The organism is Kribbella pittospori, from assembly GCF_004331465.1.
Lineage (GTDB): Bacteria > Actinomycetota > Actinomycetes > Propionibacteriales > Kribbellaceae > Kribbella > Kribbella pittospori.
This window is the reverse complement of the sequence record NZ_SJKB01000002.1, coordinates 729308-783177: the sequence shown is the minus strand read 5'-3', so window position 1 is coordinate 783177 and position 53870 is coordinate 729308. Positions and strand designations below refer to the sequence as shown.

The 53870-nt window shown below is 67.4% G+C and carries 63 protein-coding genes, 1 tRNA gene and 1 pseudogene (2 of these 65 running past the window's edge); 30 read left to right on the top strand and 35 right to left on the bottom strand.

Features of this window, described 5'->3' with window-relative positions; all coding sequences use genetic code 11:
- Both E0H73_RS10360 and E0H73_RS48350 read left to right on the top strand, forming a co-directional pair.
- A protein-coding gene (locus E0H73_RS10360; protein ID WP_131353256.1) for a hypothetical protein crosses the window boundary here: on the top strand, window positions 1-927 show its 3' portion. Its footprint begins 291 nt before the window's first position; the window shows 927 of its 1218 coding nt (coding positions 292-1218); its start codon lies beyond the left edge, outside the window; it ends in the stop codon at window positions 925-927.
- Between the two features lie 1413 nt (window positions 928-2340).
- A complete protein-coding gene (locus E0H73_RS48350) occupies window positions 2341-4614 on the top strand; it encodes a zinc-ribbon domain-containing protein (protein ID WP_131353255.1) in 2274 nt (757 codons plus the stop codon).
- A 56-nt stretch (window positions 4615-4670) separates the two neighbouring features.
- On the opposite strand, the gene E0H73_RS10350 is transcribed toward E0H73_RS48350, so the two are convergent.
- Window positions 4671-5867, bottom strand: a complete 1197-nt coding sequence (locus E0H73_RS10350; RefSeq protein WP_131353254.1) for a hypothetical protein — start codon at window positions 5865-5867, stop codon at window positions 4671-4673.
- 166 nt (window positions 5868-6033) lie between these two features.
- Here E0H73_RS10350 and E0H73_RS10345 point away from each other — a divergent pair, with 166 nt between their 5' ends.
- Window positions 6034-6291 carry a helix-turn-helix transcriptional regulator gene (locus tag E0H73_RS10345; RefSeq protein WP_337590315.1) on the top strand — a complete coding sequence of 86 codons (258 nt, stop codon included), beginning with the start codon at window positions 6034-6036 and terminating at the stop codon, window positions 6289-6291.
- A gap of 370 nt (window positions 6292-6661) precedes the next feature.
- Here the strand turns inward: E0H73_RS10345 and E0H73_RS10340 are convergent, their stop codons facing one another.
- Window positions 6662-7318 carry a hypothetical protein gene (locus tag E0H73_RS10340; protein WP_131353252.1) on the bottom strand — a complete coding sequence of 219 codons (657 nt, stop codon included), beginning with the start codon at window positions 7316-7318 and terminating at the stop codon, window positions 6662-6664.
- 171 nt (window positions 7319-7489) lie between these two features.
- Between E0H73_RS10340 and E0H73_RS10335 the strand changes: the two genes are divergently transcribed.
- Window positions 7490-7855: a hypothetical protein gene (locus E0H73_RS10335; RefSeq protein WP_131353251.1), complete on the top strand. Its 366-nt coding sequence runs from the start codon at window positions 7490-7492 to the stop codon at window positions 7853-7855.
- Between the two features lie 26 nt (window positions 7856-7881).
- On the opposite strand, the gene E0H73_RS10330 is transcribed toward E0H73_RS10335, so the two are convergent.
- Both E0H73_RS10330 and E0H73_RS10325 read right to left on the bottom strand, forming a co-directional pair.
- Complete coding sequence (locus E0H73_RS10330; RefSeq protein WP_202867293.1) at window positions 7882-9138, bottom strand: tyrosine-type recombinase/integrase; 1257 nt, start codon at window positions 9136-9138, stop codon at window positions 7882-7884.
- A 346-nt stretch (window positions 9139-9484) separates the two neighbouring features.
- Window positions 9485-9560: transfer RNA gene (locus tag E0H73_RS10325), tRNA-Lys, on the bottom strand.
- A 164-nt stretch (window positions 9561-9724) separates the two neighbouring features.
- On the opposite strand from E0H73_RS10325, the gene E0H73_RS10320 reads away from it, so the two are divergent.
- The 4 genes from E0H73_RS10320 (at window position 9725) to E0H73_RS10310 (ending at window position 11900) form a co-directional block, all read left to right on the top strand.
- Window positions 9725-10384, top strand: a complete 660-nt coding sequence (locus E0H73_RS10320; protein ID WP_131353249.1) for a hypothetical protein — start codon at window positions 9725-9727, stop codon at window positions 10382-10384.
- Window positions 10385-10558: 174 nt separating this feature from the next.
- Window positions 10559-10732 (top strand): hypothetical protein, encoded by a 174-nt coding sequence (locus E0H73_RS46540; RefSeq protein WP_202867292.1) that lies wholly within the window; start codon window positions 10559-10561, stop codon window positions 10730-10732.
- A gap of 118 nt (window positions 10733-10850) precedes the next feature.
- Window positions 10851-11087 (top strand): ArsR/SmtB family transcription factor, encoded by a 237-nt coding sequence (locus tag E0H73_RS46535; RefSeq protein ID WP_202867291.1) that lies wholly within the window; start codon window positions 10851-10853, stop codon window positions 11085-11087.
- 156 nt (window positions 11088-11243) lie between these two features.
- On the top strand, window positions 11244-11900 hold the full coding sequence (locus E0H73_RS10310) for a G5 domain-containing protein (protein ID WP_131353248.1): 657 nt from the start codon (window positions 11244-11246) through the stop codon (window positions 11898-11900).
- 100 nt (window positions 11901-12000) lie between these two features.
- Here the strand turns inward: E0H73_RS10310 and E0H73_RS45790 are convergent, their stop codons facing one another.
- Genes E0H73_RS45790 through E0H73_RS10300 form a run of 3 tightly spaced genes read right to left on the bottom strand, consistent with a single transcriptional unit; the run spans window position 12001 to window position 13239 of the window.
- Window positions 12001-12168 carry a hypothetical protein gene (locus E0H73_RS45790; protein ID WP_165554299.1) on the bottom strand — a complete coding sequence of 56 codons (168 nt, stop codon included), beginning with the start codon at window positions 12166-12168 and terminating at the stop codon, window positions 12001-12003.
- Window positions 12169-12216: 48 nt separating this feature from the next.
- Window positions 12217-12597: a hypothetical protein gene (locus E0H73_RS10305; protein ID WP_131353247.1), complete on the bottom strand. Its 381-nt coding sequence runs from the start codon at window positions 12595-12597 to the stop codon at window positions 12217-12219.
- 54 nt (window positions 12598-12651) lie between these two features.
- The gene (locus tag E0H73_RS10300) at window positions 12652-13239 is read right to left on the bottom strand and encodes a TIGR03086 family metal-binding protein (RefSeq protein ID WP_131353246.1); all 588 of its coding nucleotides are present in this window, start codon (window positions 13237-13239) and stop codon (window positions 12652-12654) included.
- A gap of 52 nt (window positions 13240-13291) precedes the next feature.
- Between E0H73_RS10300 and E0H73_RS10295 the strand changes: the two genes are divergently transcribed.
- The 3 genes from E0H73_RS10295 to E0H73_RS10285 all read left to right on the top strand — a co-directional run bounded on the left by E0H73_RS10295 (window position 13292) and on the right by E0H73_RS10285 (window position 15103).
- Window positions 13292-13717, top strand: coding sequence for a MarR family winged helix-turn-helix transcriptional regulator (locus tag E0H73_RS10295; RefSeq protein WP_238163917.1), 426 nt, complete (start codon window positions 13292-13294; stop codon window positions 13715-13717).
- A gap of 217 nt (window positions 13718-13934) precedes the next feature.
- On the top strand, window positions 13935-14444 hold the full coding sequence (locus tag E0H73_RS10290) for a sigma-70 family RNA polymerase sigma factor (RefSeq protein ID WP_131353244.1): 510 nt from the start codon (window positions 13935-13937) through the stop codon (window positions 14442-14444).
- Window positions 14441-15103 (top strand): anti-sigma factor family protein, encoded by a 663-nt coding sequence (locus E0H73_RS10285; RefSeq protein WP_131353243.1) that lies wholly within the window; start codon window positions 14441-14443, stop codon window positions 15101-15103. The genes E0H73_RS10290 and E0H73_RS10285 overlap by 4 nt, the downstream gene beginning before the upstream one ends.
- Window positions 15104-15496: 393 nt before the next feature.
- On the opposite strand, the gene E0H73_RS10280 is transcribed toward E0H73_RS10285, so the two are convergent.
- On the bottom strand, window positions 15497-15736 hold the full coding sequence (locus E0H73_RS10280; RefSeq protein ID WP_131353242.1) for a hypothetical protein: 240 nt from the start codon (window positions 15734-15736) through the stop codon (window positions 15497-15499).
- Window positions 15737-15798: 62 nt separating this feature from the next.
- Window positions 15799-16500 (bottom strand): ArsR/SmtB family transcription factor, encoded by a 702-nt coding sequence (locus E0H73_RS10275; protein WP_131353241.1) that lies wholly within the window; start codon window positions 16498-16500, stop codon window positions 15799-15801.
- Window positions 16501-16645: 145 nt separating this feature from the next.
- Between E0H73_RS10275 and E0H73_RS10270 the strand changes: the two genes are divergently transcribed.
- Window positions 16646-17278: a flavin reductase family protein gene (locus E0H73_RS10270; RefSeq protein WP_131353240.1), complete on the top strand. Its 633-nt coding sequence runs from the start codon at window positions 16646-16648 to the stop codon at window positions 17276-17278.
- On the opposite strand, the gene E0H73_RS10265 is transcribed toward E0H73_RS10270, so the two are convergent.
- Genes E0H73_RS10265 through E0H73_RS47135 form a run of 5 tightly spaced genes read right to left on the bottom strand, consistent with a single transcriptional unit; the run spans window position 17241 to window position 19522 of the window.
- A complete protein-coding gene (locus tag E0H73_RS10265; protein ID WP_131353239.1) occupies window positions 17241-18026 on the bottom strand; it encodes an arylamine N-acetyltransferase family protein in 786 nt (261 codons plus the stop codon). The genes E0H73_RS10270 and E0H73_RS10265 overlap by 38 nt on opposite strands.
- Before the next feature lie 24 nt (window positions 18027-18050).
- Entirely contained in the window at window positions 18051-18446 is a 396-nt protein-coding gene (locus E0H73_RS10260) for a VOC family protein (RefSeq protein ID WP_131353238.1), read from the bottom strand.
- Window positions 18447-18456: 10 nt separating this feature from the next.
- Window positions 18457-18855, bottom strand: a complete 399-nt coding sequence (locus E0H73_RS10255) for a nuclear transport factor 2 family protein (RefSeq protein ID WP_131353237.1) — start codon at window positions 18853-18855, stop codon at window positions 18457-18459.
- Window positions 18856-18899: 44 nt separating this feature from the next.
- A complete protein-coding gene (locus E0H73_RS10250; protein ID WP_131353236.1) occupies window positions 18900-19256 on the bottom strand; it encodes a YybH family protein in 357 nt (118 codons plus the stop codon).
- Window positions 19256-19522 (bottom strand): SDR family oxidoreductase, encoded by a 267-nt coding sequence (locus tag E0H73_RS47135; RefSeq protein WP_272949123.1) that lies wholly within the window; start codon window positions 19520-19522, stop codon window positions 19256-19258. The genes E0H73_RS10250 and E0H73_RS47135 overlap by 1 nt, the downstream gene beginning before the upstream one ends.
- Before the next feature lie 15 nt (window positions 19523-19537).
- Here E0H73_RS47135 and E0H73_RS47130 point away from each other — a divergent pair, with 15 nt between their 5' ends.
- Window positions 19538-20086: a type 2 periplasmic-binding domain-containing protein gene (locus E0H73_RS47130; RefSeq protein ID WP_165555519.1), complete on the top strand. Its 549-nt coding sequence runs from the start codon at window positions 19538-19540 to the stop codon at window positions 20084-20086.
- Here E0H73_RS47130 and E0H73_RS10235 read toward each other — a convergent pair.
- Window positions 20055-20828, bottom strand: a complete 774-nt coding sequence (locus E0H73_RS10235) for a GntR family transcriptional regulator (protein ID WP_131353234.1) — start codon at window positions 20826-20828, stop codon at window positions 20055-20057. The two genes, E0H73_RS47130 and E0H73_RS10235, sit on opposite strands and share 32 nt — an antisense overlap.
- Window positions 20829-21056: 228 nt before the next feature.
- Here E0H73_RS10235 and E0H73_RS10230 point away from each other — a divergent pair, with 228 nt between their 5' ends.
- Entirely contained in the window at window positions 21057-22061 is a 1005-nt protein-coding gene (locus tag E0H73_RS10230; RefSeq protein WP_238163916.1) for a YeiH family protein, read from the top strand.
- On the opposite strand, the gene E0H73_RS10225 is transcribed toward E0H73_RS10230, so the two are convergent.
- The gene (locus E0H73_RS10225; protein ID WP_131353232.1) at window positions 22046-23857 is read right to left on the bottom strand and encodes a glycoside hydrolase family 2 protein; all 1812 of its coding nucleotides are present in this window, start codon (window positions 23855-23857) and stop codon (window positions 22046-22048) included. The two genes, E0H73_RS10230 and E0H73_RS10225, sit on opposite strands and share 16 nt — an antisense overlap.
- Before the next feature lie 162 nt (window positions 23858-24019).
- On the opposite strand from E0H73_RS10225, the gene E0H73_RS10220 reads away from it, so the two are divergent.
- Entirely contained in the window at window positions 24020-24448 is a 429-nt protein-coding gene (locus tag E0H73_RS10220; RefSeq protein ID WP_202867289.1) for a VOC family protein, read from the top strand.
- 107 nt (window positions 24449-24555) lie between these two features.
- On the opposite strand, the gene E0H73_RS10215 is transcribed toward E0H73_RS10220, so the two are convergent.
- Window positions 24556-25275, bottom strand: coding sequence for a class I SAM-dependent methyltransferase (locus E0H73_RS10215; RefSeq protein ID WP_131353231.1), 720 nt, complete (start codon window positions 25273-25275; stop codon window positions 24556-24558).
- A gap of 200 nt (window positions 25276-25475) precedes the next feature.
- On the opposite strand from E0H73_RS10215, the gene E0H73_RS10210 reads away from it, so the two are divergent.
- Window positions 25476-26477, top strand: a complete 1002-nt coding sequence (locus tag E0H73_RS10210; protein WP_131353230.1) for a TRM11 family SAM-dependent methyltransferase — start codon at window positions 25476-25478, stop codon at window positions 26475-26477.
- Between the two features lie 3 nt (window positions 26478-26480).
- On the opposite strand, the gene E0H73_RS10205 is transcribed toward E0H73_RS10210, so the two are convergent.
- From E0H73_RS10205 to E0H73_RS10195, 3 genes are all read right to left on the bottom strand, one after another.
- The gene (locus E0H73_RS10205) at window positions 26481-28205 is read right to left on the bottom strand and encodes an MFS transporter (protein WP_131353229.1); all 1725 of its coding nucleotides are present in this window, start codon (window positions 28203-28205) and stop codon (window positions 26481-26483) included.
- 12 nt (window positions 28206-28217) lie between these two features.
- The gene (locus E0H73_RS10200; protein ID WP_272949121.1) at window positions 28218-28646 is read right to left on the bottom strand and encodes a MarR family winged helix-turn-helix transcriptional regulator; all 429 of its coding nucleotides are present in this window, start codon (window positions 28644-28646) and stop codon (window positions 28218-28220) included.
- Window positions 28647-28748: 102 nt separating this feature from the next.
- Entirely contained in the window at window positions 28749-29402 is a 654-nt protein-coding gene (locus tag E0H73_RS10195) for a TetR/AcrR family transcriptional regulator (protein WP_202867287.1), read from the bottom strand.
- 100 nt (window positions 29403-29502) lie between these two features.
- On the opposite strand from E0H73_RS10195, the gene E0H73_RS45780 reads away from it, so the two are divergent.
- The 3 genes from E0H73_RS45780 to E0H73_RS10185 all read left to right on the top strand — a co-directional run bounded on the left by E0H73_RS45780 (window position 29503) and on the right by E0H73_RS10185 (window position 30351).
- Window positions 29503-29676 carry a hypothetical protein gene (locus tag E0H73_RS45780; protein ID WP_165555568.1) on the top strand — a complete coding sequence of 58 codons (174 nt, stop codon included), beginning with the start codon at window positions 29503-29505 and terminating at the stop codon, window positions 29674-29676.
- 28 nt (window positions 29677-29704) lie between these two features.
- Window positions 29705-30115, top strand: coding sequence for a hypothetical protein (locus E0H73_RS10190; protein ID WP_131353227.1), 411 nt, complete (start codon window positions 29705-29707; stop codon window positions 30113-30115).
- A gap of 62 nt (window positions 30116-30177) precedes the next feature.
- On the top strand, window positions 30178-30351 hold the full coding sequence (locus tag E0H73_RS10185; RefSeq protein ID WP_131353226.1) for an ArsR/SmtB family transcription factor: 174 nt from the start codon (window positions 30178-30180) through the stop codon (window positions 30349-30351).
- Here E0H73_RS10185 and E0H73_RS10180 read toward each other — a convergent pair.
- The gene (locus E0H73_RS10180; RefSeq protein ID WP_131353225.1) at window positions 30348-31214 is read right to left on the bottom strand and encodes an amidohydrolase family protein; all 867 of its coding nucleotides are present in this window, start codon (window positions 31212-31214) and stop codon (window positions 30348-30350) included. The two genes, E0H73_RS10185 and E0H73_RS10180, sit on opposite strands and share 4 nt — an antisense overlap.
- Before the next feature lie 98 nt (window positions 31215-31312).
- Here E0H73_RS10180 and E0H73_RS10175 point away from each other — a divergent pair, with 98 nt between their 5' ends.
- Window positions 31313-31723 (top strand): ArsR/SmtB family transcription factor, encoded by a 411-nt coding sequence (locus E0H73_RS10175; protein WP_165555566.1) that lies wholly within the window; start codon window positions 31313-31315, stop codon window positions 31721-31723.
- On the opposite strand, the gene E0H73_RS10170 is transcribed toward E0H73_RS10175, so the two are convergent.
- Genes E0H73_RS10170 through E0H73_RS10160 form a run of 3 tightly spaced genes read right to left on the bottom strand, consistent with a single transcriptional unit; the run spans window position 31720 to window position 34798 of the window.
- Window positions 31720-32955: an ATP-grasp domain-containing protein gene (locus tag E0H73_RS10170; RefSeq protein WP_131353224.1), complete on the bottom strand. Its 1236-nt coding sequence runs from the start codon at window positions 32953-32955 to the stop codon at window positions 31720-31722. The genes E0H73_RS10175 and E0H73_RS10170 overlap by 4 nt on opposite strands.
- 60 nt (window positions 32956-33015) lie before the next feature.
- The gene (locus E0H73_RS10165; protein ID WP_131353223.1) at window positions 33016-33762 is read right to left on the bottom strand and encodes an esterase family protein; all 747 of its coding nucleotides are present in this window, start codon (window positions 33760-33762) and stop codon (window positions 33016-33018) included.
- A complete protein-coding gene (locus E0H73_RS10160; protein WP_131353222.1) occupies window positions 33722-34798 on the bottom strand; it encodes an alpha/beta hydrolase in 1077 nt (358 codons plus the stop codon). Before E0H73_RS10160 ends, E0H73_RS10165 begins: the two co-directional genes overlap by 41 nt.
- Window positions 34799-34906: 108 nt before the next feature.
- Here E0H73_RS10160 and E0H73_RS10155 point away from each other — a divergent pair, with 108 nt between their 5' ends.
- Window positions 34907-35635 carry a GAF and ANTAR domain-containing protein gene (locus tag E0H73_RS10155; protein WP_238163915.1) on the top strand — a complete coding sequence of 243 codons (729 nt, stop codon included), beginning with the start codon at window positions 34907-34909 and terminating at the stop codon, window positions 35633-35635.
- A gap of 87 nt (window positions 35636-35722) precedes the next feature.
- The gene (locus E0H73_RS10150) at window positions 35723-36064 is read left to right on the top strand and encodes an MmcQ/YjbR family DNA-binding protein (RefSeq protein WP_131353220.1); all 342 of its coding nucleotides are present in this window, start codon (window positions 35723-35725) and stop codon (window positions 36062-36064) included.
- Between the two features lie 624 nt (window positions 36065-36688).
- On the opposite strand, the gene E0H73_RS10145 is transcribed toward E0H73_RS10150, so the two are convergent.
- A complete protein-coding gene (locus tag E0H73_RS10145) occupies window positions 36689-37348 on the bottom strand; it encodes an MSMEG_1061 family FMN-dependent PPOX-type flavoprotein (RefSeq protein WP_131353219.1) in 660 nt (219 codons plus the stop codon).
- 37 nt (window positions 37349-37385) lie between these two features.
- Entirely contained in the window at window positions 37386-38198 is an 813-nt protein-coding gene (locus E0H73_RS10140) for a dienelactone hydrolase family protein (RefSeq protein ID WP_131353218.1), read from the bottom strand.
- Between the two features lie 92 nt (window positions 38199-38290).
- Here E0H73_RS10140 and E0H73_RS10135 point away from each other — a divergent pair, with 92 nt between their 5' ends.
- A complete protein-coding gene (locus E0H73_RS10135; RefSeq protein WP_131353217.1) occupies window positions 38291-39262 on the top strand; it encodes a GlxA family transcriptional regulator in 972 nt (323 codons plus the stop codon).
- Between the two features lie 325 nt (window positions 39263-39587).
- Here E0H73_RS10135 and E0H73_RS10130 read toward each other — a convergent pair whose 3' ends face one another.
- Window positions 39588-40334, bottom strand: coding sequence for a response regulator (locus tag E0H73_RS10130; RefSeq protein WP_420323423.1), 747 nt, complete (start codon window positions 40332-40334; stop codon window positions 39588-39590).
- Window positions 40331-41692 (bottom strand): sensor histidine kinase, encoded by a 1362-nt coding sequence (locus tag E0H73_RS10125; protein ID WP_238163914.1) that lies wholly within the window; start codon window positions 41690-41692, stop codon window positions 40331-40333. Before E0H73_RS10125 ends, E0H73_RS10130 begins: the two co-directional genes overlap by 4 nt.
- A 177-nt stretch (window positions 41693-41869) precedes the next feature.
- Here E0H73_RS10125 and E0H73_RS10120 point away from each other — a divergent pair, with 177 nt between their 5' ends.
- The 3 genes from E0H73_RS10120 to E0H73_RS10110 all read left to right on the top strand — a co-directional run bounded on the left by E0H73_RS10120 (window position 41870) and on the right by E0H73_RS10110 (window position 43446).
- Window positions 41870-42586, top strand: a complete 717-nt coding sequence (locus E0H73_RS10120) for a M15 family metallopeptidase (RefSeq protein ID WP_131353214.1) — start codon at window positions 41870-41872, stop codon at window positions 42584-42586.
- Between the two features lie 36 nt (window positions 42587-42622).
- The gene (locus E0H73_RS10115) at window positions 42623-42994 is read left to right on the top strand and encodes a hypothetical protein (protein ID WP_131353213.1); all 372 of its coding nucleotides are present in this window, start codon (window positions 42623-42625) and stop codon (window positions 42992-42994) included.
- Between the two features lie 65 nt (window positions 42995-43059).
- Complete coding sequence (locus tag E0H73_RS10110; protein WP_131353212.1) at window positions 43060-43446, top strand: pilus assembly protein CpaE; 387 nt, start codon at window positions 43060-43062, stop codon at window positions 43444-43446.
- Window positions 43447-43475: 29 nt separating this feature from the next.
- Here E0H73_RS10110 and E0H73_RS48345 read toward each other — a convergent pair whose 3' ends face one another.
- Window positions 43476-43613: a CysS/YqeB C-terminal domain-containing protein gene (locus E0H73_RS48345; RefSeq protein WP_420323422.1), complete on the bottom strand. Its 138-nt coding sequence runs from the start codon at window positions 43611-43613 to the stop codon at window positions 43476-43478.
- Between the two features lie 147 nt (window positions 43614-43760).
- Window positions 43761-44191 (bottom strand): annotated as a pseudogene (locus E0H73_RS47120) (YqeB family protein); the annotation flags it as partial.
- A gap of 64 nt (window positions 44192-44255) precedes the next feature.
- Here E0H73_RS47120 and E0H73_RS10100 point away from each other — a divergent pair.
- From E0H73_RS10100 to E0H73_RS46525, 3 genes are all read left to right on the top strand, one after another.
- On the top strand, window positions 44256-45269 hold the full coding sequence (locus tag E0H73_RS10100) for an ornithine cyclodeaminase family protein (protein ID WP_131353211.1): 1014 nt from the start codon (window positions 44256-44258) through the stop codon (window positions 45267-45269).
- A gap of 1 nt (window position 45270) precedes the next feature.
- Window positions 45271-46608 carry an aromatic amino acid lyase gene (locus tag E0H73_RS10095; protein ID WP_131353210.1) on the top strand — a complete coding sequence of 446 codons (1338 nt, stop codon included), beginning with the start codon at window positions 45271-45273 and terminating at the stop codon, window positions 46606-46608.
- 307 nt (window positions 46609-46915) lie between these two features.
- The gene (locus E0H73_RS46525; protein WP_202867286.1) at window positions 46916-47560 is read left to right on the top strand and encodes a hypothetical protein; all 645 of its coding nucleotides are present in this window, start codon (window positions 46916-46918) and stop codon (window positions 47558-47560) included.
- Here E0H73_RS46525 and E0H73_RS10085 read toward each other — a convergent pair whose 3' ends face one another.
- The 3 genes from E0H73_RS10085 to E0H73_RS10075 are packed head-to-tail and all read right to left on the bottom strand — an operon-like array spanning window position 47561 to window position 50872.
- Window positions 47561-48718, bottom strand: a complete 1158-nt coding sequence (locus E0H73_RS10085) for an NAD(P)/FAD-dependent oxidoreductase (protein WP_202867285.1) — start codon at window positions 48716-48718, stop codon at window positions 47561-47563. It abuts the gene before it with no gap.
- Window positions 48718-50262, bottom strand: a complete 1545-nt coding sequence (locus E0H73_RS10080; RefSeq protein ID WP_131353209.1) for an aldehyde dehydrogenase family protein — start codon at window positions 50260-50262, stop codon at window positions 48718-48720. The genes E0H73_RS10085 and E0H73_RS10080 overlap by 1 nt, the downstream gene beginning before the upstream one ends.
- Window positions 50252-50872 (bottom strand): hypothetical protein, encoded by a 621-nt coding sequence (locus E0H73_RS10075; RefSeq protein WP_202867283.1) that lies wholly within the window; start codon window positions 50870-50872, stop codon window positions 50252-50254. The genes E0H73_RS10080 and E0H73_RS10075 overlap by 11 nt, the downstream gene beginning before the upstream one ends.
- A gap of 87 nt (window positions 50873-50959) precedes the next feature.
- On the opposite strand from E0H73_RS10075, the gene E0H73_RS10070 reads away from it, so the two are divergent.
- Window positions 50960-51442 (top strand): DnaJ family domain-containing protein, encoded by a 483-nt coding sequence (locus tag E0H73_RS10070; protein ID WP_131353208.1) that lies wholly within the window; start codon window positions 50960-50962, stop codon window positions 51440-51442.
- On the opposite strand, the gene E0H73_RS10065 is transcribed toward E0H73_RS10070, so the two are convergent.
- Both E0H73_RS10065 and E0H73_RS10060 read right to left on the bottom strand, forming a co-directional pair.
- Complete coding sequence (locus tag E0H73_RS10065; protein ID WP_131353207.1) at window positions 51435-53537, bottom strand: thiamine pyrophosphate-dependent enzyme; 2103 nt, start codon at window positions 53535-53537, stop codon at window positions 51435-51437. The genes E0H73_RS10070 and E0H73_RS10065 overlap by 8 nt on opposite strands.
- Window positions 53538-53576: 39 nt before the next feature.
- Window positions 53577-53870, bottom strand: partial view of a MarR family winged helix-turn-helix transcriptional regulator gene (locus E0H73_RS10060; protein ID WP_131353206.1) — the 3' portion only. 183 nt of this gene lie beyond the right edge of the window; 294 of the gene's 477 nt are visible here — the last part of the coding sequence; its start codon lies beyond the right edge, outside the window — the gene reads right to left on this strand; it ends in the stop codon at window positions 53577-53579.

Genomic DNA, 53870 nt, shown 5'->3' with positions numbered 1-53870 from the left:
AGTATAGTGATTGGGGATCACTGCGAATTCCTTGGCGGTGTATTCTCGGTCAATCGCGGTCGAGCTGACGAATTCTTCGGGCCTGGCTCGGCAGAAGTGGGCGATGGTCGGATCAAACTCTCGCCCTTTCTATTTAACCCTGGCGACGAGATAACGATATCAGGGATGTTAAACGGAGGACTTCCTGACGAGGGTATTGTGGTCAGCGGGCGGATCGCCGGTGTGGAGACACTTGTGCGGTTGGATCCCCGCGATCGTCGCGGTCTCACCGCACAACTGCGTGTGACGTCGATGATGTATCCCTCGCGACATGACTGGCCAACCGAGTTAGGCTTGGATGTGAAGGTTCTCATCCTCCCCAAGTTTCTTCCTCTGGACGATTTCGCACCAAAGTCAAAATTGGGTTCGAATATCTCCACAATGGTGAATGATGTCGCGGTTGAAAAGATGCATCAGGTTGCAATCCGCATTGCCAACTGTACAGATCGTGAAGTCGAGATACGAGAGAGCTTAGGGTTCAGTGTGGAGACGCCCTCCTTTCTGCATCTATACGAAGCGCGTTTGAATGACGTGGAGGTCAATGGCAGGGCTCTACGTCGAATTCTAAGCTGGGGCCCCGATGAAGTAGACATTCGCGCCGGGACACTTCAGCCTGGAGAAGAGCTCTTCGTTTCGTTCGTTACGGAAGGTGACGTGGCTGATTTGCGCCTCGCGGCACATCCAAGCAGCGTGACGGATGTTCAGCTTGCGCGCATGACGCTGCCGGAAAAGCCCTTAGATTCGGAACTGTTTGAGACGGCGCCTAGGGTTCTCATGATGACCCCGGCCATTTATCGAGGCTTTCACGCCGTGAGGATGAGGATGCGGCAACGTTTCCTCCCCAAGATGCGGAACGTATTTCGCTACCTGCGATCGTTTCCGGATTAAAGTCGTCGAGTAGGGGAAGGCCGTCCGACCTAGTTCGAATTGGTCAGTAAGCGAGCTCTCTATCCCGCGCCGGCTTCCCGGTCACTCGCTCGGCTTGCTCGCCGCTTGTGGCCGCAGGCGTGCTCGGTGCTGCCATCGGCGCGTACTTCACCTGGAAACGATCCCGCCGAAGCCGCAACTAACGCTGACAATGGCGTCCGTTCAACTGCTAAGCCATGCCGCCGGCTCGGTGAGTGAACAACTACAGGTAACTCACCCCACCTTGGGCAAGCTTCAGTCCCCAAGAATCGTGTCTCTCGCGTTGAGGAACTCAGGTCGCGCAGCTATTGCGTCTGCACATTTTGACGCCGACCGGTCAATGCGGGTTGGTATACGCGCGACGATCATGCAGGTGCTTGAGCCAGTCAGCGAGGGCAGCGGACCAGGAGCGGAACCTCCTGGCTGCGAGGCCTCCGGCGACGAGCTCGCAATTGGGCCAGGCTTGATCAGCCGGGGCCAACTGGTGACCTACGCGGTACTAGTAGATGCCAAACCCAAGCTGGAGATCCGTCGGGACACGCTGGTCGATGTTGACCTGAGCGTGGTGCAGACTGACCCATTCAAAGGCCACGCGTGTTGGCAGAATGCTCCGCTGTGGGTCGCAGGTGTCGCTCTAGGGTTTGGGGGCCGCCCCTCGCGCAGCAACTCGGCGCGCCACCCGCGATGTTCGTGTGGACACCAGCCATCGGCGGCCTCCTTGGCCTCGTGCTCGGCTCCGTCGTGCAGCGAGCCCATGACCGAAAGACATACCGGGCGTGGGAGGCGAACTCAGACTGATGGACGTCGAGAATCGGTCGTTTCTCAGCAGGGGTCCGGGTCTGCCGCCAGACCCTGACCGCAGCAGAACCTCCGCGTTGAGAACGTGTTGCGCAACTACGAGGCGGACAAGTCGGCAGCCACTGATTCCCGTCGGTGTAGTGGACAGCAGCCGAGTGTGCTCGTACTGCAGTTCCGCGAAGGATCGCGACGCCTCATGAGCCGACAGCTGACGGTGCTGCCTGCTGGCCCTTGCTGCGATCGTGGTGCAGGTCGTGGTGCGAAGTGGTGTCGACTCCTGCGGGATATGTTGCCGTGGTGCGAAGCGAGCGACGGCAAAGTTGCTGGTAGAGGCCAGATGTGGTGGTGTCGTTCCTCCTCGTAATGAGAAGGTCGTCGGTCCAATTTTGACCGGCGGCTGACCTTGGATCGGCTGACAACGACGCCCAACAGGGAGTGGGCCGGCATGACGCCGACCCACTCGCTGTCGACTGCCGGTCCGCCGCGCCGGTCCTGGCGCGGGGCTCGCTCGCTGGCACATGGGGAGGAGACTCGCCTCGGGTAGAGCTACTCGCAGGGTGGACGGTCTGGGCATGATTGCTCCTTGGAGGTGCGTGCATGCCGGAGCCACGATCGTTGCTGCGTGACACGCACCCCGACGTATTCCTAGAGGCGGTGCGGATCGTGGGCTCGGCGGTAGCGCCGCCCTCGTTGGGAACGCATAGCAACCGCCTGGTGATCTGGCGTTGCCGAACCTGTGGTCACGAGTGGACGGCGACGGCAGCAGCGCGCGCACGAGGCGGGGGTTGCCCGGACTGCGCAATGGCGAAGCGCGCGCGATCGAGGGCCCAGGCGCCACCTGGCCGTTCGCTCCTTGCCCTCAGCCCGACCGTCGCGGCTGAGTTCGTCCAGAACCTCACGCGGCCAGACATGGGTCCAGGCGATCTCCGACTGAGTTCGCAGCAGCGTTGCCTTTGGAAGTGCTCGAAATGCGGCCACAGTTGGAAGGCCACAGTCGCGAACCGAGTCGCAGGCCGTGGGTGCACGGACTGTGCCAACAGGCGCCGCGCCGACCGGATGCGCCAGCCGACAGCGCGGACCGGCACCGCGGCAGAACGGGCAACCTTCCCGCCGACCGAACTGGTCATAAACCTCACCGCCACAGACAGAGGACTTACCGGCTTACGCCCCGGGTCAACCGACCGTTGCCTGTGGCGCTGCTCCGCCTGCTTGCACGAGTGGGAAGCCACGCTCGTCAATCGAATCCTGAAGGGCAGCGGCTGCCCGGTCTGCGGCCAGCAGAAGTCCGCGGAGACCCGCTCCACCGCGACCGAGGACGGATCACTGCTGGCGCTCTACCCGGACATCGCAGCAGAGTTCATTAGCAACGAAAGCGCGTCGAGCCGTACCCCCGACCGGCTCAACCCAGGCTCGAACACGCTGTGTCGATGGCGATGCAAGCGTGGCCACGAGTGGGTCACCACCGTCGCCTCACGGGTTGCAGGTACCGGGTGCGCCCGGTGTGGCGCCAGAGGTCAGTCCCGCCTCGAACTAGAGGTTGCTGAACTCCTGCGCGCAGCGACCGGCGAACACGTTGAGGTCGATGTTCCGCTGAGGACGGAGCTACGGACCTGGCGGCTCGACATCGCGCTGCCATGCCTTGACCTCTACATCGACCTCGATCCCGCGTTCTGGCACAGCAACTCCGATCGAGACCAGCGGAAGGCCGACGCACTCCGGGGCCACCGCTACGTGCGAGTCCGCGACGCCTCGTTGCCGGCACTTAACGACGTCACAACTGTGACCGTCACGGACGGCTCGCTCGACGCGACCGAATGGGCGAGAGCGTTGCGGGCGGTGGTGAGTCCGGTCGTGGAGTGGATCGACCTGGACACCGAACGTGTGGCGGGCGCACTGGCCGATGCGGCGGGCTTGTGGCGGCAGACCCTCCAGGGGCGCCCGAAACGGTCGGCCGTTGATGTCGCTCCGCATCTGTCAGAGGAATTTCTACGGAACGAGACGCGGCCAGGCGTCGACCTTGCCTGGGTCTCGCCAAGCGCGAAAGACCAGTGCCGGTGGCGCTGTCAAACGTGCGAACACGAGTGGCTAACCAGCATCGCCGTCCGCGCGCTCCTCGGTTCTGGCTGCCCGGTCTGCGGGCGAGCAAAGGTCGGCCTGGCGGCCTCGATGGCACGGCCGGGCTTCTCGCTGGTCGACCTCTACCCCGACATCGCCGCCGAGTTCATCTCCTGCGTACGCCCTGAACGCGCCCCCTCCGACCTGCGACCATCAAGCAACATCGTCTGTTGGTGGCGCTGCCCAGAGTGCGCGATCGAGTACAAGACAACGCCTTCCGCCCGGATCAGGGGCCGTCGCTGCCCGTCATGCGCTAAGGCAAGAGCGGGTGACAAACGCAGCCGCCGCGACTCGTTGGGCGGCAACAGCCTCGCCGAGAGGTTCCCCGCGCTCGCCGCCGAGTTCGTCGGACTCGAAGGACACTCGCATCGAAGCGCAGCCGACATCCCGCCTGGAGCCAACCATCGAGCACGCTGGCGGTGCCGTGCATGCGGGCACGAATGGTCGGCGGTGGTGGCTTCACGGGCCCTCGGCGCCTCGGGGTGTCCTGCCTGCGGGCGACTGAGGACCGCCGCAGCACGAGCAACACCCGCCCTCGGCGCCACGCTCGCCGATCTCCACCCTCAAATCGCCGGGCAACTAGTCGAGAACCTCAGTCACCCTGACCGAGACGCAGCCCAACTCAAAGCGGGGAGCCACGACCGCTGCCGCTGGCGATGCGCAAGCGGGCACGAGTGGGAGACCAGCGTCAAGAACCGAACCCGGGGCGGTACCGGCTGCCCAGCATGCGCACGGAGCAGACCGCAACCTCAGTAGCCTGCGCGGTGGGCTGCTGCCGAAGGCCGGCCAGCCGCGGTCCTTGTTGTCCGTGGCTAGCGGGTTACGCTGCGAACGATCTCGCCGCCGATGAGCGGTTTGTCCGCAGGCCCTTTGACGTACGGGCCTCGGTAGATGACCTTGTGTCGCTGTTCGCTGGGATACCACTGTCGAACTTTGTGCATTCGGACCACCCAGCGGTGGTTCCACCGATCGAGGCTTTCACCGTCGTCAGCGTCGGAAGACGCAGAGCGAGCAGATCGGAGTTCGACGACCCGCACCTCGGGCGGGGCCTGGACGCGTGCGGCCGTGACGCGAGCAGAGTGGTTCACCTCGGCCTCACTGATCTGAGCGATTGATTGGTCGCACAAACGCCAGAACGCGTAGAGGAAGCGAAGCATGAATCGGCCGTCGGGATCGTCGATTTCATCGCCAGACACGTAGTCCCCGAGGACGACGTTCTCCTGGTAGCCGTGCTCTTCTTCCCAACGGCGCTGCGCGGTACCGGACTGCCGGGCGTTGTCCGCCCACGCATCCAGGTTCCGCAGCTGAGCGCTCGAAGGGACGAACTCGAACGGGTAGCACTGGATGCCGTCGAGCATCAGCGGCGGCAACGGGGTTCCCTCCGCTCGTGCCTGGGCTGCGAATTCGCGGAACGAATCCGCTTCCACCGGCCCGTTGCGGTCGTAGTACGTGGAGATCTTCACTGCAGGCTTCGATACAAACGCACCAGTCGCCGGATCAGGTATCGACATCGGTATCGGACCGCGCCACAGAAACGCACGGTCGTCGCTGATGTTGCCGTTTGGGGTCTTGACGAGTAGCGGCCGCGGCAGCACGAGGACTCCGGTGCGGCACGGCAAGTCGTCTGCTCGCAACAGAGTCAGATCATCCTCGGTCAGGCTGGACGCGGCAGCTGTGATGACGTCAACCATTTGCGGACTGAGGATGTAGAGGTCTGCCTTGGCGAGATCGACTGCCTCGTCGTCGATCACAGTTTCACCGATCTCGTACCAGTGCTCCGGTTGCCAGGTCTCGGGATAGCCGAGGCCCGTGATGAGCATCAGTGCTGCAGCCTCCTCGTGCCCGCCAACGTGGGAACGGTGCAGCTCAAAAGCATCGACCAGCCGCTGAGCACGATCGATCCTTGCGATCGGTGCTCGGCGAAGGAACTCGGCCGTTGTGGTTCTGTGCTCTCGCGCCGCACGAGCGGCGCCAGCCGCAGTCCAGCCCTTCTTCTGCTTCTTCGCCACCGGTTCCTCCTTGCTGTCAGCACGACCACCAATGCAATCACAGCGCGGGCGACACTAGCGTCGACGCTCCGCGCAGCCCTGCCAACAACGGCACCCGGTCGACTGCGCGCGTCTATGCGCAATAGATTCGTCAGCGCGGGGCACGATGTAGCCGCTGCTCGCTTCAATGCGCGCTCGTGTGATCCGAGGAGTGCAAGACATCGGGAAGAGTCGAGGAGGGCGGCGAGGGATGGCCGAATCCCCACCGGCAAGACGTGGTTACCTGACCGTTGAGGAGGTCTGCGCCGAACTCAGGATCGCTCGGTCGACCTTCTATGAATGGCGCACTGCCAGGAAGGCGCCTCCATGCATCAAGCTCCCCAACGGTGGGCTTCGCGTCCGTCGCGGCGATCTTGACCGCTGGCTAGACGGGTTGTCAGAGTAGCCGCCGCCGAGCCGGGGTTGCACGGGCGGGCACTTGTGGCTGCACGCCAGTCGGATTGAGGCTGTCTGCGTGGCATCATCCGTGGCACGAAACTGCGGATATTCATGAGGAACCTCGTGTCCGCTGCCGCGTTGTCATATGCGCCTGTCGAGAGTGGATGAGACGGCGAAGGTCTTCCTCGTAATTGAGAAGGTCGCCAGCCCGACGTAGGTGACGGTTGACGGTCCGAGGACGTCGTTACCTCGCGGACTTCGCGATCTGTCGGACCCCGGAGCACAACCGGTCGGCCGGCATCTGGCGTGGCCCTTGCAGTTGCGTCCCCGTTCGGCAGCTTGTGGCGGTTGCATGCGACGGTGCGCTCGAGGCGGGCTCATCGAGGCAGGAGCCAGTACTCGACTCGCTGGGCCAGCGTCGGCCTTGGGGGCCAGTCGCCCGCGAGGCCTGGTAGGTGGTCCGGGCCGTGTTCGGTGATGGTCATCGACTCCCGGCGGAGCATCTGCTGGAACGTACGGCGTCGGCGTATCCAGTCCACGCGCGGGTCGTCGACGGCGCCGTAGGCGGCCTCGTAGGCGAGAAGGTTGGTGCGCGCCTGTTCGGGGTCTATGACGTCGATGACCCTTGTGTCTAGGAGCCAGGGAGCGATGCCGCCGGCGTCGACGAGATCTTGATGGGACCAATCGTCGACGCGGTGCCGGTAGTTGGTGAGGAGACCGGCACGGAAGAGCAGGCGGTACAAAGGTTCCGCGTAGCCGGCGAACACTGGAATCTCCCACGGTGCGCGCTGGACGGTGACCTGGGCGAGCGCGACGGGAAAGCCTGCGGCCCGGATGGCGGCCGCGCGGTGGTTGCCGTTGACTGTGACGCAATGGACCGGTCCGCGCGGCGTTGATGTGGTGTCCAGGACGAAGTTGAACCCCAGGATCTTGTCGAGACCAGCGGGGTGGCCGGCCTCAGTGATCAGGTTGCGCGCAAGCTCGGCGAGACCGGCCGGGGTGTGGTGGTATGGAAAGTTTGAGTCGGTGGTCACCGGGATGTCGTCCGGTCGGATCCAGGCGTAGACGGGCTCGCCTCGGGTCCCGCACGTTGGTGGCACTGGCCGCGGGGCGCCGAGGACCTGTTCGACATCGGTGAAAAGGTCCTGAAGCGAGTCCTCCCGCCTCGCCACGCAGTGGTCCCGCCACATCTGAACCGCGCCGCGATGGCCCGCGAGATCGGCCGCTGGGATCATTCCGTGCTCGGCAAGCAGTACCTTGGCATGCTCAACGTCTTGCTCTGTCGCGGAGACCTTGAAGCTCGCGCGGTCGATCCCCGTCCAGTCACCGCGGGATCGGACCTCTGGTGCGATCGATGCGCGCAATGCCACGACGTCGGGCTCGAGTTCTCCCTCGTCTGCCTCATCGAACTGGTCCTCGAAATCGTCGCCGTCCAAGCTCACGCGGGCAGCCTCGCGTGCGACCCACCTGACGTGCAAGCGACCAGCGCGCCATCAGCCGAACTGGTCTCCCATCGCCGCAGGCTCGACGTGGGCGCCAGTGACCGGCGCGGCCAACCTGATGTTGGTTGAACTCCGCGGGCTCCGCATTACTGCCACTAGTGCATGGGTTTGATCTGACGGCTGTCGTCGAGGAGCTCCCAGGCCCGTAGCAAGTCGAGCGCGCGGCGCACGGTTCCCTCCGACACTCCGTGCTGTTCAGCAAGCTTCTTCGCCGGTGGCAGCGAGGTGTGCTCGGGCAGCAGGCCGGACTCGATGGCAGCGCCAAGCTTCGCCGCGATCGCCTCGTAGGGTGCCCGCGGGTCGCGCATGATCCGCTCACGCTCGCTGAGCCGTTCTGGGCGGCTCGGGAGACGGTTGAAGAGCGCGGTCGCAGCCCGCTGGTCGGCCTCGGAGACGAATGCGGTGTAGACGCGGAGCGTAGTAGTGCCGCCGCCTCCGTGGCCAAGGCGTCCGGCGACGGTTCGGATGTCGACGCCGGCGGCGATCAGTTCGGTGGCCGAGTAGTGGCGGAGATTGTGCAGGTGGGTATCAATGCCGAGGCGGGTCGCCAGCTTGCTGTAGCGCTGCGAGACGCTGTCGGGTACCAGGTGCTCGCTGTTGTCTGGGGCAAGGGAGAACACGAACGCGTTTGGGCCGAGCTTGGTCTTCAGCTTCGTCGCGTTCTCGTCGCAGATTTCGCGGTGTTTGCGCAGAAGTGTCACGCTTTCGGCGTCCAGCGTAAGGCGCCGGTGCTGGTGGGTCTTGGTGTCCTTGAGCCACTTCTTGCTGCTGTTTTGAGCCACGCTGGTATCGATGACGATGGTGCCTTGGTCGAGGTCGACCTTGGACCAGCGAAGGCCGCACAGCTCACCACGCCGGGCGCCGGTGACCATCGCAAGCCAAACAAAAGTGCCCCACGCCGGGTCGGAGAAGGCCTCGCCAAGAATTCGCGCGGCCTCGTCGGCGGTCGGGGGACGAGGATTCGGCTTCGGCGCAGATGGAGGCTTGCCGGTGGGCATCGGATTGACCGATACCCACTTCCACCGGACGGCCTGCCGAAAGGCACCGCTCAGGATGAAATGAATCTGGCGGACTGTGGACGCGCCGAGCGGACGGCACTCGTGAGGACGGCAGCGTTGGTCGCACTCGTGCTGAGTCTTGGTTCGATGCTCGGTGAATGGCCTTCGGTCGCAGTGGTGACGACAGCGACGGAGCTCGGCGTAGTAGGAGTCGAGGACATCGGCGTCGACTGCGCCGACCTTGACGTGGCCAATCAGCGGCTCGATGTGATTGCGGACGTACCCGCGGTAGGTGCGCCGGGTGGTCTCGTCCAGCTCGGCAAGCTCCAGGTGGCGCTCGATCAGTTGGCTCACACTCGCGTTGGTTCGAGGCTGCCGCCGTTCGTCGACCTGGCTCTGGAGTCGCCGGATGGCGCGCTCGGCCTCCTCTGCGGCCTTCGGCGTGTTCGCCGCGATCGTTTCACGGAGGTAGTGGCGGCGTTTCGTCACCGGGTCGATGCCGGCGTAGACGACAACTCGGAGCGCGCCGCTAGGCAGCTCCTCCACAGAGCCGCGGGCGCGCTGGCGCCTCTTCGGGGCCTTTGCCATGGTCCCAAGTCTAGCGACTCGCACCACGTTTGATCCCACGGACGAGATGCCGCGGTTGACGGAGGTTCTCACGCTCACTCCGGAACCGCCTTGTTTTAAAGGCGATTCCGGCTGGTAGGCCCCGTGGGACTCGAACCCACAACCCGCGGATTAAAAGTCCGCTGCTCTGCCAGTTGAGCTAGAGGCCCTCTCACGAGGGGTGACGGGAACAGTGTGTCAGGTTTGTCCAGGTGGTTGCTCGGTGGGGCTGAGGTGGTTACGGCTGGTGACTGTTCGGGTGGGGGTGGTGGGCGTACTCTCGGCCTAGGGGAAGGGCGTGCGTGGGGGCGTGCGCTGGGGTCAGGGGGACTCGATGGGGGTTGTGGAGCGGGCGGCGATCGCCGGGCTGCATTCGGAAGTGGTGAATGCCTGGCGGGGGATCGTCAACGAGGCGAGCACGCTCGGGCTGGCGGACCGGATCGTGATCGCGGAGAAGCTGAAGGCGCGAGCGGACGCGTTGGCGGCGTACGAAGGGCTGGTCCGGGACGCGGGGGACCTGGCCACTGACGTACGGGCGTTCGCGACGGCGGTGAAGATGCAGAACCCGCTGACCGGGGTGGTCTGGGGGACCGGGCTGGCATCAGGGGTGCTGGGGTTCTTCGGCTGGTGGTCGTTCGAGGCGTTGCGGGCCGCGTGGTCCGACACCGACGGCGGTATGGCGCAGACGACCGCGGCGTTGATCGGCGTACTGACCGTGGCGTCGGGAGTCGTGATCGTTGCTGTGGTGCGGGCTGCGGTGATCGCGGCCCGGGCGGCATTGCAGACACTCGACGACTTCAGCGCCAAGGAGCACCCGTCGGCGGAGTTGTTGCGCGAGGTGCGGCCCGCGGAGGAACGCTTGTTCGCGTTGTTCGGCCAGCAGGTACCGGAGCCGCCGATCACCGCAGCGCCGTTGATCGTGCTGGGAGTCGTCGGGCTGCTCGCCGGCGTACTCTTCGCGGCGATGACCGGCGTCGGCGCGCCGACGACCTGACGGATGACCCCCCCGAGCCGATTACGCTGTGTATTGCACAGTATTCAGAGCGGTCGCGCTGGGGTGTCGACTGGCCTGCTCGCTTCCTCGGCGGAGGAAGACGATGGGTTTCCGGATCCACTTCGGCTGCGCCGATCTGGCGCGTACGGCGATCGGCGGCACACACCCGATCCATTGTCGGACGTGCTGCTCGGCATGCACATGCTGCAGACCGAGGACGAGCCGTCGGTCTTCGGGGCGTGGCGGCAGCGGGCCAGGGCGAAGCTCACCGAGCTCGAGCGTGAGCTGCTCGTCCTCGCACCGCCGATCGGGTACTCGCCGGACTTCTCACTCCGGCCGCGTCGGTGAACGGTCTCGACGCCGGCCTGGCCGCTGTGGCGGCAACGCCGCAACACCAGTTGGAGAACGAGCTGCGGCGGCTGTCCGGCGAGGTCCGAGCCGACCGGGCAGCCCGCCGATCCGGAACGTGCCCTGGCCGACCTCCTCGGTCGTACGCGGGCCGCCGTACTGCGAAGCATCTCGGTGGGCGCATGCTCCACCAGCGAAACTGGCCGCACACGCCGGCATCTCACTCGCATCGGCCAGCGAACACGCCCGAGTTCTGCATCGCACCGGCCTGGTCACCACCCGCCGGGCCGGCAACGCGGTATGGCACTCGATCAGCCCGATCGGCACCCACATCCTCACCGGCACCGAGGCCTAACCCGCTACTGGACGGTCACGTCACAAAACCGATTCGGTTCGGCCGCTGACCCTCGCGGAGCGATCCATTGCAGTGGTATGGATCAGTCTTCGCCCGGGAAGTCCGGGCGCTGGCAATCCCGCCGCGGGGGGAACCGACGGCGGGTTGGGGGGAATCGTGCATTTGTATCGTGCCGCGCTGGCAGCCGGCAGCGTGTTGGCGATCGGCGTACTCGCCACTGGTTGCGGCCCGGCCTCGAGTACGACGGAGGTCGCCGAACCGGGTGTGGTCGTGAGCACCGAGGCGACACCAACACTGGAGACGACGGCCACGCCGTCAGCAACACCAACACCGACACCAACGCCCACGCCGACGGCGCCGAAGCCGGTGACGGCTTCCACGAAGACACCGTCGACGACGACCAAGAAGACCGTCGTCGAGTTCCGCATCATCCCGTTCAAGAAGAAGACGGTCACGGATTCGTCGATGCCGAAGGGCGAGAAGTCGATCCGGACCAAGGGCGTGAACGGGACCCGCAAGCTGACCTACCAGATCACCTACGTGAACGGCATCCAGACGGACAAGGACCTGCTGCGGGACCAGGTGTCGAAGGAGCCGCGCTCGCAGGTGACCGCGGTCGGTACCAAGGTCGAGGAGCCGGAATCATCAGGCTGCGACCCGAACTACAGCGGCTGCGTCCCGATCGCCAGTGACGTCGACTGCTCAGGTGGCAGCGGCAACGGACCGGAGTACGTCGCCGGCCCGGTCCGCGTGATCGGCAGCGACATCTACCGCCTGGATGCCGACCACGACGGCCTCGGCTGCGAGGACTAGCGAAGAGCTCTAGCGAAGAGCTCTAGCGAAGAGGACTAGCGAAGAGGACTAGCGAAGAGGACTAGCGAAGAGCTCTAGCGAAGAGCTCTAGAGATAACGTCTAGGTCGTCTGGTTGTGGTCGCGGCGGGCGCTGAGAATGCTCGCCGCGATCGCTCCCATGATCAGCAGCACGCCGATCAACTGCAGCCCTGGCGAGTCGTCCGACGCCCCGTAGATGACCCCGGCGGCGCCGAGCGCAACCGCCACGACGGCAACGACGTACTTCATCAAGACCTCCCGACACCCGACAGGAACTCATCGAGTATCACCCGAATCCTATCGACTATCAATAGGCTCCCAGGAGAATCGGGGTCCACGCCAGTGTTTGTAGACAAGGTCCCGCTCCGACGGTGCGTTGCCGGAGAAGCTGAGACCGACCTCACCGGTGGTGCTGCTGACCACCAGGCTGGCCAGTGAGGGCTCGTCTCGGCGGCGGCAGTCCTCGGAGAGCAGGTCGAGGAGGCGCCCCAGCCCGTTGATGGCGTGCGGGATGCCAAGGTCGGTCTTCATGGAGCCGTAGGTTGCCGTGCCGCCGGTGGTGGCTACCCCGATGAGGTAGGAGCGCATCCGGGGTAGCCACTCGACGTCGGCCGTGGTGACGGTGACGTTCCGGCCCTTGATCGGGAGGATCTCTCCGCGGTTCAACAGCAGGTCCATGGCCCGATCGTGACACGGCGGGTCCTCCGGCGCAGCAGGCTGGAACCGGTGAGTTCAGTTGGGCCAGGACGGGTTGCGGCCGAGGTGGGCGAGGATCTGGTCCAGCGGGTTGTCGTCGTTCCACGGCAGCGCGGGGGAGAAGGGCGTGCCCGGGACCAGGCGGACTTCGCCGGTGGGTACGACGTTCGCGACGGTCTGAGCTGCCGCCAGGACTTCCGGGGTGAAGGTGACGGTGGTGCCAAGGGTTGCGGCGACGTCCCACGAATGTACGACGTAGTCGATGAAGTGGAAGCTGATCGCCTGGTGGCCGGGGAAGTCCGCACCGAACTCGGTCAGCGGGAACGTCCGCTCGGTCACGCCCTCCTCGGCGAACGCGTCCAGCACGTGCTCGGCCGACGCGATGTAGGCCTTGGCCGGCTCGTCGCCCAGGTCGCGCACCTTCCACAGTTGTTCGCCGCTCTCGCCCCTGGAGGCGGCGGCGAAGCCGTAGTGCTGCGTCGCCATGTGGGCGAGCAGGCCGTACAGAGTCCAGGCCCGGCACGGCGTCGGCTTGGACAGGTCGGCATCGGTGATCTGCGTGGCGAGGTCGATGCTGGCCCGGACCGCCGCGGCGTCAAGGGATACGTAATCAACAGTAGGCATGCGCACATCATATGCGCGAGCATATGATTGCGCCAGTGTTATCTTCGGCAGCGTGACCGCTGCGGACGAGCGCCCCGATCTCGCCGCGATGCTGTACCCGTTGGTGCGGACGCTCATCGCGGAGGAAATGCCGGTGCTCGCCGAGCATGACGTCTCGATGTGGGGCTACTCCGTGCTCGTCGCCCTGGACGAGACTCCGGTGCGCACGCAGTCCGCGCTGGCGGAGGCGATCGGCGCCGACAAGTCCCGCATCATCGGCACCCTCGACGAACTGCAGGACGCCGGCCTGATCGAGCGCACACCGGACCCCGACGATCGCCGAGTCCGGCTGTTGTCGATCACCGCCAAGGGCCGCCGGGTACGACGCTCTGTCCGCAAGGGCATCCGGGTCCGCGAGGAGCGGCTGCTGGCCAAGCTCCCGGCTGCCGACCGCCAGGGCTTCCTTCGCGCCCTCCGCGCCTTGCACCGCGAGAAGTAGGGCTCCCCTTACCAAGCCTGAGCCGAGATCGCAGCCGATCCGGAGTGGAACCTTCACTGTTCACCAGGTTGATGCTTTGCTGCCTGTGCAGAATGGTGCCGAGAAGGCGGCACTGTATCTGTTTCGCCTTCCTGCTGATCGCATTCCTCGGTAATGGAACGTGGTCGGTGGAGCGACCGACACCTGTACGCGACAAGCTGGCAGAGCAGGAGCGCCGATGGCCGATGACCGCGCGGCGCTGTTGCGTGAGCTGCACGACGTGCATGCTCCGGCGTTGTGGCGGTTCGTGGTCCGGCTGACCGGCGACGACAGGCTGGCCGAGGACGTCGTTCAGGAGACCCTGCTGCGGGCCTGGCGCCGGCCGCAGATCCTGACCGAGGACGAAGCCGGGGCCCGGGCCTGGCTGTTCACGGTGGCGCGCAATCTCGTCATCGACGACCGGCGCAGTGCCCGGGTCAGCCGCGAGGTGGCCAGCGACGACCTGCCGGAGAACCCGAGCGCCGACCACGCGAACGCCGTACTGGACGCCTGGTTGGTGGCCGAGTCGCTGGCACAGTTGTCGGAGGAACATCGGCAGGTGATCGTTCGCGCGTACTACGGCCGTCGTACCGTCACCGACATCGCCGCGGAGCTGAACATTCCGTCGGGCACCGTGAAGTCGCGGCTGCACTACGGACTGCGGGCGCTGAAGCTCGCGTTGCAGGAGAGGGGGGTGACGAGCCAGTGAGTGATCCGTACCGGGAATGGGATGCGGCGTACCTGCTGGGGTCGTTGTCGGCGAAGGACCAGCGCGAGTACGAGGAACACCTGCGCACGTGTGACGAGTGCTCGGCCGAGGTCGCGTCGCTCGCCGGCATGCCGAGCGCGATGGCCGCGCTGCCGGACGACCGCGCGCTCGCGACCATCACCGAGGCGCCGCCGAATCTCCTGCCCGACCTGGTGCGCACAGTCCAGCGCGATCTCCGCAAGCAGCGCATTCGGCTCGGCGCGGTGGTGACCGGAGTCGCCGTCGTCGCCGCGGTGATCGGCGCGGTGATCGCGATCCCGCTGACCCACGAGGAACCGCAGGGAGACTACGTCGTACTCGCACAGACCGTGGCCAGCAAGCTGTCCGCCGACGCGCGGCTGGTGCCCGAACGCTGGGGTACGACGATCGAGATCAGCTGCCGGTACGACGAATTGGCCACGCCCAGCGAACGGGCCCGAGGCTACGAGTTGTACGTCACAGACTCTTCGGGCAAGGCCCAGTTGCTCGCGAGCTGGACCGCGTCTCCGGGGACGACGGTCAAACCGGCCGCGACCACGAAACTGCAGCGCGACGAGATCCGGGCCCTGGACATCCGCAGCTCGGAGACCGGGCGAGTTCTGCTCGCTGTGCACTTCTGATCACTGTCGGCACGAATGAGCCTCGGGTGACGGGGCACCTGAAAGTCACGAGCGACGGTCGCTCGAGAGGCCGCCGAATCGAGACCCCGGTGTTCAGGGACGTGCACCGGGGTCGCGGCGGTTCCGGGTGCCGCAGCGCCGGATCGTGAGCTGGTTGGAAGAATTTCGCCGGATTCCTGTAACACTCACCACGTCACCAGCGATACACCGTGTGTAACGCCACTGAGGATCCCGTCCCAGGTCAACCGCCCGAAGGGCCTGGGGCGGGGTTTTCTTCGCCGCCAGGCGCCCCGGCAGCGTTACGCACGAAGGCCCCCGGTGAACCACCCCGGGGGCCTTCGCGCTGTTATCCCCTCCTCGGAATTTCAGCGCCTCCGCGGACTGCGCGGCGCGCTATGACGCTCGTTCGGTTGGGCCGTCCGACTCCGGCAGTGCGATCCGGTCGGCCGGCAGGCGTTCCGTCCGCTCTGTCCCGTCGTCGCCCTTGTACTGCACCAGACCGGTCCATCCCGTCTCCTCGTGCTCACGGCCGATCAACCAGCCGTGACGCCACTGGCCGTCCGCGTGAACGACCACATGGCTGGGTAGCGGGAGGCGGGACACCAGGTCGGTGTCGGGCTCGAACTCAGTCATGGCCGAAGATTAAGTGGTTTCGGCGCCACGCGCCTCCCCCGCCGCGTGTTCTCACGCTGCTCTCAGGGCTGTAATTCGCGGATCAGGCCGACGCCGAGACCGAACTCACGGACCGATCCGGTCACCTTCAGTGCCCGCCCGCCGGGGATGTGGATGACCCAGCCCTCGCGCAGTGCGTGACTGCACAGCGCCGCACCGACCGCGCCGGCGAGGTGCGGCCGGCGTTCGGTCACGTCGAGGCACGACCGTACGGCGGGCCGGCCGTTACGCCCCTCGAACACGATGCCGAGATCGTCCAGCCAGGCAAATCCCTCCGGCGTCAGCGTGATCCCGTCCGACCAGTCGAGCAGGCCGCGCTCGGTCATCGCATCCGCGAGCGCGACGCCGAGCTTGCCGGCGAGGTGGTCGTAACAGGTCCGCGCCCGCGCGTGCGCGTCGCGTTTGCTGACCGCGGACAAGCTGTTCGCGACCTCGACCCGACGAGGTGCCAGCGCCGCGAGTCCCTCGATCAACTCGGCCGTCTCCGGTCCGGCGATCTTCACGTACCGATGCCGTCCCTGTCGGACCTCGCTCAGCAGTCCGCCGTCGACGAGCAGGTTGAGATGCTCGCTGATCGTCGGCCGCGAGACCTTCGCGAGCCGGGCCAGCTCGGTCGCCGTCCAGGCGCGCCCGTCGAGCAGCGCGAGACAGACCGTCGCCCGGGTGGCGTCGGCGAGCATCCGGGCCCAGGACGCCAGCTCCTGTCCTTCCGTCTGCGTGCTCATCCACGTCCTCGCTTCGCTCCGGGCGCGGATGAGACACAAGGTGCACTGTGTTTGAGGATGAACTCGCTCCGCTCGTTCATGAGTCCATCATGCCGCTGCGACAGTTCGGTCCCGGCCTAACTGACCGCCGCCTAGCGTCGGAACCATGACGCATCTGACCATCGAACCGTCCATCCTGTACGTCGGTACGCCGGTCGCGCTGCTGAGCACGGTGAACGACGACGAGACCTTCAACCTCGCGCCGATGTCGTCGGCGTGGTCACTCGGGGATGTCGTGGTCCTCGGCGTCGGCGCCTCCGGCCAGACCGCCGCCAACCTGCAAGAGCGGCCGGAACTGGTGATCAACTTCCCGTCGCCCGAACAGTGGCACGCGGTCGAACGGATCGCCGGGCTGACCGGCCGCAACCCGGTCCCGGAGCACAAGCGGGCCCGGTTCCGCTTCGAGCGCGAGAAGTTCGCCGCGGCCGGCCTGACTCCGGTCGACTCCGAGCTGGTCGGCCCACCCCGCGTCGCCGAATGCCCGTTGCAGTTCGAGGCGACCGCGGCCGACGTACAGTTCGATGCCGACGGCAACTTCCTGATCATCCAGGCCAAGGTACTGCGGGTCCATGCCGACCACCGGATCGTCGTACCGGGGACGTCGTACGTCGATCCGGGCGCGTGGTCGCCGTTGATCTACAACTTCCGGCACTATTTCGGCCTCGCCGGCGAGCTTGGCGAATCGTTCCGTACCGAGACCCCTAGAGCAGCCGGAGACGATCGACTTCTTCGTCGCTGAGGACGACGTCCAGACCGGCCAGCACCTCGGGAAGCTCGTCCGCCGGTACGGCGCGGTGGGTGGTGCGGCCGTCGGCGTACTCCGTCGTGAGGTCGTCACCGACCAGGCGACGGACCAGGCCGTCGGCAACGCGCATCACCACCGGCCGGCCGGTGAACGGGGAGTCCGGGTGGGTCGAGACGTAGTGGTGGTAGACCCGGTAGTCGATCGGGCGCACCGGCTCGTCGTTCGACGCGTGCTGCGGGATCCAGCCGTCCGCGGTCTTCTTCGCCAGCGTCCACACGTCACCGTCGAGGGTGAGGCGGTGGTCCCAGCCGGCCTGGTCGACGATCACGCCGTCCTTGAGCGGAGTGGGATAGAGCTGTCCGGCGCCGAACCCGACATCGGCGAGGAACTCCTGCCCGTCCACGCCCACCTTGAGGAGCGCGTGGGTTCGCGGTCCGGCCTTGTGTGGTTGCACACGCGCGACCCGGCGATCCACCGTGAAGCCGAGCCGCTCGAGGGCGGCGCCGAACAGCAGAGCGTGTTCGTAGCAATAGCCGCCGCGTTGCCGGCCGACGAGCTTGGCCTGGATCGCGTCCAGGCCGATGCCGGGGTGCGTGCCGAGGATCACGTCGATGTTCTCGAACGGGATCGCCAGCACATGGGCGCGGTGCAGGCTGCGGAGGCTGTCCGCCGACGCCGCCACCCGGGGATGCCCGATCCGGTTGAGGTAGGCATCCAGGTCAAGTTCTTCGATCTGCCACATGACGCCTACCTCAACACTTCCAGTTCACTTGAGGTCAAGTTCGGTGAACAGGGTGAGCTGCAGTCCGCCCGGCGCCTCCAGCCGGGCGTTCAGCGAGTTCCACGGTGTGCGGGTCGGTTCCGCGATCACCGTGGCGCCCGCCGCGGCCAGAGTCCTGGTGGTCTCGGCGGAGTCGTCGACCTCGAAGGCGACCCGGTACTTCCCGGCAACCCGCCGGCCGACCTCGACCCGGTCGATGAAGTCGGCCTGGTTCGGATCCGCGATCTCGAGCGTCGCCCGCTCGATATCGAGAATCGTGACCCGGCCGTCCTCCGATTCGTACGACTCACGTTCGGCCAGGCCGAGCACGTCCCGGTAGAACGCCACCGCCTCGTCGTAGTCGTCCGCCGTCACGACCAACCGCAGCTCTTTGACCGTCATGACCTCAGTATCAGTCCTCCTGCACCCAGGCGCGGCCGATATTCGCCTCCTCGAAACGCCAGCCGTTGTCGGTCCGGACGGCCGTGTACTTCAGCCGGAGCCCGGCCCGCCGGTGCGGCGCCTCGCCGTCGCGATAGAAGAAGGTCAACTGGTTGGCCGACGTCTCGGCCCGGTCGCCGTCGACCCTGACCAGGATGTCGCTGTGGACGTGCTGGGTCAGTTCGCCGTCGACCGCCGTACTGCGCAGGTACTCGAGCACCTCGTCGATGCCCCGCAGTTCGCCGCCGCGCGGAGACCGCACCAGGATGTCCTTCGTGTACACCTGCCGGATGTCCTCCGGCGTCCCTTCGTCCAGGACCCGCGCCAGTCGCGCGAACAGATCCTCGATCTCCCACCGTTCGGTCGTCATCGTCGTTCCTCTTTCATTGGGATGGCCAACGTTGGCCTCACCAACTATATCCGAGAAACCTGATAGTGGTAGATCAGCCAGGATTCGCCGGTCCGCCGCAGTACGACGCTCAGGTAGACGGACAGCGTCGGCCGGTCGGCGAACGCGAAGTCCACGGCGGCGTACCCGAGGATCAGGTCCTCACTCAGTCGCCGGAGCTCGAGGATCCGGTACGACGGCGACAGTCCGAGTGGCTGTGAGTCGTAGTACTCGGTCACGGTGTCCCGGCCCACGCCGTACGGGTGCAGACCCTGGAAGATCGCGTCCTCGGTGAAGTACGACGCGACCCGCTTCGGATCGTGCTCGACGATCGCGTCCTTCCACTGGTCGAGCACGCTGTGCAGGATGTCCAAATCCTTCATCAGTGGCCTGCCTGCTGGCCGCCGTCGACGTGGAGGATCTCGCCGGTGACGAAAGCCGCGGTCTCCAGGTAGGTGACCGCGTCGACGATTTCGTCGATCTCACCGAGCCGGCCGACCGGGTGCAGGGCGGCCAGGAACTCGTGCGTCTCTTCCGGGTGCATCGGCGTACGGATGACGCCCGGCGCGACCGCGTTGACGCGGATGCCGCGAGCGGCGTACTCGGTGGCCAGGGACTTGGTGACCGAGTTGAGGCCGCCCTTGGTCAGCGACAGGCCGGGCGGGTGGCCGATCGCAGCATCGATCTGGCGATCTGCTGGGTGCGCGCGACCGACCTCGCCGAGCAGGAGCTGGATGGACGGTTGATCGGCGTGGACCGGCTGTTCGCGGTCTCGCCGGGTGCTGACGAGACCGCGGTTCGCGCGCGGGACACCGTCGTACTTGTGGATGCCGACACCGGGACGTGGGCGTCGTGGAACCTGTACGCCGTCGAGTTCGCTCGCGCGACCGGCGCGTCGGTGGTGCGCATCGACGACCACGGGATCACCGGTTCGGCGTTCTTCGATCAGGTACGACGGTTGGGCCGGCCGGTTGTCAGTTCGCCGAAGCGGGACGCGACGCCGTTGCCCCCTGGTCTCGTCCGGCGGCCGGTCGTCGAGCCGGTGCCGATCTGGACCTGGGCGCTGGTGTGGCGGCGTGACGAGACCCGGCCGGCCGTCAGGGCTGCGGTCGAGGCGTTGAGTCGCGACGTTGCAGTTGACCTTGGGCCGGAGGGGGCCTGGCTGCCGGCGGACGATCCGTTCAGGCCTGGTGCTGCACCGCTGCCGGAGTGAGTCGATAGCCGAGGTTCTCGGAGAACTCGGCGGACAGGGCGAAGCGGTCGCCGCGCACGAGGGTGTGACGCCATTCGACCGGACGGCTTTGTGATGTGCCTTGGCGGTTGATGGAGAACGCGGCCGCCTCGGGTGGGCAACGGAGTACGGCGCGCTCGGCCGGCGTGGGTACGACGGCGCGGATGTCCTCGCGGCCGTGGTCCAGTCGCACGCCGATGCGGGTGGCCAGCTCGTTGTAGACGCTGGTGTGGGTGAAATCGGCGTCGAGGAGTGGTTCGGCGAGGGAGGCGGGAAGCCAGACGCGATCGAGTGCGAGGGGATCGTCGCCGGCGAAGCGGAGGCGCTCCAGGTACAGCAGTGGGCTCGACGCTTCCAGGTCGAGGCGGCTCGCGATCACGCCGTCGGCCCGGATGTCGAGCGCGCGGACGATGCTGTGCTGGGTCAGGCCGGACGCCTCGACCGAGGAGAACAGGCTGTACAGCGCACCCATCGGCTGGCGGATCTCCGGCGTGGTCGCGACGCGGGGCTGACGGCCGCGTTCGGCCACGATCAGGCCGTCCGCGCGCAGCTTCCCGAGCGCCTGCCGGACCGTGTGCCGGCTGACCTGGTAGTCGTCGACCAGCGCGAGCTCACCGGGGAACGTGTCGTCGAACTCCCCGGACCGCAGCCGCCGGACAAGGTCCTGCTGCAGCTGCTTCCACAACGGCTGGCCGCCGGCGCGGTCAAGCCTGCGCTGGATCATCAGGGTCCTACCTCCCGGGGGTGGGCTTGCCAAATGTCCGGTCATCTCCTAGCTTAAATGTGCGTACATTTTCAGCGGGGAGGAACCGATCCGATGGTGCAGGTCGACATTAGGCCACCCAACCCCTCGGAACCCCCCGTCTCACGCCACCCCCGCCTCACCGCAGCCCTCCACCCCGGTCTCGGCTCCTCGCGATCACTTCGTCTTGACCGTCGCGTCGGCTCCGCCGTGTCGCGGTTGCCCGGCTTGGGTGTCGTGCTTCTTCTCACAGCCGTGGCGGTCCCGCTCGGGCGACTGGTTCCTGTGGTTGGCGGACCGGTTTTCGGAATCGTGCTCGGGGTGCTCGCAGGTCTCCTGATCCCGGCCCTGCGTTCAGACCAGTGCCGCCCCGGCTACGACTTCGCCGCGAAGAACCTGCTGCAGGTCTCGATCGTCGTACTCGGCACCGGCCTGTCCCTCCAGCAAGTCGCCCACGTCGGCGCCTCCTCACTCCCCGTCATGCTCGGCACACTCGCGCTAGCGCTAGGCGGCGCATGGGTCTTCGGCCGCCTGCTCGGCGTACGCGGCGACACCCAGACCCTGATCGGAGTCGGTACGGCGATCTGCGGCGGCTCCGCAATCGCCGCAGCAACAGCCGCCATCGGCGCGAAGCGATCTTCAGTCGCCTACGCGCTCGCGACGATCTTCACCTTCAACGTGGTGGCCGTCCTCGCCTTCCCGCCGCTCGGCCACCTCATGGGCCTCAGCTCAGAAGCCTTCGGCCTGTGGGCAGGCACCGCGATCAACGACACCTCATCGGTAGTCGCCGCCGGCTACGCCTACAGCGCCGATGCCGGCGACCAGGCCCTCGTGGTGAAACTGACCCGCTCACTCATGCTCGTCCCGATCGTCCTCACCCTGGTCGTGCTCAAGTCCCGCCGCGACGCGCGAACCGCCGACCGCCAGAACCCGGACCGCCCGCGGACACGTCTCCCGTGGCGCCGGCTCGTGCCGATCTTCCTGATCGGCTTCGTCGCTGCGGCGGGTCTGCGTTCGGCCGGACTCGTGCCGGACGGGTGGCTCCCGACGCTCAGCCTGGTCGGCACGTGCCTGATCACCTCGGCCCTGGTCGCGATCGGCCTGTCGCTGCGACCGCGTGAACTACGCGACGCAGGGCCCCGGCCGCTCCTGCTCGGAGCGATCCTGTGGGCCCTGGTCGCGTTGGGAAGCCTCGGACTTCAGTCCTTCTCGTAGGCCGCCGGCCGGGTCTGAACCGTCTTGATCCGCGGCACGTCCAGCTTGTTGCTGCGGTCGAAGCGGTAGATGCCGTTCTCTTCCTGGAACACGTCGGTCAGCTGCGTGTAGCAGTAGCCGAACATCAGCGGGTCGTCGAGCAGCGCGTCGACCAGACCGGTGAAGCGCGTGTAGAACGCCTCCTCGTCGACGACCCGCTGGCCGTAGCCCCACGACTCGGTGCGGTTGTCACCGGCCGACTTCGCGGCCTCCTCCGGGTTCCACCAGATGCCGCCGAACTCACTGCAGAAGTACGGCTGACCGGCGTACGGCTGGGAGATCGGCCGCTGCTCGCGCCCACCCGTGTTCCCGTACGGCGCTCCGTCCGCGAGGCCGGCCATCTGCCGGGCGAACTCGGCCGGGTCCTGCTCGTAGTTGTGCGAGTCCCAGACGTCGGTCTCCGGCACGCGGTGCGAATACCCCGACGCGTCGAGCACCGGCCGGGTCGTGTCGGCCGCCTTCGTGGCCAGGAACATCGCCCGGGTCACGTCGTCCAGCTGGGTGATCCGGTCGTGCAGGAACTGGTGTGTCTCGTTCAGCGGGCACCAGCCGATGATCGATGGGTGGCTGTAGTCCCGCTCGACCGCCTCCAGCCACTGCGACACGAACGACGCCGTCGGCTGCTGGTTGTCCTCTTGGGTGCCATCGGCAAGGTTCTCGCCCCAGTCGCCGAACTCACCCCAGACCAGGTAGCCGAGCCGGTCCGCGTGGTACAGGAACCGCTCCTCGAACACCTTCTGGTGCAGCCGCGCGCCGTTGAACCCGGCCGCCAGGCCCAGCTCGATGTCCGCAACCAGCGCCTCGTCGGACGGCGCCGTCATCAGGCTCTCCGGCCAGTAGCCCTGGTCCAGCACCAGCCGCTGGAACACATGCTTGCCGTTGATCAGGATCGCCTGGCCGTTGACCGACACCGACCGCAGACCGGCGTAGCTGTCCGCGCCGTCCACAACGTTGCCATCGGCATCGATCAGCTCGACGCGAACGTCGTACAGGTGGGGGTCGGTGGTGTCCCAGAGGCGGACGCGATCCGCCGGGACCTGTAGCGTCAGTCGCGGGGCGAAGTCGAGATCCGCGCGGACCTCCTGGGTGGTGACCTCGCCGTCGGCGTCCTTCAGGATCGCGCGGACCTTCCAGCCCGGCTTGTTCGCCGACACCGGTACGGCGAGGTGGAAGCTCGAGCCGGCCACGTCCGGGGTGATCCGCGGGCGACCCAGGTGCACGGTCGGCACCGCCTCGAGCCAGACGGTCTGCCAGATCCCGGTCGTCCGGGTGTAGTGGCAGCCGTAGTTGAAGTACTTCGTCGACTGCTTGCCGCGGGCCTGCGCGCCGTACCGGCTGTCCCGCGCGCGGACGACGATGGTTGCCTCCTCGCCGGGCTTGGCGACCTGGCGGAGGTTGGCGCTGAACGGCGTGAACCCGCCGCGGTGCCGCACCACCTCGACGTCATTCACCCACACGGTCGCGTCGTGATCAACCGCCTGGAAGTGGAGTACGGCGTCCTTGCCGGACCAGTCGGCCGGGATCGTGACGGTCGTCCGGTACCAGACGGCCTCCATGAAGTCGACGTCCTCGATCCCGGACAGCTTGGTCTCCGGCGCGAACGGCACCGTGATCCGCTGCGCCAGCTCTCGCTCCCGGACCCCGCGCTCGAGACCGGAGTCCGACCGGTCGATCTCGAACTGCCACTCGCCGTTCAGGTTCACCCACTCCGGACGAACGAACTGCGGGCGCGGGTACTCCGCACGAGGTTGGGTCATGAGCACTCCCGTGACGTGGTTGCTGAGGGGGTCGGCACGACAGTACAACGTTGGAATGCGCTCAGCAATGGGTCTTTCAGGTGTTGGTTGGAGGGTGGCTGTCGGATTCGGGCACCCTGGTTCGTCGGGTTGGTGAAGGAAACGACGAGAGGGAGACGCCCCATGCAGGTCGAACCGACAATCGTGACCATTGCCCTGCCAATCGCGAACCGCCGGAGGTCGTACGAGTTCTACCGGACCGGACTCGGATTCACCACGCCCGGCGAGCCGGACCGTGACGGCGTCCCCGAGCCGCTGCGCCTGACCCTCGGCGACCGCGTCCGGGTGATGCTCATCCCGAAGGTCGGGTTCGGGTGGGTGCTCAGTGGACGGAAGCAGGCCACGGCCGGGCGGAGCGAGTGCGCCGTGTCTCTCAGCCTGCCGACGCGCGCCGACGTGGACGACCTACTGGCGCGCGCCGAGCAGGCCGGCGCGGAGATCGTCCGGCCGGCGGGCGAACAGGACTGGGGCTACGACGGCGCCTTCGCCGATCCGGACGGTCACGTCTGGCATGTCGCGCTGGCCGGCGAGTTCATGACCTCCTGGCCCTAGGCGATACGTAAGGACAGGAGGTGTCGGGTCGCGGGGTAGTGCACCTACGCGTGGAGGCTCGGTGTGTACACCGTCTCGGCGGCGTACTACCTGTCGAGCTGCACGCCTCAGGCGTTGCTGAAGAGGGCCGCGTTGAGGAAATCGGGTCCGAAGGTGCCTTCGCGGTCCGGGACGACGTTGCGGATCTCGAGCGGGGTGAGCGGCGCGAAGATCGTGCGGAGGTCGTCGGCGGAGAAGGCCATGCCTCCTTGCGTGTCGCCGCTCAGGACGACGTCCAGGTCGGTCGGGGCTTCCACCCGGTCGGCGGCGAAGGTGACGATGCCGAAGCGGCCGCCGGGGCGGATGGCCGGCAGGACGCGGTCCAGATAGGTGATCCGACGGTGAGGCGCGAGATGGTGGAAGCAGCCGGAGTCGTAGACGAGGTCGAACTGACCGTCCGGCAGCGGCTCGCGCAGTACGTCGGACGCCGTCAGTGTGACCGTGGCCGGCATGGTCGCGCGGACGCTATCCAGCAGTGGTGCGGCCAGGTCGACGCCTTCGACCGTCGCGCCGTGCTCGGCGAACCATCTGCTGTTGCGACCCGAGCCACACCCGATGTCGAGCGCTCGGGCACCGTCCAGGTTTCCGAGCAGTCCGCGTTCATACCAGTCGACCAGCGGTTCGTCCGGCAGTTGTGTGGCGAGCGGGTGGCCCGGTGTCGTCAGCAGCCCGGTCCAGAATTCGGCCGCCGACGACTGTGATCGATCTCCGCGGGCGCTCGCTGCCACGACCTGGTCGAGGATGCTGAGCAACTGATCGGTCGTGTGTATGCGCGCTCCGTTGACCACTCCGGAATCCTACTGAAAAGCAGGTGATCGGGGGCGATGGGATCGCATAAGGTCGTGGTGATGATGGGTTTCTGAAGGCGCGCGCCACGGTGTGGCACTCCGGCATCGACTGTCTGTCGTGCCGTCTCTTCGAGTTGCCGTGAGGTGGGTGCGCCGCGCTTCGACTGTTCTGTCGATCGCGACTCTTCAGGAGCTTCCGCATGTCCGGCATTTCCTCGCCGGGGCGCATCATCATGCCCGGCCTCGATCAGCATGTCACCGACCGCCTCGTACTCCGCACCCTCGATGGCGCCGCGGATCTCCTCATGGAGGAGCTTCGCTGGCTGCCGTCGGTCCACTCGATCCGTCAACTGTCCGACGTCGCCGTCGAATGCACGATCGACGGCCGGTTGAGCGAGCTCGCTGCCTGTTCCCTCTACTCCACGGTGGCGATCGCCGTCGACGACGACTCACTCGAGCGGTCGCAGCAGACCGGCGTACTCGCAACCCTGCCAACCCCGATCGGCTTCCGTGTCGGCTGCGATGATCCGCAAGTCCGGTACCGCGTGATCGCCGCAGTCGAACGCGAGCTCGGCTGGATCAACCAACCCGGCAGCTGGGACGTCAACCTCATGCAAACAGCAGACGGCTGGATCGCTGAGATCGGCCCGCTGTCCTGGATGCGGCGCTTCGGACGGCTGGAACGGTTGCCGTGGTCAACCACCCCGCTCATCGCAGAAGTCCTTGTCCGCTTGGCGAAACTCCAGCCGGGTCAACGCATCGTCGACCCGTTCTGTGGCACGGGCACGATCCTGCTCGCCGCACTCCGCCGACAACCAACCGGCCGCGTCTTCGGGACCGACCACGACCCGCGGGCACTAGCGATCGCGAACCGTCAACAGCCAGGTGGCCTGACACAGGCGACAGCGCAGGCCCTTCCGTACGCCGCCGGCAGCGTCGATCGGATCATCACCAACCTCCCGTTCGGCAAGCTGGTCGGCACCCATCACGCCAACCGTACGCTCTACCCAGCCGCCCTCTCCGAGATCAGTCGAGTCCTCACCGCCGACGGTCGCGCCGTACTCCTCACGGAGGACAAACGCCTGCTCCACAAGGCGATCGAGCACCAGAAAGGCCTCAAGCTCATCCGCCAACGGCTCCTCAAATACAACGGCGCCACTCCCACCGCGTACGTCCTTACCCGGCCCCGGGAGCGACGCTGAAGCCTAGGCGGCGGCCGTGTCTCTCAGCTCTCGAAGCCTCGATGCCGTCAGCGTGTCCGGGTCTTTGTCGGGCTCCAGCAGGATCACTGTGCAGGTGGCCGCGTGGGTCACGGCGGAGGTGATGCTGCCGTCGCTGAACTGTGCGGCTGGTCCGCGCGGCGACCGGCCGAGTGCGATGGCGCGGGCGCCGACGTCCGTGGCATGCCGGGCCAGCGCGCGGCCGGCGGCGGCATGGTCGCCGACGCTGGTGAGTACCTGGCCGGTCGCGGCGATGTGGTGTGCGGCGAGCCGGTCGAGGTGAGCGACGACGGCCGCGTGCGCCTGCTCGGCGTCCTCGGCATCCAGAGCAAGTTCCTCGACGACGGCGGTTTCGCGGACGTGGACGACCTCCAGCGTGGTGCCGGCATTGCGAGCGACGATGGCGGCGGCATCGACGACCGCGGCCGCGTCCTCGGTGGCGCCGACGGCAACGATGACCGGCCGGTACTCCGCTGATGGAGCGGCTCCGACCCGCTGCAGCGACGGGAGCACCGGGGAGCCTTCGGCCGGGTTCTGCTCGGCCGCGCTGACCAGCCGATGGCCGGTGGCGAGTACGGCGATGGCGAGCAGGAAGGCAAGTCCGCCGAGATAGAACGGGACGCTGAGGTTGGTGGCGTCGGCAAGCTTCCCGGCGGCGAACGGGGCAAGGCCGCCGCCGATGAACCGGACGAAGCCGTACGCCGACGAGGCGACCGGCCGCTCGACCGGCGAGACGAGCATGACCGCCTGCGTGGTCAGCGTGTTGTTGATGCCGATGAACGCGCCACTGACGATGACCGCGACGATGACCACGGTCGGTGTGTGGACGCCCGCCGCGATGGCGGCCATCACGATGCCGAGCGCGAACAGGTTGACGTACAGCACCGGCGCCGTACCGAATCTCGCCTGCAGGCGCGGGGCGACGAACACCGAGAAGGCGGCGACCAGCAGTCCCCAGCCGGTGAACACCAGGCCGAGCTTGTGAGCGTCGATCTCCATCGGGTACGGCGCGTAGCCGAGCATCGTGAAGAAGCCCCAGTTGTACAGCAGCGCCATCAGCCCCATCGTCAGCAGGCCCCGATGGCGAAGGGCCTTGAGCGGCGCCGCGAGCGATGTCTTGTGCTCGGGCTTCGGAAGTGATGGCACGAACACAGCGGTTGCCACCAGTGCGATGGCCATCAGCACCGCGACGCCGAAGAACGGCCCACGCCAACTGATGCTGCCCAGCTCACCGCCGAGCAGCGGGCCGACCGCGATCCCGAGACCGAGCGCGGTCTCGTACAGGATGATCGCGCCGGCGAAGCCGCCGCTGGCCGAGGCCACGATGACCGCGAGGCTGGTGGAGATGAACAGGGCGTTGCCCAGGCCCCAGCCGGCCCGGAAGCCGACGATGCCACCGATCGAGCCGGACGCACCGGCCAGCGCGGCGAACACCACGATGAGGGCCAGGCCGATGATCAGGGTCCGCTTGGCGCCGAAACGGCTGGAGAACCAGCCGACCACGAGCATCGCGACCGCGGTCACGACCAGGTAGCTGGTGAACAGCAGCGACACCTGGCTCGGGGTGGCCTTCAGGCTGGAGGCCAACGCGGGCAGGATCGGGTCGACCAGACCGATGCCCATGAACGAGATGACGCAGGCGAACGCGACGGCCCAGACCGCCCGTGGTTGCTTGAACGGGGTGGACGTCGTCCCGTGGGGTGAAGCCATGGAAGGGCCTTCCTAACGTGGGGTTGCCGATGTGGTCGGCTGGTCGTCGTACGCCGATTCGACGAGCTGGGTGAGCACGGGGAGCGCGGCGGAGATGGTGGTCTGGTCCTGCGGGTCGAGCCGGTCGATGAGCTCCTGCAGGACGTCGGCGCGTTCGGCGCGCATGCGCGCCCAGAGGTCCAGCCCGGCCTCGGTCGCTTCCACGAGTACGCCGCGTCGATCGCTGGTGCTCGTCGTACGCCGTACCAGGCCCTCACGTTCCATCCGGCCGACCAGTTGGGTCATGCCGGGTTGGGAGATGCGTTGGGCTTGTGCCAGCTCCGTCATGCGCTGTGGTCCCGACCGCCCGAGGCGGCTCAGCGTGGACGAAGCAGCGCTGCTCAAGCCTCCGACGGGGCGAATGAGCTGCACGAGCTGCTCGAGCACCACGAGGAGCTCCATACCGGAGCCCTCACGATACATAATGGGGTTATGTATCTGCATAACCTCATTATGTATCTACCCGAGCCGAACCACAAAGTGATCTGAGGCTCACTCAAGCGGTCAGCGGCGGTAGGCGCGGTAGAAGGCTCGGGCGCCGGCCTCGGCGCGGGTGAGGGCGGCGTCCAGCTGGAGGTCGGAGTCGAACATCGCCCGGTCGAGGGATGCGCCGATGGCCAGGAACGCCAGGTGTTCCGCGGCCAGTTCCGGATCGGGTACGGCGAGGTGGCCGGCGGCATCCAGTTCGGCCAGGGCCTGGGCGAGCCGGGTCATCACCAGTTGAGGTGCGCGTCGGTAGTACTCGATTGCCACGTCGGGGAAGCGTTCCGCCTCGCCGATCACCAGGCGCCGAAGCCGGATCACCGGTCCGCCGTGGATCGCCTGCGCGAGGTCGCGCGCGATGTCGACCAGCCGTTCCTCCAACGGTGCTTCGGATCGAGTCCGCCGGTCGGTGAGGCCTGAGGTCCCGAGTCGTTCGGAGTAGGACTCGGCGGTGGCGATCGCCGCGGTGATCATCGCGCGGAAGACCTGCTCCTTGTCGCCGTAGATGTTGTAGACGGTGCGCTTGGCGACACCGGCCGTCGCGGCGATGTCGTCGATGCTCGTTCCCTGGTAGCCCTTCGCCAGGAACTCCGCGGCGGCCGCCTCGGTGATCATCGCGCGGGACCGCCGGATGCGCGGGTCCTCGTACTCGGTGCCGGTCGCCGCTTCGGCCACTGTTCGCCTCCCTCTTGCACTAGTCAGTGCAGTAGTGCAAAGTATGGTCACAAGTGCACCAGATGGTGCATTAGATCAGAGACTACCTCAGGAGACTGCGATGAGCACCAACACCTCGATCACCGCAACATCCGTCGTACCCGAGAGCTGGCGACGCGGACGCGCAGCCGCCGTACTGGGCACGAGCCCCGCTCTGCCGCTGATCCTGCTGGCCCTCTCGGCCACCGTCGTCACCATCCGCCGGCGCGAACTTCGCGCTGTGATCGCCCGCTGATCCGGCCATGACAGAACAGGACAAGACGATGACTGAGAACGCGATCGACAAACTGCGCTCCCTCGAGCCCCTGCTCGGCACCTGGCGAGTCGAGGGGCCCGAGTCGAGCGGCACGGTGCAGTACGCCTGGGCGGAGTTCGGCGGCTGGCTGGTCCAGCAGGTCGACCTCGGTGCCGGCGACACCGCGAACCGCGGGGTCGAATACATCGGCTACGACAAGGAGACCGACAGCATCCGCTCACACTTCTTCGGCGGATCCGGCGAGATCCTCGAGTACACCTATGTGCTGGATGGCAAAGAGCTGACGATCTACTTCGGCGGACCGGAGTCGCCGGCGAAGTTCGTCGGCGCCTTCAACGACGACTTCACCCGCAACACCGGTGCGTGGGCGTGGCCGGGAGGCGGCTACGAGTCCACCATGACGAAGCAGACCGACTGATTCTGGTCAGCAGGAGGAGTTGAGTACCGGGGAGGAGCTTGCCGGACTGAGTCGCAGCGGGGGTGCCGCAGTTCGACGTCAGCGGTTCGACCATCTCCCACCACCTGAAGGTCCTGCGCGGAGCCGGCCTGGTCGACTGCCGGGGCACCTGGGTCTACTACTGGCCCGTCCCCGACCGCATCCAGTGGCTCTCCACCCTGCTCGCCGTACCAACGAGCTCGACCCTCAGCAGTTAGAGACCGAGTAGGCGGGTGCCGTTGTGGTGGCAGACGGAGCGTAGCCAGTCGTCGCCGAGGTCCAGCGACTCGAGTGCTGAGAGTTGGACGGCGTACTCGTAGGGGATGTTGGGGAAGTCCGTGCCGAGGACGATGCGGTCCTGGAGGTCGGCCAGGCGGGGCGTGAGTTCCCGGGGGAACGGCATGAGCGACTCGGTGAACGGCGTGAGCGCCATCGTCGTGTCCAGATGGACGTTCGGGTACGACGTGAGGGCGAGGTGCTCGGCGTACTCGGGCATGCCGAGGTGGGCGATGATCGCGGTCAGGCGCGGGTGCTTCCGCAGTACGTCGCCGAACGGCCCGGGACCCGTATGCCGGCCAGGGATCGGGCCGGATCCACAGTGCACAACCACCGGTACGCCGGCCTCTGCGAGCTGACCCCAGACGTCGTCCAGTTCGTCCTCGCGTGGGTCGTAGTCGCCGACTTGGACGTGGACCTTGAAGATCCGCGTCCCCAGTTCCAGCGCCTCGCGCACGTAGTCCGCGGCACCTGGCTCGGGATAGAAGGTCCCGCTCGACACGCATCCGGGTGTCGCCGCGGCGAAGTCCCGGGCCCACGCGTTGAGCCACTGCGCCATCCCCGGCTTGTGCGGATACACGAGCGCCGGGAAGGCCCGAACCCCCAACGTTTCCAGGGTTTTCAGCCGCTCCTCGACTGAGGTCCGGTAGGTGACCGGCCACTCGGTGCCGTAGTGCTGCGGTGCCTGGTCGAAGTACGCCCAGACAGCGTTCATCACCTGATCCGGCAGGAAGTGGACGTGCACATCGACCAGCCCGTCCAGCCCCAGCCGCCGCCACCACACCGGTACGTCGCTGTCTCGCACCCGCCCAGAGTAGGCCGCTCAGCCTCAGCGGGAAGCGACGTACCTCACGTGCAGGCTTTGCAAGAACTACGTACCTACGTACTATCCACAGTGTGGATATGGCTGTGGATAACCGGCTCGCGGAGCTGGAACGGCGGATCGCAGCGCTGGAATCCGCAGCGGACGCGCGGGGAGGGGGCAGGCGGCGGCCCTCCGCCGGGCAGGCCGAAGCGACCCGGGCGCTCAGCGAGCTCCGGGCGTGGCATGACTGGTCAGACGTCGCGCCGGCTCTGGCGGCGCTGGGGAATCCCGTCCGGCTGACGCTGCTGCGCGAGATCGTGCGCGGCCGAGCGACCGTCAGCGCTCTGAGCCAGGTCGACGGTCTCGGCACGAGCGGTCAGATCTACCACCACCTCCGCCACCTGACCGCCGAAGGCTGGCTGCACACCCCTACGCGTGGCACCTTCGCGATCCCGCCGCACCGGGTCACCGCACTGCAGACGATCCTCTCCGCCTTGGAGGCGAGCTAGCCGGCCTGGTCGGAGAGCCAGAGGCTGGTCAGGCCGCGGAAGTGGGCCATGAACTGGTCCTGCTCGTGCTCGGGGTAAGTGGTGGCGACGGTCGACGTCAGGAGGCGGTCGAAGTCGGGCCCGGCGACCCAGTCGCGGACGCGAGCGTCGAAGTCGGCGAGGTGTTCGGCGCACCACTCGTGGTACTTCGTGGTCTCGAAGTGCTCGTCGGCCAGCGCCAGATAGGCGTTGAGTTTCGCCTCGTAGTCGAGCGATTCGTCGTCGGCGATCGCGAAGTACCGCTCGGTGTGAAGGTCGACGGTGCTGCGCCGGCCGGTCGCGAGCGAGAACACCGACCACTTGACCAGTGCGCTGATCGCCCACGGGAAGTAGTAGTGCAGCGAGGTGACCGCGACGTCCGGGCAGGCGTTGGCGTAGTCGATCGGGTGGACCGAGTCGCCCTTCACCAGCATCTCGCAGGAGTTGAACTCCCAGCCGAAGAACGCGTTCACGATCCGGCTGATCGCCACCGCCTCGTGCCCGGCGGACGGGTTGAGGAAGTCGTGCGAGACGGCGTACCGGTTGTGCATCGGCTCGTCCGGGCGGAAATCCATCACCATCGTCTCGGCGCCGATCGACAGCGCACGGGCGAACTTGTCGTACTCGATCGTCGCCTGCAGGTGCATCAGCATCTCGCCGGACTGGTCGTACGCGCGGTGCAGATCGACCTTGTCGTTGATCCGGGACACGCCCCGCCAGCCGCCGCCGTCGAACGGCTTCATGTACAGCGGATAGCCGAGGTCCTCGGCGATCGCGTCCAGGTCGAACGCTTTGTTGTACTGCGCCGACGTGTACGCCCAGCGCACGTTGTCGACCGGGTTCTTGTACGGCACCAGCACGGTCCGCGGGATCTTCAGTCCGAGCCGGAGCATCGCGCAGTACGCCGAATGCTTCTCCATCGACTGGAACGTGAACGGCGAGTTCAGCAGGTACGTGCCGTTCATCAGCGCGGCCTTCTTCAGCCACTCGCGCGGGTGGTAGTACCAGTACGCGAGCCGGTCGATCACCAGCCCGACCCGGACCGGGTCGTTCAGGTCGAACGGCTCGATGGTCAGCCGGCGGGACCCGAACTCGTGCTCGGTCCCGTCGATGGTGACCGGCCCGACCCGCTGCAGCAGCGCCTCGAACGCCCGTGGCCAGTCCTCTTCGGCCCCCAGCAACAGCCCGATCAAATGCCTTGAGCGATCAGCCACTGAATCTCCTACAGGTCGGTTCGGGAAGGGAAGGAAAGAAGAGGAGGGGGGATCAATCTCCTAACAGAATCGGGGCAGGTGGTGGGCCAGTTGCTGCCGCCACCAGGGCCAGTCATGGGCTACGTCGTACCCCCACAGGTCGAGCTCGTGCGGGATGCCTTTGGCCTTCAGTACGGCGGCGGTCGCGTGGGCGGACGGCAACGAACCGGTCGGGTTCGTCTCCCAGTCGCCCTGACCGACCGTGAGCAGGATGAAGATCCGGGTCCGCAACCACTCCAGGTGGTCACCATCCAGATTCGGCAGGTAGTCGGCCGGATTGTTGAAATACGTCGCGTCGCCGCGCTCACCCCACGCGTGCCAGCTGGCCGCGTCGTAGTTGCCGGACTGGCAGATCGCGATCGGGAACAGATCGGCCCGTTTGAACGCGAAGTTCAGCGCATGGAAGGCACCCAGGCTGCAGCCGGTGGTGATGATGTCGGCGGTGCCGGGAGAGTCCGCGCCGATCGCCGGGACCACCTGGTCCACGATCCAGGACTCGTAGAACCCGTGCCGCCGGGCCCGGTCCTCGAGCTGGATGCTGCGATCCGACCAGCTGACATGGTCGAAGGAATCGACGCAGTACAGCTTGACCCGGCCGGCCTCGATCAGGTCCGCGACAGCGTCGACCATGCCGTTGTTCTCGTAGTCCCAGGCGCGGCCCTGCTCGCTCGGGAACACCAGCACCGGGCGGCCGAAATGGCCGTACCGGATCAGCGTGCCGCGCCGGTCAAGCCCCGGCGCCTCCAACTCGACCTGCTCCCGCTCCATCTGCCCCACCCCAGCACCGTTGCAGTAGCTCCGTCAGCTCAGGATCCAGCACATCACGCCACGCTGTGAAATTGTGCATGTCCGGCGTTTCGTCGAACCTCACGTCCAGCCCGAGTTCGGCCAGTTTCGCGGCCATCACCCGGTTGTTGTGGACGTTCTCCTCCGTCGTCCCCGCGGTCATCCCGATCAGCGGCGTACTCGGTGGCGTGGTTGCCGTCAGCACCTGCCCGACGAACCCGGTGACCTGAGCGTAGAACTCGAACCGCGACTCCTGCGGATCCGTGTCGGCGGTGAAGAACGACCCCGACTGCAGGAACAGCCCGTCGAAGGTGCCCGGATGGTGCCATTCCGCGAACAGCGCGGCCAGCGCACCCAGGCTCGCGCCCATCAGCACGGGCCGCCGGCTCCGGTACTGCGCCTCGATCGCGGGCAGCACGTACTGCGTCAGGGCCTCGGCGTACTGCGGATTCGCGGCGTACCAGAGGTTGCGGGTGGTCGGCCGGATCAACGCGAGCCGGAACGGCGGCAGAGCGGACTCGGTGACCATCGCGCCGGCGTAGTGGGTCAGACCGGCGTACGCGGCGAACTCGGGACCGTCGTGGGAGAGCAGGAGCGGCAGCTCGAAGGTCGGCGTGATGCCTTCCGGCGCCCAGACATGGACATCGACCTCGCCGACCGGGGTCTCCACACCGAGCGGCGTCAGCGCCGATGCGATCGGCGGGACGGTGATCCAGGCGGGTTCGACGTACCCGGGTAATGGCAGCCAGGAGTGTTCCCCGAACGCCCCGCCGACGATGCGCGGGTTGGTCGGGTCGGTCCGCATGCCCAGATCGGCGATGTCGAACAGGTACTCCATCCGGTGCACCGACGGCCGCGGTAGCCGCAGCTCCCAGCCGTAGTCCACCTGTTTGAACTCGAGCAGTTCGGCCGCGAGCCCGAGCTCCTGCCACAGCTTCACCCCGGTGAACGCATGCGAAGGATCGCCGAGGCGGAACACCACCTCGGCCCCTTCGACACCACTCACCACAGCAGGCATCAGACCACCGTACGCCGACCGGCTGTCGGTAGTGGAAACGGTGGACAGCGAGGCATACTCGACGTGTCGCTGTGCGATGTGGGTTGGCGCGATTCTTGGGAGGGGACCGTGCAGCACGACCCCTCGGACTACTCGCAGGCCGTGGAATTCGCGCAACTCGCGCTGAACCTCCACGACGCGGAACATGTCGACGAGACCATCGAGTCCGTCGTCCGATCCGCCGTGCAGGCAGTCGGGGGCGACGCTGCCGGACTGGTCCTGAGTCACCGGGGCGGGCGCCTCGAGGTCGCGGCCGTGACCGATCCGGTCGTCGAGACGATCTATCGGTATCAGCTGGAAACCGGCGAGGGCGCGATGCTGGCCGCGGCCGCGGCGGGCAGCCCGCTGCACGTTCGGGACGTGGCGGCCGATTCACGCTGGCCGCGGTGGAGCGAGGTACTCACGGGCCTTGGCCTACGCAGTGTGATCCACGTTCCGATGCTGCTCGATGGTCGAGGTGCGGGGATCCTCAGCGTCTACGCCGCGCTGCCGAACGCATTCAGTGCCGACGACGTCGCCGTCACCCACATCCTCGCCAGGCATGCCTCGGTGGCAGTGGCGACGGCGCGCCGTCAGGCGAACCTGGCCCAGGCGGTCGACGCTCGGAAGCTGGTCGGTCAGGCGATGGGCATCCTGATGGAACGGTACGGACTGGACGGCGATCGCGCGTTCGAGGTGCTGAAGCGCTACTCCCAGGACACCCACACCAAGCTGCGCGACGTCGCCCAGCACCTCATCCAGACCCGGCGACTCCCGACCGGCCCGGCCAAGGATGAGTTCCCGCCGTCCACAGCCTGACCGACGGCGGCATACCGAAAAACTGGCAGCCGGTGGCAGCTTTCGTCGGTACGCTCGGTCTCAGCCGAGGCGACTGGGGAGGGCTTCATGGTGGGACTGGAAGACATCCGGGCAGTGACGGCGGATCTGCCGCGCAGCTACGAGGTGCTGGTGCGGGACTCGATCAAGTACCGGGTCGGGCAGATCGTCTACCTGGCGGTCGCGCCGGACGAACAGACGATCGGGATCGCGTTCCCCCGCGAGGAACGCCAGGCGGCGCTGGAGGCGGAACCGCACAAGTTCTTCCCGCCCCGCCCGTCCGACGAACGCTTCCGGTGGATCCAGGTCCGCCTCGAAGCCCTCGAGTACGACGAACTCCGCGAACTGATCCTGGACGCCTGGTCCATGGTCGTACCCAAGAAGGTCCAGGCCGAATACTTCGGACGGTAGTCACTCAGGGGCCTACGGCAACCATCTCATCCTCTGGTAGGAGCTGGTGTACCTCCGTGGCCTACGGACGTTGCCGGAGAACTGTCCCCACGACCGATGGGTAGGGCGGTTTCTCCCGGCAGCCTGGAAGCATGACCGGAGACTTCCTACCCCACCGCCGCCAAGCATCGGCCCGAGCCCAGCTACTAGCCGTCGTCATCGTGATCGCCGTCGCCGCGGTCGGCATTTATCTGTTCACGTAGGAAGTCTGTCCCACCCACCCGCTACGCGCGCTCCTGGCGTCGCGTGCTCCGGTGGTTGGGTGATGTGGTTGTGGGTTGGCGGGTCACCCGCGGCGTGATCTGGCTGGGTGACAGCACGACGGCCACCACCAAACGCACTCATTGTGGGGATCCGCAGGCGGTGAATGTCCTCGGGCGTGTGTCCGGGCTGGGCGGGTGGCGGGTTGTGTGGTGGCTGGCGGGTTGTTGCGCGTCAGCGGTGAAACAACCCGCCAGTGGGCCGGGTGGCACTAGTCCTTGGGTGTGCGTCTGCATAGACGGGTATGCCGAGTTGCTGCATCAGGCCAGGGCGTTCGGTGGTGGGGCGCCAGGCCGGCGGCCGTCGCGCGTCTGGGGTTGGGGGCTACGTCGGCTGCGGGGGCTCGACGGGGTTGGGTGGGTTGGCGGCGTACAGGTCCTCGTGGGCTAGGGCGTCGTAGATGCGGTGGACCTCGTCTGCCGGCTCGCCTTTGCGCCAGAGGGATAGGGCTATTTCGGGTGGGGGTGGGGCGGCGGTTGGCTGCCAGGTGTCGGGGGTCCAGGTGTGGGAGCGGCGGAAGGCCTTGGGACAGTGGAAGAAGACTTCCTCGACGTCTACGAGCAGAGCCAGGGACGGTCGGTGGCCCTTGATGACCAGATCGTCGAAGTCGGGTAGATCGGTGACCAGTTGGGCTCGGCCGTTGATGCGTAGGGTGTCGCCGCGGCCGGGGATGACCAGGACGAGGCCGGCGTGAGGGTTCTCCAGGATGTTGTGGAATCCGTCCATCCGCCGGTTGCCGGGACGTTCGGGGATCGCGAGTCGCGTCGGGCTGAGGACGCGCACGAACCCGGCCGGGTCGCCCTTCGGCGAGACATCGCACCGTCCGTCGGCCGAGGAGGTGGCTACGAAGACCAGACTCGTGGCGGCGATCCACAAGCGGTGAACGTCCTGGAGCGTGTCGATGACTTTGTCGCGGATCATCGGTGTGGGTACGCCGTATGCCTCCAGTTGCTCGACCGAGGTAATCGGTGTGAAGGGTTCCATGACTTCCCAGACGATCGGGGCGGCGACGGTGTGACAGTCAAGCGGCCGGCAGCAAGCGGGTGGTCAGGTAGCTGAGGATCTCGTCCCTGGCCTTGACGGTCGGGTGTCCGTCCTCGTCGACGAGATGCGCGGTCACCACGCTGTGGGGTGTCTCGACGACCTCGCGGAAGAACGGCGGCGGGTCGGTCTTCGCGCAATTGCCCGGAAGGACACGACCGTCGAAGGCATCGCCGAGGAGCGCCCGGTACGCCGCGAAGCGTTGGCCGGTGCACCAGCGGTCATTGTCGAAGCGGTACGCCAGAACGCTCAGCCCATCCCGTTCGACGCGTTCCCGGATCGCACGCGCGTCCTCGTCGCTCAGCTCGAGTCCGGCTGGGTCGTCGAGCGGCAGGGACGGGTGGTTGATCACGGGCGCGATGACGGCCGGCTCGAGCGCCATGGTGAGCGCGAAGTTGCCGGTGAAGCACAGACCGATCGCGCCAACACCCGGACCACCGCACTCGGCATGCGCCTGCCGGGCGAGCCCACGCAGCCAGACGGTGACCGGGCTCGTCCCGCCACCAGCGAACGCGCGGAATTCGGCACTGACACAAGCACGACGGACAACCTCCGAGCCACCGTCGGCGGTCGGGTACGCGCCGTCGACCCCGAACAGCGACGGGACATAGACGGTGAAACCGGCATCTCGCACCCATCGGGCCAACCGAAGGACGTCCGGGCTGATGCCGGGCATCTCTGGCATCACGACCACGCCCGGCCCGGACCCCGCGACGTACACCGTCTTCACGACCCCGTCGACCTCGATGAGTTGGCGGAAGAAGTCCGCGATCTCGTCGTCACGTGTGCTCATGCCGACAGCGTGCTGCGCTGGACCGTCGTACGACGAGCGGCCAGATCGCCATAGTTGAAGGTAATCTCGCCATCAGAGGGAGGAGCGTGGAGATGGGTGTACTGCGTGTCGGTGTGCTGGCGTATCCGCGATGCTTCGCGTCCGAGGTGTACGGCGTACCCGATCTGCTGACGATGGCCACGCACCTCGGCGGGCCGGACGGGGCCGGATACGACGTGTCGATCATGTCGCCGCGCCGTCAGGTCGCCGCGTCGGGTGGTGCGAGGCTGGCGGTGTCCGCGGTCCGTGATGTCGACGTCCTCGTCGTACCGGGGTTCGAGCTCTCGCCGGACCTTCTGCTGGACACGACGCTCAAGCCGCTCGCCCCGGAACTCGCCGTGATTCGCTCACATGTTGCCACCGGCAACGCTGTCGTCTCGATCTGTGTCGGGGCGTTCCTGCTGGCGGAGGCGGGCCTGTTGGCCGGCCGCCGGGCGACGACCTCGTGGGTCTTCGCGGACCAACTGGCCCGCCGCTGCCCCGAGGCCGATGTCTGCGCCGAGCAGTTGGTCATCACCGACAGCGGGGTCACGACGACCGGGTCGTTCAGCGCCATGTACGACTTCGCGCTCGGCCTGATCCGGGAACACAGCGGCACTTCGGTGGCGAGGGCGACCGCGAGGCTTGCGCTCGTCGACGACGCGCGGTCCTCACAGACGCCGTACGTCGACGCCCGGCTGCTGCCGCAGGCCGGAAGCGAGTTCTCCCGAGAAGTCATGCGCCACCTCGACCAGAACCTGGCCGACCGCTACGACCTAACCGCCCTGGCCGCTACCTTCAAAGTCAGCACTCGCACTCTGCTCCGACGCTTCGCAGACGAGACCCACCAGAGCCCGCTCGACTACCTCCACGCATCCCGCGTCTCCCGCGCCCGCCACCTCCTCGAAACCACAGACCGAACCATCGCCACCATCTCCACCACAGTCGGCTACAAAAACCCCAGCACCTTCGCCGCCCTCTTCACCAAACACACAGGCCACCCACCCAGCACCTACCGAACCGCCTTCCGCCGATCCACCCCCTGAACCTGTGCAGGCGGGAGTCCTCCGGGTGTACGCCGGCGGACACCGCAACACCTGAACAGCCAACGAAGCACCACCCCGTCTGCAGTCGCCCCGGGAGCATTCGCCCGAGTAGACACGCCAGCACCACGTCCACCTCCGGCAGTCGCCCACAGTCGGCAGCCCGCCGCAGTACACCGTCGAGCAGTTCCTCCGGGGCGTATACGAGCGGCCGACTCCACATCCGGCAGTCGACTGCGGGCGGTAGCCCGCCTTCAAGGTTGGTCGGGTGGGAGCGTCCGCGAGCACGCGACGGCAGGAGCGCGCGTAGCGGATGCGGGGGAGGGAACTAGTCCCAGCGGACTTCAGCTTCCCCCGGCCGGACCACCCCGGCCTCGTAGGCGACCACGACCGCCTGGACCCGGCTGGAGAGGCCTAGTTTGGAGAGGACGCTGCTGACGTGGGTCTTCACTGTGGTCTCGCTGACGAACAGCTTGGTGGCGAGGTCGCGGTTCGACAGCCCGCGCGCCATCCACACCAGGATTTCCCGCTCCCGCTCGCTCAACTGTCCAAGCAACCCGATCCACCGCCCATCAGGCTGCGCCGGCGCCGGCTCCGCCGTACCACCGACCTGACGCTCAAGCTCCATGCACCGCTCCAGCAGCACCCGCGTCGACGCCGGATCGACCAGCGAGTCACCGCGATGCACCGCCCGCACAGCCGACACCAACAAGTCCGGATCCGTGTCCTTCAACAGGAACCCAGACGCCCCAGCCCGGACCGCACTCAGCACGTAAGCCTCGTCGTCAAACGTAGTCAGCACCAGCACCGCAGGACGCGACCGACCAGCAGCCTTGTTCGCAGTCGTGATCCGCTCGGTGGCGACGAGCCCGTCCATCACCGGCATCCGGATGTCCATGAGTACGACGTCAGGGTCGTACTGCTCGATCAGCCGGAGTGCCTCCTCACCGTCCCCGGCCTGCGCGACCGTGGTCAGGTCCGGTTCGTGGTCGAGGATCATCGCCAAGCCCATCCGGATCACGCCCTGGTCGTCGGCGACCAGGATCCGGATCGAGCCGGCGTCCGGACCGGTCAGTCCTGTGGCGGCAGCCATGCCTGCACCCTCCATCCACCCAGTGGGCCGGCCGCGACGGCCAGTGTGCCGCCGACCGCTGTGGCCCGTTCCCGCATCCCGATCAGTCCGTTGCCGCGACCGCTTTCGCTCCGCCGGGCGGACTCCAGCACGTTCACCGGCGGCGGTCCGCCGCTGCCGTTGTCGTCGATGGTCAGCAGCTCGCCCTGCGGTCCACTCTGCCAGGTGACCCGGGCCGCGGTCGCCTTCGCGTGCACCATCACGTTGGTCAACGCCTCCTGAATGATCCGTACCGCGGTCAGGTCGGTGGCCGAGGTCAGCTGCCGTTGCCGCGGCGGCAGGCTCATCGACACGTCGATACCGACAGCCTTCAACCGCTCGCCCATCCGCGCGACGTCGGACAGATCGGGTACGGGCGCGGTCCCGCCACCCGAGTCCGGCGACGCCCCGACCGCGTTCGGTGAGGCCGTGTTGAGTACCCGGACAGTCTCCCGCATCGCGGTCAGCGCTTCCTTGCCGCTGGCAATGATCCAGCGAATCGCCTCCCGCAGTACTTCGGGTCGCTGGTCGGCCACTCGTTCGGCGGCCTGGGCCCGGATCACCACCGCACTGACGTGGTGGGAGATGACATCGTGCAGGTCGCGGGCGATCCGGGTCCGCTCGGCGACCGCGGCCCGCTCGGCCTCGACCGCGCGCAGCCGGATCAGTTCGGCGTTCCGCTGCTGCAGCAGGGCGACGTTCTTGCGCCGCCGCCGGGCGTCCGCGCCGAGCAGCACCATGCCGCAGATCAGTGCCTCGGCGAACACGAACAGCGACACGTCGATGTAGCTGTAGAGGCTCGACAGGTCCCGCGGCAGCTTCTCGTAGCGATCGCCGTACAGGATCGCCCGGTTGGCGTGGCTGAGGACGATCGCGACCACGGTGGGCAGGCCGATCATCAGCCCCGCCAGGCTGCCCATGGTGAAGAACAGACAGGTGAACCGCCGTACGCCGCTCGACGCGGCGAGGTATCCGACGACCAGCAGCGGGACCAGGTGGATCTCGGACTGCAGTGCGGCGTCGCTGATCTCGGGCTGGCCGAAGACTCTGATCCCGACCTGCGCGGCCAGGCCGGTGCCGACCGCGGCGTACAGGAATGGGTAGAGCACCGAGACGACCACGAGCGTCGTCCGCGGAATCCGCCGTACACAGGCGACGGTGGCGACCAGGAAGACGCCGGTGACGACGGAGACGGCCGGGTTCTGCGGGCGCAGGCCGCTGTCGTTGATCAAGTTCAGTACCCCGAACCAGACCACGCCGATGATCGCCGCGAGCAGCACATCCTGCTGCAACTGCGACATCCGACGCCAGACACTCCACATGTCGCCCAGCGTAGTCAGACCGTGTTCGCCGAAGCTTCATCTGCCTGGAGGGGCAGCCTCTCCAACTTTTGGAGGAGGCTCGGCGTCCGAATTGATACTCAGGGGCTACTTCCGGGATGTGAGGACGGTCCCTGGGGCCGATGTGGCGACCGCGCCTGATCCGAGAGGCTGTACCCCATGACGAACGACGTGCCACCGCGCCGGACCGGCTCGGTACGGCTGCGGTTGCTGTCCGTGACGGGTGCGGGCGTGGCGGTGCTCGCGGTCGGGTCGCTGCTGTTGTGGCACGCGCAGCTGGGGGAGATGCTCGGACTGGCGGCGGACAAGGAACCCGTCATCTCGACCGTGAACGCTCCGGCGAACTCCGCTCCGCCGACCACGCTGGTCACCGAGACGCCGACGCCACCGCCCACGCGCCCGTCGACCCACAAGACCACGCCGGCCAAGACGCCTACGAAGACCCCGAAGCCGGACAAGTCGACTACGACCAAGCCGAAGTACGGCGAGGAGAGCATCAACGGGCTGTCGCCGACGCTGCGGAAGCGGCTGCAGAAGGCGATGACGGCCGCGAAGGCCGACGGCGTGACGATCAGCATCACCTCCGGCCGGCGTACCACCTCCAAGCAGCAGCGGCTGCTGAACGAGGCGATCAAGAAGTACGGCTCGTACAAGGCGGCGACCCACTGGGTGCTGCCGCCCAAGTACTCCGCTCATGTGAAGGGCAAGGCTGTGGACATCGGCCCGGCGGCCGCCATGACCTGGCTGAACAAGAACGGCTGGCGGTACGGCGTCTGCCGCCGCTACGACAACGAACCCTGGCATTTCGAGGCGCTCACATCGCCCGGAAAGAAGTGCCCGCCGCGCGAACCGTACGGCGTGGCCGGCCCCAGCTAGGCCGACTGATCCGACAACCCCGAACAGGAGCCGACCATGACCATGACCTACGCCCAGCCGATGCCCCGGCGCTACACCCGGGCCCGGCTCGCCGTCCCCGCGCTCTGGCGGCAGGTGATCCGTGCCAGTGAGAAGGACAACGTGGCGATCGTGCCCGAACCGGATCGGTCGGCGTACACGCAGTTGGAGATCTACGACGGCGTGCTGGCCGCGTTCGAGCGCCGCGACGAGGTGGCCGACGTACTGAAGGCCTCCGCCGACCGCGTGATCGCCGTCCAGCGGCTGCGCGAGGAGTTCGGGTTGAGCCATCTGCAGGCGACCGCGCTGCTCGACCTGCCGCTCACGGACGAGTGCCGCGACCGCATTTCCCACCGTGCCGCCGAGCTCCGTACTGCCCTGAATCGCTGACCCGCGCCAGGCGGGGCGGCTCGCGCGAACCTGCGGGGTTTGCGTGGCGTGGGGAGGATGGAGGGGTGATCACGATTGAGCAGGCCGGGCGACTGCGCAAGGCCGGGGTGCTGTGGGCACCCGCGGCAGGGGATCGTTTCGTCGTACCGGACCGGGACATGGACGACGACGTGTTCGTGGTGAGCGACATGACCGTCGAGGTGCACGACTACCAGGGCAGCAAGGTGATCGGCTTCAACGGCACCACCGAGTGGGCCCTGGACAGCATCGAGCAGCGTGAGGTCGTCTGGCTGCCGCGCGAGGAACAGTTGCGCGCTCTGCTGGGCGACCACTTCCGCAAGCTCGAGGCGGTCCCCGACGGGTACGCCGTCGAGTTGACCGACAGCATCCACCGGGCCGACGACGCCGAGCAGGCGTACGCCGCCGCCGTCATCCACCTCCTCGGCGCCTGAAACGCCTGCGCCGGGTCACCGGCACCGAGTCACCGCGGCGTGGTCGGCCGCCAGTACTGCTTCTTGCCGGTGTCCTTCACCGTGTAGCCGAGCTTCGCCACCTCGCCGCGCAGCTCGCGCAGATCCGCCTTGCCCTTGTCGCCCTGGTCGAACGCCTTGGCCCGCACCTTCAGTACGGCGTTCACCGTCGGCGGCAGATCGGGTTCGTCCTCGACCCAGCGGCGGAACCGGTCCGCGTGCGGATCGCCGGACTCGGACCACGGGTACCCGTGGGCGCGGAAGGCGGCCGGGATCTGCCGCGCGTCGGACTTCAGCTGATCGTGCTTCTCCCGCGCCAGTTCGCGCGAGGTCGAGTCCTGCAGCACGATCTCCTTGCCGTCCAGGAACGCGACCGTCACCTTCTCCCGCGGCACGATCACGGTCTTCTGGTTCTTCAGGAACTCCACCGACCGGTTCGAGACGGTGACCTTGAGGTGTCCTCGAGCGCCATCCCGGCCAGGATCACGCCGGCCACCAGGCCGAGCACGATGCAGATCGCGATCACCCACCAGCCGTCCCAGCCCGAGATCAGCTTCAGCGGCCCCTGGAACGGCACCCAATGCTGCCGCGCCGCCCAGTCCGCGATCCGCGGCAGGAAGAAGCCGAGCACCAGCCCGATCAGCGGCAGTCCACCGAACAGCACCACCTTGTCGGTGGTCGAGTGCCCGATCACCGTCCGGTCCGGCGTCCGTGTGGTCGACTCCATGGCCCGAACGTAACGCAGCGATCCGGAACTTTAGTATCGAATCACAACGACCGAAGGAGGCCGGGTGGCTGACGGGATCTGGTTGCGGTTTCTGAGTGGTCCGGAGATCGACTCGCTCGGGCTGACCAGGCTGGAGATCGTGGACGCGGTCGAGGAGGCGGTCCGCGAGCACGGCGAGGGCCGGACCAGCTTCGAACCGCGTGTGCACCTGATGCCGGACAACGGCGGGATCGGCCACTTCAACATCCTGCGCGGACATCTGGACGGCCTCGGCGAGCACGGCATCAGCGGCGTGAAGGTGGTCGGCGACTTCGTGCCGAACTACCAGAAGGGTCTGCCCAGCGAGCTGGCGATGGCGACGCTGTTCGACCCGACGACCGGCGTACCGCTCGCGGTCCTGGACGCGACGATGATCACCGCGGCGCGGACCGGCGCGATGACCACCGTCGGCGCCCGCCACCTGGCCCGGCGGGACAGCAAGATCCTCGCCCACGCCGGTGCGCGCGGCACCGCGTGGTGGAACGTGACGATGCTCGACGACCTCTTCGACCTGGACGAGATCCGGGTGACCTCGCGGCGGCCGGAATCGCGGGAGAAGTTCGCGGCCGAGCTGTCCGCGGAACTGTCCACGCCGGTGCGGGTGGTGGCGACGGCTGAGGAGGCGTTCGACGGCGCCGACGTACTGGTCGAGGCGACCCGGCTGACCGAGCCTGAACCGTTGCTTCGTACGGCCGCCGTGAAGCCCGGCGCGTTCGTCGTCCCGTACGGGACGATCAGCGCGGTCGAGCTCGACCTGCTCGACGTGATGGACAAGGTCGTCGTCGACGACTGGCGCGAGGCCCAGTCCGGCCGGTTCGGGGCGCTGCGCCGGCACGTGGACACCGGCCGGTTGTCGCCGGAGACCCTGTACGCCGAGCTCGGCCAGATCGTAGCGGGTCAGAAACCGGGCCGGGAGAACGATGCCGAGCGCAACCTCTTCTGGCATCGCGGTCTGTCCCTGCTGGACGTCGCGATCGCGCACCTGATCCTGCGCAAGGCCGAGGCCGCCGACGTCGGCACCATGCTCCGGTTCCACTGACATGCTGATCAACCAGCCGTCGGACCTCGACCCCGCCAGCCCCGAACCGATCACCATCGCGCAGCCGCTGCTCGATCGCCTGGCCGCGATCCGCACAGAGCTCCTTGCCGCACTTGCCTCCGGTGAAGCCGTGTACGGCGTCAACACCGGGATGGGCAACATGAGCAAACGCCGGCTCACCGAGGACGAGCAACGCGTGCACCAACGCAACCTGTTGCTCGGCCGAGCCGTCGGTGGACCTCCCTGGCTCCCGCCCGACGAGGCCCGCGCGGTCCTGATCGGCCGGTTGCGCACGTTCCTCACCGGCGACGCGGGTGTCTCGGTCGAGCTGATCCAGCAGTTGGTTGCCATGATCAACAGCGGATGGGTTCCCGACATCCCCGCCGAGGGAGCGGGTTCGGCCGGCGAGATCATTCCGCTGGCGCACGCGTTCAGTTCGGTCGAGGTGGGTCCCAAGGAGGGGATCTCCCTGCTTGCGGGCGTGCCGGGTGCGACCGGGCGGGCTGCTTTGCAGGCCACGCGTGCACACCGGCTCGCCGACCACCTCACCGCGGTCGGAGCCGGTGCGATTGCGGTGATCGGTGCGAACCGTGCGCCGTACCAAGCCGCGGTGGGCCGGGGTGATGACGTCTTGGCAGCCGAGTTCGCGCGGATCCGCGAGCTGGCCGGTCCGGAGCCCGAGCCTCGAGCGCTCCAAGCACCGGTGTCATTCCGGGTTGCAGGACACGTTGTTGCGCACGTCCGTCGGTCCATCAGCCAGCTGGACGAAGCCGTCGACCGTGCATTCACCGGCGTGACCGACTCACCGGCGTACCTGGACGGCGAATTCATCGGGACGGCGGGCTTTCACGGGATCGACCTCACGGCGTACTCCGACCACCTGACCGCGGCGCTCGCACACGCGGCCGAGGTGTCCGCGGCGCGGCTGCACCGCCTCCTCGACCCGGCCGTCACCGGTCTCCAGGCCCAGCTCGCGCACGAGCCGGGCCCACAGGCCGGTCTGGTCGTCGTCCACAAACGTGCCGTCGCCACCACCCATCTGCTCCGCCGCCTGACGTTGCCCTCAGCAATCAGTACGGCGGAGACGTCGAACGGCCAGGAGGACGTTCAGACCTTCTCCTGGGAAGCGGTCGGCACCCTCGCGGAAGCCGTCCGGCTGACCCGCGAGGTCACCGCCTGCGAGCTCCTGGCCGTGCATCAGGCCTTCGCCCTGTCGAAGCGCCCGATCCCGGTCGGCCTCCGCGACCTCCATCAGGCCGTCGCGGACGTCGTACCGCCGATCGAGGCGGATCGCCCGTTCGGCGAGGATCTGACCAGATTGCTGGAGTCCGTCCTCTGACCACCGTGCTCAAGCTCGGTGGCGGGATGTTTCACCGATCGCAGGCATTTGTCACGGCAGCCATCAAACAACCCGCCACCGAGTGAGGGCCTATCGCTGACTTCTCAGCGACTTCGGCCATGGGTTGATCGAAAAAGCCAGCGCGACGCGCGGACGGTTCGCAAGCCGCAAGTAGCCTGCGGCGGGTCTGTGTCGTTGGCCAGGGTGCGGGCAGGGATTCTGAACGAAGAGCTGACCTGACCGGCCTGTCGGCCCCACCGGCCGATCCACTAGCCTGACGTGGTCCGGGCGGAGATGGAGGAGTTCGTTGAAGCGGTTCGTGGTCCCTCCGACCTGGCCGTCGCCGCCCCGCCGTAGTTGGGTCCCACCGAAGACCTGGCGCCCCGACCCGTCCTGGCCACCGCCGCCCGAAGGCTGGCGATTCTGGATCGACGGCAAGGGCAACCCGGTCCGCGGTCCGATCGGCCGGTACGCCGGCCCGTCCCGCCGAGTCCTGTACGCCGGGATCGGCGCCGCAGTGCTGTTCCTCGGGATCAACTTCTGGGCCTTGTCCGCCATCGGCCTGTTCAGCGGCGACTCCGGTGACTCGCAGGCCGTCCCGGTGGTCGACGACAGTTCGGCGACTCCATCGGTGACCCAGACTCCGGTCGTGCCACCGCGCACGACGCAGCCGACCTCGGTGCCGCCCCCGGTGCAGAAGACGACGGTGCCGCCGACCACGAAGACGAAGACGACGCAGCCGACGAAGACCCGGACCACCGAGAAGGCGGAGGCCAAGCCGACGCCGACCCGGACGACGAAGACCACCAAGCCGCCGCGGCCGAGCACCACCACCCCGACCCGCGAAGAGATCCTCAAGCAGTACTGCATCCAACGCGGTTGGGACCCGGAGTGGTGCGATCCGGACAACTGGCCGGACGACCCGGCCGACGATCCGCGCAACGAGCCCTGATCAGACCACGTTCCACTCCGCGCGCCGGCCGTCGTACCGGAATCGGCGTAGGTCAAGCGGACTGATGTCGACGAACGGCTCACGACCGAGGTAGAGGTCGCGGATGATCTCGCCGACCGCCGGTCCCTGCAGGAAGCCGTGACCGGAGAAGCCGGTGGCGTAGAGGAACCGGGACACGCTGTCGGCCTCGCCGATCAGCGCGTTGTGGTCCGGCGTCACCTCGTAGAGCCCGGCCCAGCCGCCGGTCAGACCGAGGTCGAGCAGTGACGGCGCACGGCGTTCCATCGCGGCGGTCAGCCGCGGCAGCCAGGTCTCGGTGCGGTCCAGATGGAAGCCGGGCTCTTCATCCGGATCAGACATTCCGACCAGCAGACCAGGTCCCTCGCGGTGGAAGTAGAACGTGCTGCTGAAGTCGATCGTCATCGGCATGCTCTGCGGCAGATCCGGGATCGCCTCGGTCACGACGATCTGCCGCCGCAGCGGCGTGACCGGCAGATCGACCCCGAGCGGTACGGCGAGCTCCGCCGACCACGCGCCCGCCACGCAGATCACCGTTCCGGTCCGTACGTCGCCACGGCTGGTGCGGACCGCCCGGATGGCGTTGTCGTCCGCCTCGATGCCGAGTACTTCGCATCCGGTGACGAGCGTCGCGCCGAGCCGACGGGCGGTCGTCGCATACCCGAGTACGACGGACTCCGGCGTACAGTGCCCGTCCGCCGGCGAGAAGCAGGCACCGACCAGACCGTCTGGGGCAACGATCGGCGCGAGCCGGACGGCTTCGTCGACGTCGATCATCCGGGTCGGCTGACCAGCCGCGTTCTGCAGGCGAGTGCTCTCGCGGAACAACTCGAGCTGGTCGGCAGTCTCCAGCAGGAACAGGTAGCCGACGCGATGCAGGTCGATCTCCTGACCGGGTCGCTCGCCGAATCGCGCGAAGGCCTCCAGGCTGCGAGCGCCCAGCGCAATGTTCAGCTCGTCCGAGAAGTTGGCGCGGACCCCGCCGGCCGCCTTGGACGTAGAACCGGAACCGAGCTCGTTCCGCTCCAGCAGCAGCACGCGTTCCACCCCGGCCTCGGCGAGATGGAACGCGATGCTGGCGCCCATCACGCCGCCGCCGACGATCACCACGTCGGCGGCGTCCGGCAGGACCGCGGCCATCAGGGCAGCTGGAAGGAGAGGTCGGCCTCGACCGTCTCGGTGTCCATCTGGGCCTTCTGCAGCTTGCCCGAGTAGTCCCAGTTCAGCGACTGCCACCGGGTGAACTGGTCGAGCACCCAGATGCCGCTCTGCCGGGAGCCGTTGCCGGACTTCCCGTTGCCGCCGAACGGCAGATGCGCCTCGGCGCCGGAGGTCGAGTTGTTCACGCTCACCATGCCGGCCGAGATGCCCTGCGCGAACCGGAACGCCTTGTTCGGGTCGGTGGTGTAGATCGAGCTGGACAGGCCGTAGCCCGACTTGTTGCCAAGGGCAATCGCTTCGTCGAGGGTCGAGTACGTCGTGATGCCGACGACCGGACCGAACGTCTCGTTCATGAACAACTCGTCGTCCGGACGGACACCGTCGACGATCACCGGGTGGTAGAACAACCCGGCCGCGGGGTCCCCGACGAATCCGGACCGCGGGCTGTCCGCGCTGACCCGGCCGGTCGCGCCGATCACCTGGTGGTGAGCCGCGATCCAGCCCAGCGACTTCTCGAACCCGGCGGCGAACTTCTCGTCCAGCAACGGGCCGAACAGCACCTCCTGCGCCGGATCACCCATCGCCGCGTCCGCGACCGCACGGCTGAACCGAGCGACGAACTCGTCGTGCACCGAGTCGTGGACGATCACCGTACCGAGCGAGGTGCACCGCTGACCCGCCGTACCGAAGCCGGAGAACAGCGCGCCCTCGACGGCCAGGTCGAGGTCGGCGTCCTCGGTGATCACCATCGGGTTCTTGCCGCCGAGCTCCAGGCACGGAGTCTGCAGGTGACGTCCGCACAGCTCGCCGATCCGGCTGCCGACCGCGCTGGATCCCGTGAAGCCGACCTTGTTGACCAGCCCGGCCTGCAGCGCCTGCTCGAGTCCGGCGAACGTGTCCGGGCCGTCGGCGTACACGACGTTGAAGACCCCGGCCGGTACGCCGGAGTGCGCGAAGATCTCGTAGAACGCGTCGGACACCACAGCGGAGTACTCCGCCGGCTTCCAGACGACCGTGTTGCCGCACAACAGCGCCGGCACGATGTACCAGGACGGTACGGCGACCGGGAAGTTGCCGGCCGTGATCACGACGACCGTGCCGACCGGACGGCGGAACGTGAACAACTGCTTGTCCGGCATCTCCGACGGAACCGTTTGACCGTAGAGCCGGCGGCCCTCGCCGATGAAGAAGTCGCAGGTGTCGATGATCTCCTGCACCTCACCGCGCGCCTCGGCGATCGGCTTGCCGATCTCGCGGGTGACGAGCGCGGCCAGCCGCTCCTTGTTGGCGGTCATCAGCCGGCCGACGTTCGCGATCACCTGACCGCGCTGCGGAGCGGGCGTCGCGGCCCACGCGCCCTGGGCGTCCCGGGCAGCTTGGGCGGCCCGGACGAGAACCTCGGGGCCCGCGCTGCCGACCATCCCCACCACGTCGCTCAGCTGAGCCGGGTTGGTCGACGGCGTACGCCGTACCGCTTCCGCCACTCGCTCGCCACCGACAACGGACAGCACCTCAACGGCCATGCGGCATCCCTTCATCGTCGTGGGGGTCCACCCTAGGCGGCACCTTCTGACTGGGATAGAGATCCGGGATCGGGATCGGCATCCGCCACAGGTGCGACTTCGGGCTGATCATGCCGTGCCGGATCGCGACGTACCGGAGCAGGCGGAGCGGGCCGGCGATCAGGATGAAGGCCAGCGGGAGCTCGACCAGGAAGGCGCTCAGCAGTGCCTGGGTGAGGTCGGCGCCGCGGTGGCTCGTCATCGTGTCGAACCAGGCGTCGCAGATCAGCAGGACGCCGGTCGCGAACGCGGTCGGGAAGACCAGTTGCTTGCGCTTCCAGCCGGCCAGTGCGGTCAGCACCAGCATGGTCAGCAGCAGGATGTCGAAGCCGACCCAGGTGGCGACCCAGTTCCGGGCGACGTAGTGACTGGGCAGAGTCATGCCCAGATAGACGGTCCAGGGGATCAGTGCGAGCGCGCAGAGCAGCATCAGCGCGGTCCGCCACTTGCGGATCCGCTCGATCGTCCGCGGCGACGGCAGCCCTGCCGGTTCCCGCGGCGCCAGCCGCAGGATCAGGTCCCGCCGCTCGGCCGGAGTCATCGCCGCGATCTGTTCGTCGGTCAGGTCCACCTTCCCAGTATGTCTTGTGATTGCATTCACAAGCGGTTAGGATTCCAGTACGGAAGCAACTGTCGATGAGACAGATGAGGTGTGGGCATGACCGAGCGCAAGCCAGCCAACATGTCGCAGCAGGACTGGGTCGACATCCAGATCCAGCAGGCCCAGAAGCGGGGCGAGTTCGACAACCTCGCGGGCCAGGGCAAGCCGCTGACCAAGTTGGCCAATCCCCACGACCCGGACTGGTGGGTCAAGGACTTCATACGCCGGGAACAGATCGACTCCGAGGCCCTGCTGCCACCCGCGGTGCTGCTCCGCAAGGAGAAGCAGAAGGTCCAGGAGACCGTCGCCCGGATGCGCCGTGAGTCCGAGGTCCGCGACTACCTCGCGGATCTGAACCAGCGCATCCTGGTCAGCATTCGCGACACCACCGGCCCGGTCGTTCCGGTCGGCACTGTCGACGAGGAGGCGGTCCTGGCGCAGTGGAAGGCGGATCGGCCCGAGCCGGTGCGCAAGCAGTCAGGTGCCAAGTCTGCGGAAGTCCCGCCGAAGAAGTCGCTCTGGCAGCGGCTGTTCAGCTGAGCAGTTCGCGGGCCGCGATCTCGATCGTCCGCTCGCTGAGCAGCACCTGACGGGACGCGTCGCCGAGCGGGACGAACGAGTCCTCCGACGTCACCCGGCCGAGCCGGCCGGTGTAGCCGTGGTCGATCAGCGCGGCCAGGACGCCTTCGGACACACCGCCGGACCGCCGGGTCTCGTCGACCACGAGCACGCGCCCGGTGGCGGTTGCCTCGCGCAACAAATCCTCGACCGGCAGCGGCGCCAGCCAGCGCAGGTCGAGCACCCGGAGGCCCGGCACTCGTGCGGCGACGCGCAGACTCATCGGCAGACCGTTGCCGAAGGTGACCAGAGTCAGGCCCGTCCCATCGCCGTACGTCCGGCCGCGTCCGATCGGCACCGGTTCGCTCGGGTACGGCGTCAGCCACTGGTCGTCGCCGTCGCCGTACAGATCGCGCCGGTGATAGAGCGCGATCGGCTCGAGGAACACGCTGACCGTTCCGCACGATCGCGCCGCCGCCGCGCAGGCGTGCAGCATCGCGGCCGCGTCGTCCGGCCGGGAGGGCGATGCGATCACGAGACCCGGGATGTCGCGCAGTACGGCGATCGCGTCGTCGTTGTGGAAGTGACCGCCGAACCCCTTCTGGTAGCCGTAGCCCGCGACCCGCAGCACCATCGGGTTCGAGTACTGCTCCTGCGAGAAGAACTTCAGCGACGCCGCCTCACCGCGCAACTGGTCCTCGGCATTGTGCAGATACGCCAGGTACTGGATCTCCGGGATCGGCAGCAACCCGGACACTCCGGCGCCGAGTCCGAGTCCGAGGATCGACTGCTCGTCCAGCAGCGTGTCGAACACCCGGGCCGGTCCGAACGACTTCTGCAGTCCGCGGGTGACGCCGTACACGCCGCCCTTGCGGCCGACGTCCTCGCCGAACACCATCGCCTCCGGGTACGACGCCAGTACGTCGGCCAGGGCCCGGTTGATCGACTGGCTCAGCGTCAACCGTTCCGTCGTACGACTGGGCCGGGGCAATGACTCCGCAACCGCCTCGGGGTCGGGGAACCGCAGTGGTGAAGCGACGGCCTCGGCGGACGACAACTGCGGCAGGCCCGAGACCTCGGCCGCGATCCGCATCACCTCGGACCGCTTGTCCTCGTACAACTCGATCACGTCGTCCGCATCCAGCCCGGCGCCCAGGAGCAGTCGCGCCGTACCGAGCAGTGGGTCCAGTTCCTCATCGGCCACGAGCTCGGCGGGCGATCGGTACGCCGCTTCCACGTCGGAGCCGGCGTGGCCGAGCAGCCGGACGGTCCGCAGCCGGAGGAAGGCCGGCCGCCGATTCCGCCGGACGAACGTGGCTGCCTCGGTCGCCATCGTCAGCGCCGCGGCGACATCGGTGCCGTCGGCATCGAAGTACCGCAGGCCGGGCCGCGACCCGTAGGCCTGCCGGATCCAGCCGTCCGGGGTCCGCACGCTGATCCCGATCCCGTTGTCCTCACAGACCAGCAGCAACGGCATCGGCAGGCCCTGGTACGACGCGTGCAGGGCGGCGTTGATCGCGCCGGTCGCGGTCGAGTGGTTCGCCGACGCGTCGCCGAAGCTGGTCACCACGATCGCGTCGGACGGCCACGGCGACGGTACGCCGAGCTTCGCCGCGCGGGCGAGGGAGAACGCGACACCCATCGCCCGGGGCAGGTGGGACGCGATCGTCGACGTCTGCGGGATGATCGCCAGGTCGTGCCGGCCGAACACCTTGTGCCGGCCGCCGGCGATCGGCTCACTGGTCGCGGCCGCGACACCGAGCAGGATGTCGCGCAGCCCTTCCTTCGAGCCGGCCTGGTCGGCGCGGGCGAGGTAGAACGCGCCGGAGCGGTAGTGCAGCAGCGCCGGATCGGTGGGCCGGAGCGCGGCGGCGACCGCGGCGTTTCCCTCGTGGCCGGCGGATCCGATCGTGTAGTAGCCCTGCCCTTGCGACTGCATCCAGCGTGCTGCGAGGTCCGCATGCCGGCTGCCGAGCTGAGCGTCGTACAGGGTCCGCAGCTGGTCGGCCGAGTAGTCGGACGGCGCGGGCTTGAGAGCACGGACGCGCTCGGCGTACCGCTCGTCGACGGCGGTCACTGCGCGGGTCCTGCGTCGGTCGGGGCGGGGAGGGCGCGGTCAGAGTCCGCAGTCGAAGCCGTCGTCGTTCGGGTTGGCGTCGGCCAGGACGTCCAGGATGCGACTCGCGCGTCGAAGGTCCTCATCTGATACATGATCGGCGAAGAACGTCGAGACCACAGCTTCGACCACGGGTTGGGCAGCCGCGAGCGCCTCCCGCCCGGCCGGCGTGAGCTCGGCCCAGGTGGCCCGGCGGTCCTCGGGCGTGTTCCGGCGGACCACCCAGCCGTCCTTGTCCTCGAGCTTGCCGATCAGCCGGGTCGCGCCGCTGCGGGAGATCATCAGCTCCTTCGC

Excerpts from the sequence above, each read along its gene's own strand:
- E0H73_RS10125 (WP_238163914.1), bottom strand. The coding sequence starts at position 41,692 with ATGTGGAGTGTCTGGCGTCGGATGTCGCAGTTGCAGCAGGATGTGCTG.
- E0H73_RS10085 (WP_202867285.1), bottom strand. The coding sequence starts at position 48,718 with ATGGCCGCGGTCCTGCCGGACGCCGCCGACGTGGTGATCGTCGGCGGC.
- E0H73_RS10115 (WP_131353213.1), top strand. The coding sequence starts at position 42,623 with ATGACCATGACCTACGCCCAGCCGATGCCCCGGCGCTACACCCGGGCC.
- E0H73_RS10160 (WP_131353222.1), bottom strand. The coding sequence starts at position 34,798 with ATGCCTGCTGTGGTGAGTGGTGTCGAAGGGGCCGAGGTGGTGTTCCGC.
- E0H73_RS10150 (WP_131353220.1), top strand. The coding sequence starts at position 35,723 with ATGGTGGGACTGGAAGACATCCGGGCAGTGACGGCGGATCTGCCGCGC.
- E0H73_RS10080 (WP_131353209.1), bottom strand. The coding sequence starts at position 50,262 with ATGGCCGTTGAGGTGCTGTCCGTTGTCGGTGGCGAGCGAGTGGCGGAA.
- E0H73_RS45790 (WP_165554299.1), bottom strand. The coding sequence starts at position 12,168 with ATGAAGTACGTCGTTGCCGTCGTGGCGGTTGCGCTCGGCGCCGCCGGG.
- E0H73_RS10070 (WP_131353208.1), top strand. The coding sequence starts at position 50,960 with ATGACCGAGCGCAAGCCAGCCAACATGTCGCAGCAGGACTGGGTCGAC.
- E0H73_RS10335 (WP_131353251.1), top strand. The coding sequence starts at position 7,490 with ATGGCCCGCGAGATCGGCCGCTGGGATCATTCCGTGCTCGGCAAGCAG.
- E0H73_RS10205 (WP_131353229.1), bottom strand. The coding sequence starts at position 28,205 with ATGGCTTCACCCCACGGGACGACGTCCACCCCGTTCAAGCAACCACGG.
- E0H73_RS10165 (WP_131353223.1), bottom strand. The coding sequence starts at position 33,762 with ATGGAGCGGGAGCAGGTCGAGTTGGAGGCGCCGGGGCTTGACCGGCGC.
- E0H73_RS45780 (WP_165555568.1), top strand. The coding sequence starts at position 29,503 with ATGAGCACCAACACCTCGATCACCGCAACATCCGTCGTACCCGAGAGC.
- E0H73_RS10135 (WP_131353217.1), top strand. The coding sequence starts at position 38,291 with ATGGGTGTACTGCGTGTCGGTGTGCTGGCGTATCCGCGATGCTTCGCG.
- E0H73_RS10260 (WP_131353238.1), bottom strand. The coding sequence starts at position 18,446 with ATGACGGTCAAAGAGCTGCGGTTGGTCGTGACGGCGGACGACTACGAC.
- E0H73_RS10280 (WP_131353242.1), bottom strand. The coding sequence starts at position 15,736 with ATGACTGAGTTCGAGCCCGACACCGACCTGGTGTCCCGCCTCCCGCTA.
- E0H73_RS10265 (WP_131353239.1), bottom strand. The coding sequence starts at position 18,026 with ATGTGGCAGATCGAAGAACTTGACCTGGATGCCTACCTCAACCGGATC.
- E0H73_RS10255 (WP_131353237.1), bottom strand. The coding sequence starts at position 18,855 with ATGACGACCGAACGGTGGGAGATCGAGGATCTGTTCGCGCGACTGGCG.
- E0H73_RS10300 (WP_131353246.1), bottom strand. The coding sequence starts at position 13,239 with ATGCCTACTGTTGATTACGTATCCCTTGACGCCGCGGCGGTCCGGGCC.
- E0H73_RS10235 (WP_131353234.1), bottom strand. The coding sequence starts at position 20,828 with ATGATCCAGCGCAGGCTTGACCGCGCCGGCGGCCAGCCGTTGTGGAAG.
- E0H73_RS10345 (WP_337590315.1), top strand. The coding sequence starts at position 6,034 with ATGCGCGCTCGTGTGATCCGAGGAGTGCAAGACATCGGGAAGAGTCGA.
- E0H73_RS10200 (WP_272949121.1), bottom strand. The coding sequence starts at position 28,646 with ATGGAGCTCCTCGTGGTGCTCGAGCAGCTCGTGCAGCTCATTCGCCCC.
- E0H73_RS10175 (WP_165555566.1), top strand. The coding sequence starts at position 31,313 with ATGGCTGTGGATAACCGGCTCGCGGAGCTGGAACGGCGGATCGCAGCG.
- E0H73_RS10220 (WP_202867289.1), top strand. The coding sequence starts at position 24,020 with ATGCAGGTCGAACCGACAATCGTGACCATTGCCCTGCCAATCGCGAAC.
- E0H73_RS48350 (WP_131353255.1), top strand. The coding sequence starts at position 2,341 with ATGCCGGAGCCACGATCGTTGCTGCGTGACACGCACCCCGACGTATTC.
- E0H73_RS10305 (WP_131353247.1), bottom strand. The coding sequence starts at position 12,597 with ATGGACCTGCTGTTGAACCGCGGAGAGATCCTCCCGATCAAGGGCCGG.
- E0H73_RS10290 (WP_131353244.1), top strand. The coding sequence starts at position 13,935 with ATGGCCGATGACCGCGCGGCGCTGTTGCGTGAGCTGCACGACGTGCAT.
- E0H73_RS10275 (WP_131353241.1), bottom strand. The coding sequence starts at position 16,500 with ATGAGCACGCAGACGGAAGGACAGGAGCTGGCGTCCTGGGCCCGGATG.
- E0H73_RS10120 (WP_131353214.1), top strand. The coding sequence starts at position 41,870 with ATGACGAACGACGTGCCACCGCGCCGGACCGGCTCGGTACGGCTGCGG.
- E0H73_RS10145 (WP_131353219.1), bottom strand. The coding sequence starts at position 37,348 with ATGGAACCCTTCACACCGATTACCTCGGTCGAGCAACTGGAGGCATAC.
- E0H73_RS10320 (WP_131353249.1), top strand. The coding sequence starts at position 9,725 with ATGGGGGTTGTGGAGCGGGCGGCGATCGCCGGGCTGCATTCGGAAGTG.
- E0H73_RS10140 (WP_131353218.1), bottom strand. The coding sequence starts at position 38,198 with ATGAGCACACGTGACGACGAGATCGCGGACTTCTTCCGCCAACTCATC.
- E0H73_RS10095 (WP_131353210.1), top strand. The coding sequence starts at position 45,271 with ATGCTGATCAACCAGCCGTCGGACCTCGACCCCGCCAGCCCCGAACCG.
- E0H73_RS10210 (WP_131353230.1), top strand. The coding sequence starts at position 25,476 with ATGTCCGGCATTTCCTCGCCGGGGCGCATCATCATGCCCGGCCTCGAT.
- E0H73_RS10250 (WP_131353236.1), bottom strand. The coding sequence starts at position 19,256 with ATGAAGGATTTGGACATCCTGCACAGCGTGCTCGACCAGTGGAAGGAC.
- E0H73_RS10270 (WP_131353240.1), top strand. The coding sequence starts at position 16,646 with ATGACGCATCTGACCATCGAACCGTCCATCCTGTACGTCGGTACGCCG.
- E0H73_RS10225 (WP_131353232.1), bottom strand. The coding sequence starts at position 23,857 with ATGACCCAACCTCGTGCGGAGTACCCGCGCCCGCAGTTCGTTCGTCCG.
- E0H73_RS10190 (WP_131353227.1), top strand. The coding sequence starts at position 29,705 with ATGACTGAGAACGCGATCGACAAACTGCGCTCCCTCGAGCCCCTGCTC.